At 69.9% G+C, this 54,884-nt stretch carries 56 protein-coding genes and 2 pseudogenes (1 of these 58 running past the window's edge); 25 read left to right on the plus strand and 33 right to left on the minus strand.

Going from position 1 to position 54,884, the window contains the following annotated elements:
• Positions 1-100: 100 nt before the first annotated feature.
• Positions 101-304: a hypothetical protein gene (locus tag I8N67_RS27575; protein WP_200306687.1), complete on the minus strand. Its 204-nt coding sequence runs from the start codon at positions 302-304 to the stop codon at positions 101-103.
• 86 nt (positions 305-390) lie between these two features.
• On the opposite strand from I8N67_RS27575, the gene I8N67_RS27580 reads away from it, so the two are divergent.
• The 3 genes and pseudogenes from I8N67_RS27580 to I8N67_RS27590 all read left to right on the plus strand — a co-directional run bounded on the left by I8N67_RS27580 (position 391) and on the right by I8N67_RS27590 (position 2,919).
• The gene (locus I8N67_RS27580) at positions 391-765 is read left to right on the plus strand and encodes a VOC family protein (RefSeq protein WP_200306689.1); all 375 of its coding nucleotides are present in this window, start codon (positions 391-393) and stop codon (positions 763-765) included.
• Positions 766-949: 184 nt separating this feature from the next.
• A complete protein-coding gene (locus I8N67_RS27585) occupies positions 950-1,552 on the plus strand; it encodes a DinB family protein (protein WP_200306691.1) in 603 nt (200 codons plus the stop codon).
• A 510-nt stretch (positions 1,553-2,062) separates the two neighbouring features.
• Positions 2,063-2,919: pseudogene (locus I8N67_RS27590) on the plus strand (nitroreductase/quinone reductase family protein).
• Positions 2,920-2,987: 68 nt separating this feature from the next.
• Here the strand turns inward: I8N67_RS27590 and I8N67_RS27595 are convergent.
• The 4 genes from I8N67_RS27595 to I8N67_RS27610 all read right to left on the minus strand — a co-directional run bounded on the left by I8N67_RS27595 (position 2,988) and on the right by I8N67_RS27610 (position 9,663).
• Positions 2,988-5,186, minus strand: coding sequence for a HelD family protein (locus I8N67_RS27595; protein WP_200306693.1), 2,199 nt, complete (start codon positions 5,184-5,186; stop codon positions 2,988-2,990).
• A 90-nt stretch (positions 5,187-5,276) separates the two neighbouring features.
• Positions 5,277-5,894 (minus strand): TetR family transcriptional regulator, encoded by a 618-nt coding sequence (locus I8N67_RS27600; RefSeq protein ID WP_200306695.1) that lies wholly within the window; start codon positions 5,892-5,894, stop codon positions 5,277-5,279.
• A gap of 99 nt (positions 5,895-5,993) precedes the next feature.
• Positions 5,994-8,426, minus strand: a complete 2,433-nt coding sequence (locus I8N67_RS27605; protein ID WP_307835391.1) for a phosphotransferase — start codon at positions 8,424-8,426, stop codon at positions 5,994-5,996.
• Positions 8,427-8,553: 127 nt separating this feature from the next.
• Positions 8,554-9,663 (minus strand): phosphotransferase, encoded by a 1,110-nt coding sequence (locus tag I8N67_RS27610; RefSeq protein ID WP_200306697.1) that lies wholly within the window; start codon positions 9,661-9,663, stop codon positions 8,554-8,556.
• Positions 9,664-9,848: 185 nt separating this feature from the next.
• Between I8N67_RS27610 and I8N67_RS27615 the strand changes: the two genes are divergently transcribed.
• The gene (locus I8N67_RS27615; RefSeq protein WP_200306699.1) at positions 9,849-10,604 is read left to right on the plus strand and encodes an HAD family hydrolase; all 756 of its coding nucleotides are present in this window, start codon (positions 9,849-9,851) and stop codon (positions 10,602-10,604) included.
• Here I8N67_RS27615 and I8N67_RS27620 read toward each other — a convergent pair.
• Positions 10,585-11,466, minus strand: coding sequence for a winged helix-turn-helix domain-containing protein (locus I8N67_RS27620; RefSeq protein WP_200306701.1), 882 nt, complete (start codon positions 11,464-11,466; stop codon positions 10,585-10,587). The two genes, I8N67_RS27615 and I8N67_RS27620, sit on opposite strands and share 20 nt — an antisense overlap.
• Positions 11,467-11,635: 169 nt before the next feature.
• Between I8N67_RS27620 and I8N67_RS27625 the strand changes: the two genes are divergently transcribed.
• A complete protein-coding gene (locus tag I8N67_RS27625; RefSeq protein WP_200306703.1) occupies positions 11,636-11,818 on the plus strand; it encodes a hypothetical protein in 183 nt (60 codons plus the stop codon).
• Here the strand turns inward: I8N67_RS27625 and I8N67_RS27630 are convergent.
• Together I8N67_RS27630 and I8N67_RS27635 are read right to left on the minus strand one after the other, a co-directional pair.
• On the minus strand, positions 11,809-12,528 hold the full coding sequence (locus I8N67_RS27630; protein ID WP_200306705.1) for an HAD family hydrolase: 720 nt from the start codon (positions 12,526-12,528) through the stop codon (positions 11,809-11,811). The two genes, I8N67_RS27625 and I8N67_RS27630, sit on opposite strands and share 10 nt — an antisense overlap.
• A 29-nt stretch (positions 12,529-12,557) precedes the next feature.
• Positions 12,558-13,442, minus strand: coding sequence for a GntR family transcriptional regulator (locus I8N67_RS27635; protein ID WP_200306707.1), 885 nt, complete (start codon positions 13,440-13,442; stop codon positions 12,558-12,560).
• A 182-nt stretch (positions 13,443-13,624) separates the two neighbouring features.
• Between I8N67_RS27635 and I8N67_RS27640 the strand changes: the two genes are divergently transcribed.
• On the plus strand, positions 13,625-13,813 hold the full coding sequence (locus I8N67_RS27640) for a hypothetical protein (protein WP_200306709.1): 189 nt from the start codon (positions 13,625-13,627) through the stop codon (positions 13,811-13,813).
• Positions 13,814-13,840: 27 nt separating this feature from the next.
• Here the strand turns inward: I8N67_RS27640 and I8N67_RS27645 are convergent, their stop codons facing one another.
• From I8N67_RS27645 to I8N67_RS27660, 4 genes are all read right to left on the minus strand, one after another.
• The gene (locus tag I8N67_RS27645; RefSeq protein ID WP_200306711.1) at positions 13,841-14,683 is read right to left on the minus strand and encodes a winged helix-turn-helix domain-containing protein; all 843 of its coding nucleotides are present in this window, start codon (positions 14,681-14,683) and stop codon (positions 13,841-13,843) included.
• A 410-nt stretch (positions 14,684-15,093) separates the two neighbouring features.
• Positions 15,094-16,356: a GNAT family N-acetyltransferase gene (locus I8N67_RS27650; RefSeq protein ID WP_200306713.1), complete on the minus strand. Its 1,263-nt coding sequence runs from the start codon at positions 16,354-16,356 to the stop codon at positions 15,094-15,096.
• 261 nt (positions 16,357-16,617) lie between these two features.
• Entirely contained in the window at positions 16,618-17,586 is a 969-nt protein-coding gene (locus I8N67_RS27655; protein ID WP_200306715.1) for an asparaginase, read from the minus strand.
• A gap of 81 nt (positions 17,587-17,667) precedes the next feature.
• Positions 17,668-18,309 carry an RsiG family protein gene (locus I8N67_RS27660; protein WP_200306717.1) on the minus strand — a complete coding sequence of 214 codons (642 nt, stop codon included), beginning with the start codon at positions 18,307-18,309 and terminating at the stop codon, positions 17,668-17,670.
• A 216-nt stretch (positions 18,310-18,525) separates the two neighbouring features.
• Between I8N67_RS27660 and dtd the strand changes: the two genes are divergently transcribed.
• Entirely contained in the window at positions 18,526-18,951 is a 426-nt protein-coding gene (gene dtd, locus I8N67_RS27665; protein ID WP_200306785.1) for a D-aminoacyl-tRNA deacylase, read from the plus strand.
• A 69-nt stretch (positions 18,952-19,020) separates the two neighbouring features.
• Here dtd and ygfZ read toward each other — a convergent pair whose 3' ends face one another.
• The 6 genes from ygfZ to I8N67_RS27695 form a co-directional block, all read right to left on the minus strand.
• On the minus strand, positions 19,021-19,986 hold the full coding sequence (gene ygfZ, locus I8N67_RS27670) for a CAF17-like 4Fe-4S cluster assembly/insertion protein YgfZ (protein WP_200306719.1): 966 nt from the start codon (positions 19,984-19,986) through the stop codon (positions 19,021-19,023).
• A gap of 9 nt (positions 19,987-19,995) precedes the next feature.
• Positions 19,996-20,466: a Fur family transcriptional regulator gene (locus I8N67_RS27675; protein ID WP_200306721.1), complete on the minus strand. Its 471-nt coding sequence runs from the start codon at positions 20,464-20,466 to the stop codon at positions 19,996-19,998.
• 30 nt (positions 20,467-20,496) lie between these two features.
• Entirely contained in the window at positions 20,497-21,153 is a 657-nt protein-coding gene (locus tag I8N67_RS27680) for a restriction endonuclease subunit S (RefSeq protein ID WP_200306723.1), read from the minus strand.
• Positions 21,150-22,787, minus strand: a complete 1,638-nt coding sequence (locus tag I8N67_RS27685) for an N-6 DNA methylase (protein ID WP_200306725.1) — start codon at positions 22,785-22,787, stop codon at positions 21,150-21,152. Before I8N67_RS27685 ends, I8N67_RS27680 begins: the two co-directional genes overlap by 4 nt.
• 13 nt (positions 22,788-22,800) lie before the next feature.
• Entirely contained in the window at positions 22,801-23,460 is a 660-nt protein-coding gene (locus I8N67_RS27690; protein ID WP_200306727.1) for a hypothetical protein, read from the minus strand.
• Between the two features lie 329 nt (positions 23,461-23,789).
• Positions 23,790-24,365: a heme-binding beta-barrel domain-containing protein gene (locus I8N67_RS27695; RefSeq protein WP_200306729.1), complete on the minus strand. Its 576-nt coding sequence runs from the start codon at positions 24,363-24,365 to the stop codon at positions 23,790-23,792.
• A gap of 324 nt (positions 24,366-24,689) precedes the next feature.
• Here I8N67_RS27695 and I8N67_RS27700 point away from each other — a divergent pair, with 324 nt between their 5' ends.
• Positions 24,690-25,052: a DsrE family protein gene (locus tag I8N67_RS27700; protein WP_200306731.1), complete on the plus strand. Its 363-nt coding sequence runs from the start codon at positions 24,690-24,692 to the stop codon at positions 25,050-25,052.
• Here I8N67_RS27700 and I8N67_RS27705 read toward each other — a convergent pair.
• From I8N67_RS27705 to I8N67_RS27740, 8 genes are all read right to left on the minus strand, one after another.
• The gene (locus I8N67_RS27705) at positions 25,046-25,432 is read right to left on the minus strand and encodes a VOC family protein (RefSeq protein WP_200306733.1); all 387 of its coding nucleotides are present in this window, start codon (positions 25,430-25,432) and stop codon (positions 25,046-25,048) included. The two genes, I8N67_RS27700 and I8N67_RS27705, sit on opposite strands and share 7 nt — an antisense overlap.
• Before the next feature lie 10 nt (positions 25,433-25,442).
• Positions 25,443-25,703 carry a DUF3099 domain-containing protein gene (locus I8N67_RS27710; protein ID WP_200306735.1) on the minus strand — a complete coding sequence of 87 codons (261 nt, stop codon included), beginning with the start codon at positions 25,701-25,703 and terminating at the stop codon, positions 25,443-25,445.
• 86 nt (positions 25,704-25,789) lie between these two features.
• Entirely contained in the window at positions 25,790-26,077 is a 288-nt protein-coding gene (locus I8N67_RS27715; RefSeq protein WP_200306737.1) for a DUF1416 domain-containing protein, read from the minus strand.
• Positions 26,078-26,138: 61 nt separating this feature from the next.
• Entirely contained in the window at positions 26,139-26,978 is an 840-nt protein-coding gene (locus tag I8N67_RS27720; protein WP_200306739.1) for a sulfurtransferase, read from the minus strand.
• A 471-nt stretch (positions 26,979-27,449) separates the two neighbouring features.
• A complete protein-coding gene (locus I8N67_RS27725; protein WP_200306741.1) occupies positions 27,450-28,184 on the minus strand; it encodes an LmeA family phospholipid-binding protein in 735 nt (244 codons plus the stop codon).
• Between the two features lie 274 nt (positions 28,185-28,458).
• Positions 28,459-29,628 (minus strand): hypothetical protein, encoded by a 1,170-nt coding sequence (locus I8N67_RS27730; protein ID WP_200306743.1) that lies wholly within the window; start codon positions 29,626-29,628, stop codon positions 28,459-28,461.
• 10 nt (positions 29,629-29,638) lie between these two features.
• Entirely contained in the window at positions 29,639-29,893 is a 255-nt protein-coding gene (locus I8N67_RS27735) for a MoaD/ThiS family protein (protein WP_200306745.1), read from the minus strand.
• 31 nt (positions 29,894-29,924) lie between these two features.
• On the minus strand, positions 29,925-30,884 hold the full coding sequence (locus tag I8N67_RS27740; RefSeq protein WP_200306747.1) for an alpha/beta hydrolase: 960 nt from the start codon (positions 30,882-30,884) through the stop codon (positions 29,925-29,927).
• 204 nt (positions 30,885-31,088) lie between these two features.
• Here I8N67_RS27740 and I8N67_RS27745 point away from each other — a divergent pair, with 204 nt between their 5' ends.
• Positions 31,089-31,868 carry a winged helix-turn-helix transcriptional regulator gene (locus tag I8N67_RS27745; RefSeq protein WP_200306749.1) on the plus strand — a complete coding sequence of 260 codons (780 nt, stop codon included), beginning with the start codon at positions 31,089-31,091 and terminating at the stop codon, positions 31,866-31,868.
• A gap of 106 nt (positions 31,869-31,974) precedes the next feature.
• On the plus strand, positions 31,975-32,997 hold the full coding sequence (locus I8N67_RS27750) for a LacI family DNA-binding transcriptional regulator (RefSeq protein WP_200306751.1): 1,023 nt from the start codon (positions 31,975-31,977) through the stop codon (positions 32,995-32,997).
• 147 nt (positions 32,998-33,144) lie between these two features.
• Here I8N67_RS27750 and I8N67_RS43955 read toward each other — a convergent pair whose 3' ends face one another.
• On the minus strand, positions 33,145-33,267 hold the full coding sequence (locus tag I8N67_RS43955) for a hypothetical protein (RefSeq protein ID WP_267912830.1): 123 nt from the start codon (positions 33,265-33,267) through the stop codon (positions 33,145-33,147).
• A 245-nt stretch (positions 33,268-33,512) separates the two neighbouring features.
• On the opposite strand from I8N67_RS43955, the gene I8N67_RS27760 reads away from it, so the two are divergent.
• The 4 genes from I8N67_RS27760 to I8N67_RS27775 all read left to right on the plus strand — a co-directional run bounded on the left by I8N67_RS27760 (position 33,513) and on the right by I8N67_RS27775 (position 37,276).
• Entirely contained in the window at positions 33,513-34,706 is a 1,194-nt protein-coding gene (locus I8N67_RS27760; RefSeq protein WP_200306753.1) for a S1C family serine protease, read from the plus strand.
• Between the two features lie 64 nt (positions 34,707-34,770).
• Positions 34,771-34,974, plus strand: coding sequence for a hypothetical protein (locus I8N67_RS27765; protein ID WP_200306755.1), 204 nt, complete (start codon positions 34,771-34,773; stop codon positions 34,972-34,974).
• A 122-nt stretch (positions 34,975-35,096) separates the two neighbouring features.
• Positions 35,097-35,831: a response regulator transcription factor gene (locus tag I8N67_RS27770; RefSeq protein WP_200306757.1), complete on the plus strand. Its 735-nt coding sequence runs from the start codon at positions 35,097-35,099 to the stop codon at positions 35,829-35,831.
• Entirely contained in the window at positions 35,828-37,276 is a 1,449-nt protein-coding gene (locus tag I8N67_RS27775) for a HAMP domain-containing sensor histidine kinase (RefSeq protein ID WP_200306759.1), read from the plus strand. Before I8N67_RS27770 ends, I8N67_RS27775 begins: the two co-directional genes overlap by 4 nt.
• On the opposite strand, the gene I8N67_RS27780 is transcribed toward I8N67_RS27775, so the two are convergent.
• From I8N67_RS27780 to I8N67_RS27790, 3 genes are all read right to left on the minus strand, one after another.
• Entirely contained in the window at positions 37,251-37,622 is a 372-nt protein-coding gene (locus tag I8N67_RS27780) for a hypothetical protein (protein WP_200306761.1), read from the minus strand. The two genes, I8N67_RS27775 and I8N67_RS27780, sit on opposite strands and share 26 nt — an antisense overlap.
• The gene (locus tag I8N67_RS27785) at positions 37,619-37,969 is read right to left on the minus strand and encodes a DUF6247 family protein (protein WP_200306763.1); all 351 of its coding nucleotides are present in this window, start codon (positions 37,967-37,969) and stop codon (positions 37,619-37,621) included. The genes I8N67_RS27780 and I8N67_RS27785 overlap by 4 nt, the downstream gene beginning before the upstream one ends.
• A gap of 345 nt (positions 37,970-38,314) precedes the next feature.
• The gene (locus I8N67_RS27790; RefSeq protein ID WP_200306765.1) at positions 38,315-39,460 is read right to left on the minus strand and encodes an erythromycin esterase family protein; all 1,146 of its coding nucleotides are present in this window, start codon (positions 39,458-39,460) and stop codon (positions 38,315-38,317) included.
• A gap of 109 nt (positions 39,461-39,569) precedes the next feature.
• On the opposite strand from I8N67_RS27790, the gene I8N67_RS27795 reads away from it, so the two are divergent.
• The 3 genes and pseudogenes from I8N67_RS27795 to I8N67_RS27805 all read left to right on the plus strand — a co-directional run.
• Positions 39,570-40,373, plus strand: a complete 804-nt coding sequence (locus I8N67_RS27795; protein ID WP_200306767.1) for a TioE family transcriptional regulator — start codon at positions 39,570-39,572, stop codon at positions 40,371-40,373.
• 206 nt (positions 40,374-40,579) lie between these two features.
• On the plus strand, positions 40,580-41,458 hold the full coding sequence (locus tag I8N67_RS27800; RefSeq protein WP_200306769.1) for a hypothetical protein: 879 nt from the start codon (positions 40,580-40,582) through the stop codon (positions 41,456-41,458).
• Positions 41,459-41,536: 78 nt separating this feature from the next.
• Positions 41,537-42,238, plus strand: a pseudogene (locus I8N67_RS27805) (response regulator transcription factor); the annotation flags it as partial.
• 129 nt (positions 42,239-42,367) lie between these two features.
• Here the strand turns inward: I8N67_RS27805 and I8N67_RS27810 are convergent.
• From I8N67_RS27810 to I8N67_RS27815, 3 genes are all read right to left on the minus strand, one after another.
• Positions 42,368-44,125 carry an ABC transporter ATP-binding protein gene (locus I8N67_RS27810; protein WP_200306771.1) on the minus strand — a complete coding sequence of 586 codons (1,758 nt, stop codon included), beginning with the start codon at positions 44,123-44,125 and terminating at the stop codon, positions 42,368-42,370.
• Positions 44,126-44,208: 83 nt separating this feature from the next.
• Positions 44,209-44,331 carry a hypothetical protein gene (locus I8N67_RS43960; protein ID WP_267912831.1) on the minus strand — a complete coding sequence of 41 codons (123 nt, stop codon included), beginning with the start codon at positions 44,329-44,331 and terminating at the stop codon, positions 44,209-44,211.
• Positions 44,332-44,574: 243 nt separating this feature from the next.
• Positions 44,575-46,386 carry a bifunctional metallophosphatase/5'-nucleotidase gene (locus I8N67_RS27815; protein WP_200306773.1) on the minus strand — a complete coding sequence of 604 codons (1,812 nt, stop codon included), beginning with the start codon at positions 46,384-46,386 and terminating at the stop codon, positions 44,575-44,577.
• Between the two features lie 259 nt (positions 46,387-46,645).
• On the opposite strand from I8N67_RS27815, the gene mshD reads away from it, so the two are divergent.
• The 8 genes from mshD to I8N67_RS27855 all read left to right on the plus strand — a co-directional run.
• Positions 46,646-47,572 (plus strand): mycothiol synthase, encoded by a 927-nt coding sequence (gene mshD, locus I8N67_RS27820; RefSeq protein ID WP_200306775.1) that lies wholly within the window; start codon positions 46,646-46,648, stop codon positions 47,570-47,572.
• A 142-nt stretch (positions 47,573-47,714) separates the two neighbouring features.
• Positions 47,715-48,119 carry a GntR family transcriptional regulator gene (locus tag I8N67_RS27825; RefSeq protein ID WP_200306787.1) on the plus strand — a complete coding sequence of 135 codons (405 nt, stop codon included), beginning with the start codon at positions 47,715-47,717 and terminating at the stop codon, positions 48,117-48,119.
• Positions 48,116-49,090: an ABC transporter ATP-binding protein gene (locus tag I8N67_RS27830; RefSeq protein WP_234046391.1), complete on the plus strand. Its 975-nt coding sequence runs from the start codon at positions 48,116-48,118 to the stop codon at positions 49,088-49,090. Before I8N67_RS27825 ends, I8N67_RS27830 begins: the two co-directional genes overlap by 4 nt.
• Positions 49,087-50,076 (plus strand): ABC-2 membrane transporter-related protein, encoded by a 990-nt coding sequence (locus I8N67_RS27835; RefSeq protein WP_234046392.1) that lies wholly within the window; start codon positions 49,087-49,089, stop codon positions 50,074-50,076. The genes I8N67_RS27830 and I8N67_RS27835 overlap by 4 nt, the downstream gene beginning before the upstream one ends.
• The gene (locus I8N67_RS27840; protein WP_234046393.1) at positions 50,073-51,074 is read left to right on the plus strand and encodes an ABC-2 membrane transporter-related protein; all 1,002 of its coding nucleotides are present in this window, start codon (positions 50,073-50,075) and stop codon (positions 51,072-51,074) included. The genes I8N67_RS27835 and I8N67_RS27840 overlap by 4 nt, the downstream gene beginning before the upstream one ends.
• Positions 51,071-51,913: an ABC-2 membrane transporter-related protein gene (locus I8N67_RS27845; protein WP_200306777.1), complete on the plus strand. Its 843-nt coding sequence runs from the start codon at positions 51,071-51,073 to the stop codon at positions 51,911-51,913. Before I8N67_RS27840 ends, I8N67_RS27845 begins: the two co-directional genes overlap by 4 nt.
• A 441-nt stretch (positions 51,914-52,354) precedes the next feature.
• Positions 52,355-54,589 carry an RNA degradosome polyphosphate kinase gene (locus I8N67_RS27850; protein ID WP_200306793.1) on the plus strand — a complete coding sequence of 745 codons (2,235 nt, stop codon included), beginning with the start codon at positions 52,355-52,357 and terminating at the stop codon, positions 54,587-54,589.
• A protein-coding gene (locus I8N67_RS27855) for a CHAD domain-containing protein (protein ID WP_200306779.1) crosses the window boundary here: on the plus strand, positions 54,570-54,884 show its start. The gene runs 774 nt beyond the window's last position; 315 of the gene's 1,089 nt are visible here — the first part of the coding sequence; the start codon lies at positions 54,570-54,572; its stop codon lies beyond the right edge, outside the window. The genes I8N67_RS27850 and I8N67_RS27855 overlap by 20 nt, the downstream gene beginning before the upstream one ends.

A 54,884-nucleotide genomic window follows, 5' to 3' on the forward strand; every position in this document is an offset into this window, starting at 1 on the left:
GGAGGGTCTGGTGGCGACGAGGGAGTCCACTCTCCTGTGGGATGGAGATCCGATACGTACGCAGACGACCGATGCGCACATACACGCGGTTCATGGTCGCCTACGACAGCGGCTGGGTGTTGGCAGCCCTGGCCGGCCTTCTGATGCGTGGCAGGGCAGCAGGGCCGACGGCGGGGTCTGGATCGGCTGCCAGACAGCCGCCCCCGTCGCGTTCGCCGCGCTGCTGGCCGCCGCCACCCCCACGCAGACGGCCTCGGATGCTCGCGCCGAGGACCCGCCCGCCGGCGGCGGGTTCAATCGCCACCGATTCCTCTGAGACTGAGGGACGGGACAGCTCTGGGCCGTTTAACGACTGGCTGCGTGCGGTTGACGCCCCGTAGGGTGCCGGCCATGGCTTGTCGAATCTCCGAACTGATCATCCCTTGCCAGGACCCGCAACAGCTGGCGGCGTTCTGGTGCGAGGTGCTGGGTTTCATCGTGCTCGACCCCGACGACGGCGGCGCGGTGGAGATCGGACCACGGGAAGGGTTCGGCGGGTTGCAGCCGACCCTGGTCTTCGTCCCCGCCACCGAGCCCAAGGCCGGCAAGCTGCGGATGCACTTCGACGTCAACGCCACCGACCGCGATCAGGACGCCGAACTCGAACGCCTCCTGAAGCTCGGGGCGCGCCCGGCCGATATCGGCCAGAGCGGCGAGGAGCAGTGGCACGTCCTTATCGACCCCGAAGGCAACGAATTCTGCCTCCTGCGAGCCCGCCTGAGCTGAGCATCGGCCCGCACCGGCCGCGCCGATCACCCCCGCGGCCCCTGTTCTGCCGTATTCCGGCCGCCTCGCGCCCAAGCCCAACGCATCGTGACCAGTCGCCCCAGGTCAGGCCCTGCCCTGCCTCATCATCAGCGAGACGGGACACAGGGATGGACAGAGATCGCGTGAGCGACAGACTGGCTCCATGACCACCGCATCGGATCCCAAGGCCGACCTCCTCTTCTATCTGCAGTCCGCGCGCGATGCCCTGCTGTGGAAGCTCGAAGGACTCTCGGAGTACGACGTCCGCCGTCCGCTGACGCCGACCGGCACCAACCTGTTGGGGCTGGTGAAGCACGCGGCCGGTGTGGAGCTGGGCTATCTCGGTGACACCTTCGACCGGCCGTCCGGTGAGCCGCTGCCCTGGCTCGACGGCGACTCCGAGCCCATCGCGGACATGTGGGCCACGCCCGAGCAGTCCCGCGCGGACATCGTGGAGCTGTACCGCCGGGCCTGGACGCATGCGGACGCGACCATCGGCGCGCTGGCCCTCGACACGGTCGGCAGGGTGCCGTGGTGGCCGAGCGGGAAGGACGAGGTGACGTTGCATCACGCCGTCGTTCGCGTCATCGCCGATACCCACCGGCACGCCGGGCACGCCGACATCCTCCGCGAACTCATCGACGGTGCGGTCGGGATGAACGAGGGCAACGCCAGCGTCCCGCCAGGCGACGCGGCATGGTGGGAGAACCATCGCGGCCGCCTGGAGCGCGCGGCCGAGGAAGCCGACGCCGGCCGTAGGGCGTGAGGGCGAGGCCGACACCCCGCGTCCCACCCCGCGCCCCACTCCGCGCCCCGGAGACGGAGTCGGCATTGGTAAAAACCCGTCGTCCGAAATTCGGCATTGCCCATACCCGGTCCCACCCATTACCGTTTCCCTCATGACTGCCGGGTCGGCCTTGAGCCGTGAGCGGATTGGTAACCCGGCCTCCGAGTGAGGCCGGGGCGGGCCAGGGGCCCGCCTGCTGAAATTCCGCGCGTCGACTTTTCTCACCGCAACGCGAACCGACGCATTGCGCTGCCCTGAACTGCCGGGCCCTGACTCGCCGCGCCCTGACCAGCACTGCGCTGCACAGCGTCGTGCCGTGCCGTGCCTCGCCGTGCCGTGCCGTGCCGTGCCGTGCCTCGATATGACCTGCCCGCATTTCCTCAACGCGCTGCGGCGATCACCCCTGCCCAAATTCCGCGATACACGCTTGCCGCTACCGCCATGGGTATCGCTATCGCTATCGCTATCGCCAACCCCAGAAAGCAGAGAATGCCCAACCCTTTCAACCAGCAGATCATCGAAGAGTTCCGTGCCAACCACGGAAAGGTCGGCGGATATTTCGAGGGCGCTCGCCTGATCCTCCTGACCACCACCGGCGCCCGTACGGGCAACCGGCACACCACCCCCCTCGGTTACCTCCCCGACGGCGACGGCACGATCCTGGTCATCGCGTCGGCCGGCGGTTCGCCCAGGAACCCCGACTGGTACCGGAACATCGGCGCCGATCCCCGTGTCACCGTGGAGAGCGGAGCGTTCACGTACGAGGCCGACGCCGTCGTACTGGACGGCGAGGAGCGGGACCGGGCGTTCGCGCGGGCGGTGGAGTCCGAGCCGGGGTGGGCCGAGTATCAGGCGAAGACGGACCGTACGATCCCGGTCGTCGCTCTGCGCGAGGTCCCCGTGGCCGGTCCGCCGAACATCAACGCCGGTTCGATGGGCGAGCCATCAAGGTCGTCCATGACGCGTTCCGGCGCGAACTCGCCCTGATCAGGAAGGAGTTGACCATGAGCGACGGCAAGGCCACCCTCGGCGCCCAGCTCCGCGTCAACTGCCTCACCTTCTGCCAGGGCCTCCACAACCACCACACCGGCGAGGACATCGCCCTGTTCCCCTTCCTCGCCGACCGCCACCCCGAGCTGGCCCCGGCCCTCACCCGCCTCCACGAGGAGCACGAAGGGATCGCCGCCCTCGTCGAGGACCTGCGCCGAGTCGTGACGACCGAGAACGCCGACCCCGTCGCCGTACTCCCCGAGGTGGAACGGCTCATCGCCGAGCTCGAAGCGCATCTCGACTACGAGGAGGAGCAGTTGATCCCGGCACTGGATGCCGTGACGACGCCCGCGTGATCAACCGGTGAGCGGCGGACGAGCCTCCGGGAGACGCCCTCTGGGGGATGACTCACGTGCTCCGCCGCTCACCAAGGCAACGCACGCGCATGCACCACGTCCAGCCGCGACACCGCCCGCGTGAGCACGACATACAGCCGATGCAACCCCCGCACGCCCCCCTGATTCCCCTCCCCCTCCTGATCCCCCTCCTGATCCCCCTCCGCCGCCACGATCGCCGCCGGCTCGACGACCACGACATGGTCGTACTCAAGCCCTTTCGCCACCCCGGCCCCCAACACCGCGACACGCGCCCCGAGTTCGTCCGGACCACCCGTCGCGACCCCGGCCTCGCCGAGCGCCTCCCGCAGCCGTACGACCTCCGCGTCGGCCGCGATGACGCCGATGGAGCCCTCCTGAGCGAGCGCGTCGCGCACGGCGGAGACGGTCTCGGCCGCGAGGAAGGCGCCCTCCCCGTCCACCCTCCTGATCCTCAACTCCCCGTCCCTGCGCAGGGATCGCGCGGCGGGCACATCCACCTTCAGCCGCCCCAGCAGCCCGTTTGCCAGGCCTACGACGGCCTGTGGCACCCGGAAGCCGATGGTCAGGGGTACGACGAGGGCGTCCGGCTTGCCCAGGTGTGCGAGGAGTCGGGGCCACTCGCGGGCGGCCCACGGCGTCGTTCCCTGGGCCAGGTCGCCCAGGACGGTCACCGAGCCGAAGGTGGAGCGGCGGCCGATCGCGCGGCACTCCATCGGGGAGAGGTCCTGGGCCTCGTCGACGACCACATGGCCGTAGCCGCCGGGGTGTTCGAGGAGTCCCGCGACCTCGTCGAGGAGGACGAGGTCGGCGGCCGACCAGCGGGCCGACCGCCAGGTGCGCGGCGCCTTCGCCCACAGGACGGCCTTCTGCTCGTCCGCGTCGAGCAGCCCCTCCGCCGCGTCGGCGAGCGCGACCGGGTCCCCGAGCAGCCGCGCCACCACCTCCTCCGGCCGAACGCGCGGCCATACGGCGTCGACGCACGCGCCGACCGGCCGCGACCGCGAGACGCGGTACGCCCACGCGTTCGAAAGCGGCCCGGCCCGCCGCTCCGCCCGCTCCCGCACGAGCCGTACGACCCGCGCCCGGACCCGTTCGCGCCCGATGTCGTACGGCGGTTCCTCCGCCCGTACGCCCGCCACGATCCGCGCGAGCTCGTCACCGGACACCTGCCAGCGGTACGAACCGTCCGGTACGACGAGGGAGTCGACGTGGCCGCTCGCCACGTCGGCGTACAGGGCGCGGCGGAGCACCCGCGCCATCCGGGCGTCGTGCTTGACGACCGCGGCCCGCTCGTCGTCCGCCGCGGTGACCGGGTGCCGGGCGATCTCGTCCGTGATCGTCGACTGCCGTACGCCCGTCTCGCCGAGCGCCGGCAGGACCTCCGCGATGTACGAGAGGAAGGTGCGGTTCGGGCCGAGGATCAGCAGTCCGCTGCGGCGGATGCGCTGGGGGTAGGTGTAGAGGAGGTACGCGGCGCGGTGCAGGCCGACCGCCGTCTTGCCGGTCCCGGGGGCACCCTGCACGCAGACCGAGGTGGTCAGATCCGCGCGCACCAGGTCGTCCTGCTCCGGCTGGATGGTGGCGGCGATGTCCCGCATGGGGCCGAGCCGGGGGCGCTCGATCTCGTCGGCGAGAAAACTGCCCGGGGAGGAGTCCTGGACATCCTCCTGGATGCGGGGGGTGCCGTGACCGAGGCGTTCGTCCTCCAGACCCGTGAGGTCGGCCGAGTCACCGCGGCTGCCCGGCGCCCAGCCGAAACGGCGCCGGACGGCGACACCGCGGGGGTCACGGGGACTCGCCTGGTAGAAGGCCCGCGAGACCGGGGCCCGCCAGTCCACGACGAGGGGCGGCGCGGCCGGATGCTCGCTGATCCGCAGCCGGCCGATGTGATAACTCTGCCCGGCGTGATCACCGAAACCAGCCCCAGCCCCAGCCCCAGCCCCAGCCCCAGCCCCAGCCCCAGCGTCACAACGGCCATCGGCAGCGCCATCGCCATCGGCGAAATCGAGCCGCCCGAAGAACAACGGCCCTTCCGGCAGTTCACGCATCTCCTTGGCGTGGCTGCGGAGCCGGTATCCGAGCACCTCCGCGTCGGCCCCCGACGCGGAGACGTCCTCACCGATGACGACCCGCTCCCCCGCCCCTTCGACCATGGCGGCGAGGGCGGTGCGGCAGGTGTCGTGGTACGTGCGTTCGTGGGCGAGGGCGGAGTGGAGGAGGGCAGGGGCGTGTTCGGGAGACGTCATTCCGCCGAGCGTACCGAAATAACGTAACCGAGTTAAGTTTTTTACCGAGCCTCAGGAATGGGGCCGGGTGAGGTGCGGGAGCGTGCCTCCTCAGGCCACCCCCACCGGAAGCGCCCCCTCAAGTCGCCCGAACACCCGCTCAGCGGCGACAACGGCGTCCCCCTCGACCTCCTCCACCCGCTCCCCCCGCTCCATCCGCCGCCAGTTCTCCTCCGCCAGCACCCGCCGTACGGCCACGATCTGACCGGCGGCGACCCGCGCGTCGAGCCCGCCGCCCAGCACCTCGGCGAGCGCGGCCTCGGCCCGCTCCAGATGGCCGTACAACCGCGCGACCAGCGACGGCGTGCCGTACAGCAGCCGATAGAACGCGAGCACGTTCGGATTGTCGTTCAGCCCGGTCACCGGATCCCGCCGGGCCAGCCCGTCCAGAAAGCGCGCCCGCACCGCCCCCACCACCGACTCCCCCTCGGCCCGCCCCGCGACCACCCGCGCCGTCTCGTCCTCGTGATCGGCGATCCGGTGCAGCACGAGGTCCTCCTTCGCCGGGAAGTACCGAAAGAGCGTCGGCTTCGAGATCTCGGCGGCCGCGGCCACCTCGGCGACCGACACCGCGTCGAAGCCCTTCTCCAGGAACAACCGGATCGCGACCTCCGACACCGTCTCGTACATCCGCCGCTTCTTCCGCTCCCGCAGGCCGATCTCACTCATACCGGCGAGCCTAGACACCATCGGGGACCCTTGTTCGCCTTCGGCGGCCGGGGCCAGGCAGGGTCGGTCCGCGTCGAAGGCGATCCGTCGTCCGGAACGTCAGGACAGGGGTGTCCGGCTCGAATCAACGGCCCCACCGGTCACAGTCGTCGAACCGCACAGGCCGGCGGGCAGCGTGCGTCTCTTGGAGAGCGGTCTCTCGGCACCGATTCCCCGAAGCGCGGCCCGCAGCGTCTCGCGCGGCCACTGCCAGGCCGCTTCCATGGACTGCTGGACGACCTGCCACATCATCGCCTCGACCGATGGCCCGGCACGCTCGACGTACGGAAGTGCCTTCAGCAGAAGGGACTGGGTTCCGCCTCCCCAGCGCCGAGCCCGCAGACCGAGCTCGTCCTTCGCGCGCTCCAGCGTCGCGGCGTACGAGTCCACCGCTCGGCTCACATTGGGCGCGTCGAGGTTGGATCGGGTGACCAGGCGGTTGAGGTCCACATAAGCGGACCTCGCTCTCTCCAGTCTTCGGTAGACGCGCTCGTCGGACTGCCAGCGCCGGGTGTACTCCTCGTCCAGCCGGTCCTGCCACCGGCCGAACATCTGCTTGCGTGTCTTCCGCGGGGTCGGCGTGAGGTGCATGTGCCGTACCAGGTCGTACAAGGGATCTCCCACCATGGCGGCTTCCCAGTCGATCATCGCCAGGGGAAGTCCGTCACCTTGGCAGCGGACGAGATTCCACGGATTCAGGTCGCCGTGCAGCAGCGCCGGACGCCTGGGGGTCACCTGGTGCGAGCGCAGGATCTCCCGTAATTGCTCCTCGTCCGGCAGGCCGAGTTCCCGGGCCAGCCGCCGTGACGGGGCGGGCAGCGCCGCCACCTGTTCCACCAGCTGATCGCTGAGCCAGCCATAGAAATCGGGGACATCCGTCCGCGCCTCGGAAGAGCCCAGCAGATCGCTGTCGACCTTGGTCAGCTCACAGAGCTGGTCCACGAGGGCGTCCGCCTCGTCCGGCTGCAATCCGTTCACCGGATGGTCCAGTTGGTCGACATCGGCGGACGTGCCGACATACGAGTGCAGGGCGAAGAAAACGCCCCCCTCGGTCATCCCCAGCCCGAGCGCCCTCGGTGCCCGCACAGCGACACCCGACTGTTCGATGGCCTCCAGTACGGCGTGCTCGCTGAGAAAACTCCGTCGGTTTCTGTGGGAGCCCTTCATCCTCCGCCGTACGACGACCGGGGGCTTCGTGGCGTCCACCCGCACGACCGTGTTGCGGTGAGCGGTTCCCGTGAGCACCTGCCCCGCGGGCGCACGTCTCTCCGCGGCCAGCACCTGGCCGAGTGCGACGTCGCAGCGGTCGCCCGGCCGTTGGGGGGTCTGCGGGACTCGGCTCCAGTCGATCGCGAACAAGGGGCGCAGCTTCGCATGGCTGCCGCCTCTCTGCTCCTGCCATGCGACGAGCGCGCCCTCGATCTCGGACGGGGCCGGGACGTCGGCGAGCGCCAGCGGGCGTTCGGCGGCCTCCAGGGCCTGGCGAATCGATTCAGTGGCCCGGTCCAGGTCATGTTGCTCGAAGGAACCGTCCAGGGACTGTGCCGCACGCATGACGTCGGGATAGACGGACTGCGCCCTCTCGAACGCGATGTAGTGATCGAGATCCTCGTGCAGGCCCTTGGCTCCGGCGGGGGTGACGTCCTGGAACGCCTTCTCCCAGGCCCTGACCACCTCGTCCCACTGAGAGATCGGATACCGCATCCTGACGAGGTGGACGGCCAGGTCGTGCAACGGGTCACCATAGGTGGCCAGCTCCCAGTCGACACAGATCAGCGGTGGGTCACCCGAGTACGTCAGGATGACATTGTCCCGGTGGAGATCCGCATGGAGCAGGCTGTACGGGCGGGGGGTCAGCTCCGGTACGCGCTCGGCGTACCGTTCCATGGCGTCCTCGGGGATGCCGAGCGCCATGAAAAGACCGCCGAACACAGGCCGGTTGGGCACGCACACGTCATGGTGCACCAGTTTCGCCAGTGTGTAGAGGAACCCCTGGCTGTCCTGGTCGCACGGCCAGTAGTCGGGCAACGGCGGCAGCGACTCCTCGCGCACCTGCGACATCTCGGCAAGCAGCTCGGTCAGCTTCTCGACGAGGGCCTTGTCCATGGATCGGCCGTCCGGGCACACCCTGGACAGCGGGACACCCTCCACATAGCTGTGAACGGCCGCCCCCCAGGTCTCGGCGAGGCACTTCGGCACATGCGGCAGCACGCTGCCCACGGCATCCAGGACCCAGGCTTCGTCGAGCCAGGTACGGACCACCACCGGCAGCGCCTCGTCCACCGGCTTCCTGACCCGCACCGTCACAGGAGTGTCCGGTTCACCTCCCACCTCCCGCGCCATGTCCTGATCCAGACGCAGGAGGAAGTTCCGATTGTGGTGCCCGCTGCTCATCACCCCGTCGCGGATGGCCCGCTCCACGAACTCCTCGCAGACAGCCCCGGGCGCCCGGCCACCCCACTCGGCTCGGCGAGGTACGGAGACTGCACGCACTGAAACGCTCCTGGACGGACAACGCGGGTAGCGGAGAGTGCCCCGGGAAGACATTCGGCCAGTCGGCCGATCCACCGTGGGGGACCCACGGACACTCGAACGCGCGCTTACGATCCCACACGTCCCACTACCTCGAACGCGTGTCACCGCCATGATTGCGGAGCCACCGCGCGAGCGCGGCTTCGACCGCCGGCGCATTCGGCACCGTCTCGACTCCCAAAGGGCGAGCGCCCCTGCTCAGTACCTCCCAGACCGTCCAGCTCGCGCTGCGGAGCAGGCTCCGGTCCGCCTTCGCCTCCAGACACAGGGACTGCGACGTGCGGATCACGTCGGTGAACACCGACTGCGCCTTCTTGTAGTCCAGGAGCTTCGGCAGGTCTTCCCGCCAGCCGCTCGAACTCCCCGGTCGGATGCCCTCGACGAGCGTGCACCACCGCTCCGTCATCCGCCGTTCCTGCTCCGACGGATAGCGCATCAGGTACAGATGGGTGGCCAGGTCGTAGAGCGGATCGCCGAGCATCGCTAGTTCCCAGTCGATGGCCCACAGCCGACGCTCATGGTCGACGATGAGGTTCTCCCGGTGAAGATCGGCGTGGAGCAGGCAGAAAGGGCGCTCCCGCAAGCCGGACACATGCTTCCTGAGCTGTTTGAAGGAGTCGGGGTCCAGCTTCAGGTCCGCGAACAGCTGCCCGTACTCCCGCAGGTTGTCCCCGTACACCCGCTCCTCGGTGAAGTTGATCAATCCGTCGATGAATCCGGCGCTGTCGCCCTCCGACGCACGGTCCCGCAGCTCACATCTCCGCTTCACCAGCAGGGTTTCAGGGGTGACGGCTACCAGTTGCCGGAACAGGGCGAGGATCTGCTCGAACTCCTCCTCGGGAACCGCCGTGCCGGACGCGTGGAGCGTGCCGAGTGTCTCTCCCTCGATGAACCGTTGGAGGACGGTGCCCCCGGCCTCGATGAGGTCGGGAATGTTGTCGATGCGTCCCTGGAGCTCGGTGAGCAGGCGTTCCTCCGAAACGAAGCACCGCCGGTCGAACCACAGCAGGCTCTCCCGCGGTTCACGGCACTTCCACCGTCCGTCGCCACCTCCACCGCCACCGGCCCCGGCCTCCGGCGGCAGCGGGAAGACATACGTCTCATGGTGGTAGCCACGGAGCGGCCCTTCCACCATGCCCGGGTCGGCGCTCATCTCACCAGCGCGGCAACGGCCCGTGGAATCCGATTCAGCTGGCATTGCCCGTTCTCTCGCCGTGGTCAGACCAGTGGTGAAATCAAGGAAGTGGAGGCACGTTACTCCTCCGTGGTGGTGCATCGTGCCAGAGGACGGCGATACGACGTCACGATTCGTCTGACTTCCCGAAGTCATCGGCGACCGCTTCGCCTCTCGGATCCCGCGGCCGACTGGGCCACACTGACCCCATGACGAGACTCCCGGCCGACGCCACCGCGCGCTTACGGACGCTCCTCGGCGAGACACGAGCGGTTCTCTTCGACTTCGACGGCCCGATCTGTGATCTGTTCGGCGGCCGGTCGACGGCGCCGATCGCCCAGGAGATCAAGGCCATGGCCCGGCGGGAGTGGAGCGTGCTCGACCACGTGGTCGAAGCATGTGAGGACTCGCACGGCCTCCTTCGGATCCTCAGCGAGATGCTGGACCGAAGGGGGGATTCCTCCCTCGACCCCACCGCGCTGAGCACGGCGAACGACATTGTCATGCGGTACGAGTACGACGCGGTGGACTCGGCCGTGCCGGCCCCGGGGATACACACCCTGCTCGACACCCTGCTCGGTCTCGGCAAGCGACTGGTGATCGTGACCAACAACGCCGAGGGCCCCGTGCTGAGGTTCCTCGAACTTCATGGCATGTCCGGCAAGTTCGAGGTGGTCTGCGGTCGTGATCCGCATGAGCCACGCCATATGAAGCCCGACCCGCATCTGCTGCACCGGGCCCTGTGGAGTCTGGGCCGGATGAGCCCGCGCGACGCCGTCATGGTCGGCGATCAGCTCACCGATCTCCAGGCGGCCAGGTCCGCGGGAGTGGGTTTCCTCGGCTACTCCACCGACGACGAGCAGAGTGGGAACCTGAGCCGGGAAGGCGCGCACTGCGTGGTCCACTCGCACACCCAGCTCGTCGCGGCCTGTGCCCTTCCACCGGTCAGTTGTCCTCACCCGTGAGCCGGTCCCAGACCGAGTCGAACCAGGCCTGCGCGGCATCCACGAAGACGGTCCCCTGGGACGATACGTCGGTGTCCTTGACGTGGTGGGTCAGCGTGGCTCCCAGCCCGAGTACATCGCTGACCACGACCTCTTCGTCCTCGCCCACCTCGATCGTGCGCTCGACCACCTCGTAGAAGCCGTGCAGCGCCTCGGTGCGGTTGAGCAGATAGACCTTGAAGGCCGGTGCCATGGGAATGCGTCGGAACTCGATGTCGACGTGCGGCACGAACCCTTCTCGCTTCAGGTCCTCCAGCGCCCTCTTCAGCAGCGACCCGTGCATCCGTGTTATCTCACGAAGGCGCTCCTGCGGCCGCGTGTCCTCGGGCCTGCCTTTGACCTTCGGATACGGCAGTGGCACCGACTCACACGGCAGCAGCATGCGCAGCACTATGCGTTCGGGCGCGATCTCCCCCTCACGAACCCTCTCCGCCTGCAATCGGATGTGAGTGCTCAAGGACTCCGACGTCAGCGTGGAAATGTCCAGGGCGACTTCGCTGCGCTCAAAGGCGTAGTCGAAGAACGACCGCAGCGTCACCCCACGGCTGCCCCACACAGCGGCCGTCCCTGACGACTGCACCCGTTGAGCGCCCAACACCCGGGTCCCGCTCCCCTGCCGCGACTCGATCCAGCCCTCATCGCCCAACCTGGCCAGGGCTCGCTGAACGGTGTCGCGCGAGACGCCGAGCTCCTCGACCAACGCCCGCTGCGGGGGCAGAGCCCCTCCCACCGGATAGGTGCCGTCCGCTATGCGAGCCCGCAGCGTCTCCAGGACGCGCTCGAACTTGCTGCCGCCACCCTCTCCGCCTCGTGCATCACCCATCCCTCGACCGTACCGCTTCCGGCCGCTGAACAAACCAGTTCCAGTCAGCCAAACAGGCCAACTGGACAGGCAGTTAAGGGATCAGGCCAGCAGGGCATACAGCACTCAAGTCAACTACCAGGCCAATTGGACTGGTTAGTGGAATGACAGATGGAACGGGGTGGGAAGCATGGTTCTCTGGGAGCTGATACGGGCAGCAGTCCAATTCACCGCAGGTCACCTGGTGGGGCGGGCACTGGGCCCGCTGGGACTGGCCCTTCTGGTCACGGTTCTGGTGGCTGTGCGGGTGCGCCATGTGCACCCGGCGTGGTGGGCGGTGCTCCTCTTCGTCCTGCTGATGGTTCAGGCCTGATCCTGGAACCGCCCTCGCAGGGCGTCCAGTACGGGCTTCAGCGAGTCCACGGTGCGGGGAAAGGGGACGCCCGCCGCCAAGAGCGCTTTGAGTTTGTACTCGTTACGCGCGTAGCCCAGGAAGGGAACGCCCGCTTCCCTGGCCGCCTCGAAGTCCGTCGGGGCGTCGCCGAGCATCAGGGAGCGGGAGGGGTCGGCGCCCATCGCGTTGAGGGCCTGGCGCAGGATGTGCGGGTGCGGCTTCATCAGGTCGAGGTCGCGCGTGCGGCCGTATATGTAGGGGAAGCAGTCGGTCAGGCCCCGCGTCTCGATGTAACGGGCCGCCGCGAGCGCCGAGTTGTTGGTCGTTATGGCGAACTTGGCCTGTCCGGACCAGGTCCGGATGAGCGGATCGGCGTACATGGTGGGGTACGCCTTCGGGGCGGCGGTCAGCTCCTGCTGGGTGAGCCACTTCTCCAGGTCGATGATCAGGTCGCTGCTCGGGTGGCGCCGGCTCAGGCCCAGCAGTACGACCTGGGGGTCCGCCGTACTCCGTTCCCGCTCCGTCAGCAGGCCGCCCAGCCCGCGTTTGTCGATCAACTTGACGAGATCTCGGGCCACTTGGTGCGCGGGATGGCCGGAGAACAGCCGGCAGATCGGCCCGTCCAGGTCCCAGAGCACGAAGCGGACGGGAGCGATCAGTTCACGCAGGGACGCTGTCTCTACTGTCACCGGTTCAGTCTGCGCCGTATCAGGAGTCACTAGGAGAGTGTCAGGTCCGTCGTGATGGTTTCCCAGAGGGCGTCGAACCACTGCTGCGACTGCTCCACGAAGGCGGCGTCGCGGGGGCCGGTGTTCCTCTCGAAGGAGAAGAGGAGGGACTGGGTGCCGAAGGCGTCGTACATCTCCAGGGTGCCGCCCTCCATCTCCTCCTCGCGCCTCATGAGCATGTAGTAGGCGATCAGGGCTTCCGTGCCGTTGAGGAGGTAGAGCTTGACGGGCGGGGTGAAGGGCAGGGCGCGGAAGGTCACGCGGACGTCTAGTTGGTGGGAGGTGCGCAGCGCCAGGAGGTTGTGGCGCAGGACGCGGATCTGGGCGTTGCGCTGGTCGAGCCAGCGCTTGTGGACGGGGTCCTCCTCGTCGCCGCGGGCCTCCACCGGGACCGGGAAGGCCAGGTTGATCTTCCGGGAGGGGAGGAGTATGCGGACGTCGATGGACTCGGGGCGGATCGTTCCCTCGTGGATGAGGCGGACCGGTTCGCCAAGGGCCATCATCAGGGTCTCGGCGGTGAGGCAGGCCGCGTCGACGCGTACGTGCGGGGCGGAGAATGCCTCGGCGAGGCGTGGGGCGAGGCCCACCATCGTCGGCTGCGGCTCGTCCCGGGTGGGGTGGGTGGCCTCGGCGACCCTGGGCGGGCTCCCCTTGCTCACATTGCTGAGCAGCCCGTCGTCCTGGAGTGCGCGCAGGGCCTGACGGACCGTGCCGCGCTCCACGCCGAACTCCTCCGCCAGCTCGGCCTGGGTGGGCAGGCGCGCGCCCGGCCTGAGGTCGCCGCTGCGGATGCGGTCCCGCAGGGTGTCGGCGATCTCCTGGGACGAGAGCTTTCTGCTGCCGTTCACTGCAACGTTCTCCTGGGTCACGACCAAACGCTACAACTCTCGTCCATCTTTGGGGAGTTCTCGGGAAGGTGGTTACGAACATCGACCAAGTGGGAACCATCTGGGAAGAGTTGGTTGCCAACTTAGTCGAGTTGGCGGATATTTTGCCTCCGATCGAAGCCCGGCCCTCGCTCCACCTTGCCGCACCTCTCCCCGAAGGAGGTACCACCATGCCCACCATCGCCCTCATCTCCGCCATCGCCGTCGTCGCTTTCCAGAAGACGGTCGAGTGGCGCTACGGCACGATGGGAGTCGTCGGCCTGCTGTTCCTCACGGTCGGGCTGAAGGCGAAGAACCACACCTGCAGCTCCATAGGCGCGGTGATCCTCACGCTGATGTTCGCCGGCCCCGCGCTGTGACGGTCGCCGGCGTGCCGCGGGAGACCATCAGCTCGTGAGCAGCAGGTCCGAGCTGATGGTCTCCCACAGCGCGTTGAACCACAGGTGGGACTGTTCGACGAACGTGGTGTCCCGCGGGGCCGCCGTCGCGCCCTGCTGGAAGGCGAAGAGCGTGGACTGGGTGCCCTCGGCGTCGTACATCTCAAGCTGTTCGCTGTCCACTTCGGCCTCCTTCCGCTGGACGGTGTAGTACGCGAAGAGCGCTTCCTGGCCGTTGAGGAGGTACAACTTCACGGGTGGGGTGAAGGGCAGGGCACGGAAGGAGACGTGTACGTCGATGCCGTGCGTGGACCGTAACGCCAGCAGGTTGTGCTTCAGGACCTGGCCCTGCGCGTTGCGCTGGGCGAGCCAGCGGCGCTGGAGCCGGCCGTCGACCGAGGCGTCGACCGGGGCCGGGAAGGCGAGCGGGATGTCGCGGCTGGGCAGCATCACCCGGACGTCGACCCTGGCCGGATTTATACGCCCCGCGTGAATCTCGCGCAACGGCTCACCCACGGCGAGCGTGAGGGACACGGACGTCAGGCAGAGCGCGTCGATCTCCACGTGCGGGGCCGCGAAGGCGGTGGATATGCGAGAGGCAAGCTCCACCATCGTGGGCCGCGGCGCCGCTCCCGGCCCGCCGATCACGGCCGCACCCAGGCGTGGGGCGACAGTCGCCGGGCTTCCCTTGGAAACGTTGGTGAGCAGGCGCTCCGACTGCAGGATGCGCAGTGCCTGCCGTACGGCGCCGCGCTCCACGCCGAACTCGTCGGCCAGCTTCGCCTGGGTGGGCATGCGCTGCCCCGGTCGCAGCTCGCCGGACCTGATCCGGCCGCGCAACACGTCGGCCACCTCGCGATGTGACCGCTGGGGCCCCTGTGACGACTTCCGTCCATCGACGGCCGTGCGTTCCCGCTCCACGAACAAAACAGTACAACTTCGCGCCATCTTTGGGCAGTTCAGGAGAAGGTGGTTATGAGACGACTCCAAGCGGAGATAAGTACGTAAGAGTTGGTCGCCAACTTTCGCAACCTGGTCAAATTTTCCAGTGGTTGGTGACGCTGGCAACTGCCACACAGATCGACCGATCGACCTCCCCTCCGGAGGGGAGCCGGGAGTTCGACCGGTCCGCACAGCCACAACTGAATGGTTCAGCCACAACTGAATGCGCAGCCACAACCACAACCGCATAGCTACGGATATCCGCACACTCCATGGAAAGGTCCACGTCACAGAGAGCTCTGAAGAGTTCTGAGCACTTCTCAGAAGATGTCCGGGCACCACGGGCGCCTGGACGTCCGCAGCAGGGCGTCGGCCACGGAGGCGGCGCCCTTCCGCTGTTCCCGGACCCGGCCGAGCGCGGCGAGCCGTACGGCTGACTCGTCTCCCAGCCACAGCGTCGCCAGATCCGCGGCCTCCAGGACGAGTTCGGCGTCCTCGCTCGTCGGCACGCAACTCGCCCCGTCCGGACCGGCGTCGAGCCGGTAGCGGCCGGCCGCGAAACCGTCCCTGTCGACGACCTCAAGCACCAGCGTCCCGGTCCCCGCGTACGTACGGGCCTCCAGCGCCCGTACGACGTCCAGGACGCGCACCCACAGCCAGTCCGCCTGGGCGGTGATCCTGGCGGCGCGCGGGTCGGGGAAGAAGTGCGGGAGGAGATCGTCGGGGGCCCGCCAGCCCGACTTGACCTTGGTGATCCAGTCGATCGAGCAGAGGTACTGCCACAGGGCGCGTTCGGCGGCCGGGGTCGTCGCGATCAGCCAGTTGACGTCGGCGGTGTCGTGCGGCTGCTTCTCGTGCCAGTTGTCGTCCGCCTCGTAAGAGACGAGGCCCTGGACCTCACCGGCCGCCGAGCGGTACACAGCGTAGAACGGCTCGGTCCAGTCGGGGTGGATCCGCAGGTCACCGGTGTTGACCCGCCACCAGCGCTCGTCGCGGCTCACCGCGCCGGGCTGCGCGCGGCGCAGCCGTTCGTGGAGGGCGGGCCCGAGGGCGCGTACGTCCGCGCCGTCGACGAGGTCGATACGGCCGCCGTCCGCCGGGCGCGACCAGCGGGGGTCGAGGCCGGTGCGGGGGACGTCGATCGTCCACTGAGCGGTGCAGGTGGCGGGGCCGAAGCCGTAGCGGCCGTAGATCGGGTACTCGGCGGCGATCAGGGTGGCGACCACGTCGCCCCTGTCCTTCGCGGCGGTGAGGTCCTGCGTCATCATCCGGGTGAGGATGCCTCGGCGGCGGTGCGTGGAGGTGACGGTGACGTTCGAGATGGCGTCGGCGGGGACGGGGGTGCCGCCGACCGCGGTCAGTTCCTGGGGGAACGAGCGGAAGGTGGCTACGCAGCGGTTGTCGGCGAGGGCGTCGAAGGCGGCGAGGGTGCGGGATGGGTCGATGTGGGCGGAGCGGTCCTTGAGCTGTTGGTCGGAGAGGGCTTCCGGGGAGCGCAGGAAGCCGGTGTCGAGGGCGTGGAGCCAGGCCGGGATCTCGGGTTCGGTGATCGGGCGGACGGTGATTTCCTGGGAGCGGCTCATGGGATCACGCTAGGGGTGGCGTCCGCCTGGTGTCGTGGGGATTTCGCCCCCACGGTGGGCTGCGCGGTCGAGCTCGGGGGCTCGGTGCGGGTGCGGGTGCGGGTGCGGGTGCGGGTGCGGGTGCGGGTGCGTCGTGGTTGCTCGCGCGGTTCCCCGCGCCCCTGAAAGGCAGAGGCTGCGCCCCGTGGCTTTCGCCTTTGGGTGCGCGGGGAACCGCGCGACAAGCCCCCACCGGGCCCGCAGCCGACATCGCACCGGCCCTCAGAACACCGCCCGAATCTCCCCCACCACCCTCCCCCCGCCCAGCAGCGGGGCCCGGCCGATGGTATTCGTCACCTCTTCCTCCACGCCCAGCAGGGCCAACGCGCGGCCGAGGACTGGGCCCAGGGCCCGGGGCGCCCCGTCGTCGATCTTGAGGGCCAGGGCGCGGCCGTCCGGGAGGGCTACCGCCTGGACGGATTCGGCGCCCATTTTGGAGAGGGCGCCGGGGACGTCGCGCATGAGCGAGGTGTCGTGGCGGCGGGTGCCCGCCACGTACTCGGGGTGGGCGCGCATCGCGTCGGCGACGCGGCGTTCGGCGGTGCCGGGCGGGGCCAGGACGAAGGAGCGGAAGGCGCGGGCCAGGCCGGTGAGGCTGATCGCCATCAGCGGGGCCCCGCAGCCGTCGACCCCCACCGCCGCCACCGGCTCGCCCGCCGCCTCCTCGACCACCGTGTGGATCAGTCGCTGGAGGGGATGGTCCGGGTCCAGGTACGACTCGGTGGGCCACCCCCGCAGGGCCGCCGCCGCCAGCATCGCCGTGTGCTTGCCGGAGCAGTCCATGGCCACCCGGTCGCGTACACCGCCGGCGGCCAGATACGTCTCCGCCTCCTCCCGGTCCAGCGGCAGGTCCGGCGGGCACCGCAACTGCGCCTCGCCGAGCCCGTGTTCGGCCAGCATCCGCCGTACGAGCTCCCGGTGGAACGCCTCCCCCGAATGGCTCGCGGCGGCCAACGCCAGCCGCTCTCCCGTCAGTTCGAGCCCGGCCCGCAGCACGCCCGCCGCCTGCATCGGTTTGTTGGCCGACCGGGGGAAGACCGGCGCCGAGACGTCCCCCAGCGCCAGCTCCACCGCCCCGTCGGCCCCCAGCAGCACCAGACTGCCCCGATGCCGCCCCTCCACGAACCCGGAACGCACGACCTCGGCGAGCACGGGAGGGGCAGATACCTCAGCAGCGCGGCGTTCGGGCATCGGCGGTCGCCTTCCGGTTCCGGTTTCCGTTGGTCGCTCGGTCACCCGGTCGCCCGCTCCCCCGGTCGGCGCTCCGACGCGTCAGGCGAGCAGGTCGTCCACTTGGGCTTCGCCCTCACGGTACCTGCGGGCGATCTCGGCGCTGCAGTCGTCGGCGGTGCGCTGGAGGCCCTGACGGCGGCCGGAGATCTGTTGCTCGTATCCGACGAGATGGGCGAGCCCAGCGGCGAGTTCGTCGTCGGTGCGGGCTTCGAGGTCGGAGAGTTCGACCTCGGCGAGCATCTCGGCGGCCAGCCTGCGGTACTCCTCGCCGTGCGGCGTACCCACCGTGACATGGCGGGCCGACGAACGGTGCCGGGCCGGGGCGTCCGTCAGGATCTCCGAGAGCCGGTCGACGAGCGCCGGAGGCTCCCCCCTGGCCGACGGGTCCGCCGCGCGGCCCCGGCGGGCGAGTTCGGCCCGCAGGATGTCGATACGGCCCTGGAGCAGCCGCCGCAGATAGCTGAGGTCGGTCTCGTCCCGCTGGGCGTCCCGGCGCAGTGTGCGCAGTTCGGGCAGCCGCAGCCGGGACAGGTCCCGCTCGGCCGGGTCCGGCGGCAGCAGCGGACCGCTGTCCGTGCGCTGGACCGGTGGCCGACGGACGCCGGACCCGGGTCCGGGACCCGGGGTCGTACGGGTGAACGTGGCAGTCCCCGGAGGTTGCTCGGTACTCGATGTGCTCATGCGCCTCAACCGTCCCCTCGACCGGTGTGTGTGAGCATGGTGCCACTCCGAGTGGCCGCTATGTGACCGAGTCCCCGCGATCCGCCCCAGATGGGCGGTAATGGATCAATGAGAAAGACCGGGCAAAGCGCTCTTCAAACCCTCGTGATCACAAACCCCCCGTAAGGAGGACCCCCTCGGGAACGGCGGATGGACGGCGGCGGCATGATGGTCGGCATGCGTGCGGTGGTGCAGAGAGTCGACGGCGCGAGCGTCGTCGTGGACGGTGAGACGGTCGGGGCGATCGAGGGCGAGGGACTGTGCGTCCTCGTCGGCGTGACGCACGACGACACCAAGGAGAAGGCGGCGCGACTGGCCCGCAAACTGTGGTCCGTGCGGATGCTGCACGACGAGAAGTCGTGCAGCGACATCGACGCACCTCTGCTGGTCATCAGCCAGTTCACGCTGTACGGGGACGCGCGGAAGGGGCGTCGGCCGACCTGGAACGCGGCCGCCCCCGGCGAGGTCGCCGAGCCGCTCGTCGAGGAGGTCGTCGCGCAGTTGCGGTCCCTGGGCGCGACCGTGGCCACCGGCCGGTTCGGCGCGCCGATGCGGGTGTCGCTGACGAACGACGGCCCGTTCACGGTCCTGCTGGAGATGTAGGCCGAGGGGGCGCACCCCGGCGCGTACGACGCACCACCGCCACCGGGACGACCACCGGAACCGCTGTGGCTACGGCTCGACCACGACCTCCTGCGCCGCAGCCGTCGTGTCCGCCATCAGCCGCGCGTCCACCGCGATGTTGCGCTTGACGAGGGCCAGGGCGACGGGGCCCAGCTCGTGGTGGCGTACGGAGGTGGTGACGAAGCCGATCTTGCGGCCGTCGGGGCCGTCGTCGGCGAGCCGGATCTCGGCGCCGCGCGGCGGCAGGTGCACCTCGCTGCCGTCGAGGTGGAGGAAGACGAGGCGGCGCGGGGGCTTGCCGAGGTTCTGAACGCGGGCGACGGTCTCCTGGCCCCGGTAGCAGCCCTTCTGCAGATGCACCGCCGAACCGATCCAGCCCAGCTCGTGCGGGATGGTGCGGTGGTCGGTCTCGAAGCCGAGGCGGGGAAGGTGGTGCTCGACGCGCAGCGCCTCGTAGGCGAGGAGTCCGGCCGCGGGGCCCGCCTTCTCGGCGTACGCCTCCAGGTCCGTGCGCGGGAGGAACAGATCACGGCCGTACGGCGTCTCGCGGACGACCACGCCCTCCGGCGCCTCGGCGATGGAACCGGCCGGGAGGTGGACGACGGCGAAGTCGGCCGTCCGGTCGGCCACTTCGACCCGGTAGAAGAACTTCATCGACTCCAGGTACGCGAGCAGCGCCTCCTGGGTGCCGGGCTCGATGTGGGCCCAGACCGTCGTGCCGTCGTCGACCAGGTACAGCGCGTGCTCGATGTGGCCGTTGGCGGAGAGGATCAGCGCTTCGGTGGCCCGGCCGGCGGGCAGTTCGCTGACGTGCTGGGTGAGCAGCAGATGCAGCCAGCTGAGCCGGTCCTCACCGGAGACGGCGATGACACCCCGGTGCGAGAGGTCGACGAAACCGGTGCCGCCTGCGAGGGCGCGCTGTTCGCGGAACAGGTCGCCGTAGTGGGCGGCGACAGGTTCGTCCACACCCTCGGCGGGGACGGCGCCGGGCAGGGACAGCAGAGGGCTCTTCATACGCTTAGCCTACGACTCGGTAGTTGAAGTCTTCAGATCGCCGGTCGAGGTCTTCGGATCGTCCTTCGCGGAGCAGTCCGCGCAGCGGCCGAAGATCGCGAAGTGCTTCATGTCCGTCTCGAAGCCGAAGGTGTCGCGCAGCTTCGCCGTGAACTCGGCGGCCACCGAGACATCCGCCTCGATCACGTTCGTGCAGTCCCGGCAGACGAGGTGGATGTGATGGTGCCGGTCGGCGAGGTGGTACGTCGGCGCCCCGTGGCCCAGATGGGCATGGCTGACCAGCCCCAGCTCCTCCAGGAGCTCCAGGGTCCGGTAGACCGTCGAGATGTTGACCCCCGACGCCGTCTTCCTCACTTCCACGAGGATGTCGTCGGGGGACGCGTGCTCAAGGGTGTCCACGGCTTCGAGCACGAGTTGCCGCTGCGGCGTCAGCCGGTAGCCGCGCTGCCTGAGGTCACTCTTCCAGTCGGTGCTCACCACACTGCCCAGTCTAGGGCGGGCGGGGCGGAGTCATCGCTCAGCCGACAGAACACCGTTCATCAGGGCGTCGGCGAGTACGCCGCGGTAGGCACGGGTTGCGCGAACCATCTCGGCATACGCCTGGATCTTGCCGTCAAGGGCGGCGAGCGTGGCACCGATCGCCGCCTGCTCGGCGACCGGCGGCACGACGACGGGCAACTGGCCCAGGGTGCGGATGCTCAGTGACGGAATGACCCCCCCGGCCGTCCGCGACCTGATCCAGTCCTGGGCCGTGGTCGCGCTCAGACAGGCCGTGAGATACGCGGCTCCGACATCTCCCGCGCCGGGCAGTCTGAGCCGTACCAGGTTGGGGTGAAACAGCCAGCCCTCGTGTTCACCGGTGACCAGTGCGCAACGGCCCACGGTGCCGGTGCGGGTGATGAGGATGTCGCCCTCGGCCAGTTCATACTTCGACAGAGTCCGGGCCCGGTCCCACGGAATCGCGGGTACGGTCCAGGCCTCCTCGGTGCCGATGCGCCGACCACTCAGGTCACGCGGACGGACGACGGCGACACCGCCGTCCGCCTGCGTGTGGCCCCTGTCCTCGGCGCGGGTCGCCGGTCCGGCCTGGATGGAGTCACACAGATCCCGCAACGGGACGCACGGCCAGCCCGGCGGCAGGAGTTCACCGATGTCATCGCTCGTCACAGTCCGTACCTCCTGAGCCACCGGACCGCTTCGGCATCGCTTGCCTCAGCCCGCGCGTGCAGGATCTCGATCTCCTCGCTCAACCGGGCCAGCCGGTCCCGGGTCTCGGCGGCGTCGGCCGGGACCCTGCCGAACGACCGGACATACCGTCTGGGATCCAGGCTGTACCCGTACTCCACAATGTCCTTTACCGGTACGGCCCGGCTCAGGCCGGGGGTACCGGTGAAGGAGCGCCCGCCCTCCGGGGCCGGGCTCCAGGACACGTACTCCCCGACCAGCCGTCCGATGTCGTCATCGGACAGGGCCCGCTGGGTCCGGCTGACCTGGTGTCCAAAGTGCTCACCGGCCACGAACAGCACCTCGGGATCCGGGTGACCGCCGGATCCCGGGGCGCGCAGGAACCAGATGTGCGTGCTGATGGCCGTGAGCGTGAAGAGTCCGGCAGGCAGCGCGATAACGCACTCCACTGCCCCGACCTCGACCAGTCCCCTCCGCACCGTCTCTGCGGCCCCGGTGTTGAAGGCGGCCCCGGCCGGCATCAGCACGGCGGCCCGGCCGTCAGCGGCGAGCCGCGAGACGGCGTACTGGAGCCAGTCGAACTCGGTTCGGCGAGCGGTGCCGTACGTCCAGTACGGAGGTGGGGCCACGTCCTCCAGGAAGCGCCCGAAGGGGGGGTTGGTGAGGAGCACGTCGAAGGTCTCGGGAAAGTCTGCAAGACCACCGGGATCGAGCGCCGGGGTGACGGGTCCTTCGACGAGCAGTGCCCCGCGCCCGTGGTGCACCCGCAGGTTGCAGCTCGCTGCCAGTAGTTCCTGGACCCGGGGTGCTCGGCCGCCAATCAGACGCCGTTCGCCACCGCCGTGTGCCGCGATCGCGTCCAGGTAGGCGACAAGCAGTTCCCCGACACGGACGTAAGGATCGTGCACGTGCACGGCGCCGGGCCGTACAGCGGCCAGAGCCCCCGCCATGACCCGGCTCACGGACGGCGGGGTAAGGAACGCGCCGCCCTCGCGTGCGTGTTCCGCGCGCCAGCGCACCAGGACGTGGTCGAAAGCCGTTCGAGCTTCCTGCTCGGAGCCCACAGGAGTGCGCCCCAGCGTCTCGAAGAGTTCGGTCAGCGCGCCAGGCGGAAACTCCTTCTTCGCGACGTCGTGGTCAGACCCCAGCACGGCGTATTGCCTCAGCTGCTCGGCCATCCCCCCGGCGGGGTCCTTGATGTGCTCGTCGACGAAGAACAGCAGCCAGAAGAGGTAGTCGTCCAGCGACATGCCCCCCCGCAGCCGGTCCGCCTCCGGCCCCGCGAGCCGCTCGACCGCCCGGAGCAGCCCGCCAGCCGTCCCGCCGGGCAGGCCCGCGCGGAACCGGTCACCGTAGGTCGTGCCCACCGGTTCACCGGAAAGCAGGGCGTTCGCGGGGATGGTCCGGGTGGACAGCCAGGCCAGCACCTCGTCGGCGCGGAACAGTTCGGGGTCCCCACCGACAGGAGCGGGATACTCCGGATAGCGCCGCTCCCAGTTGGTCACGGCGGGGCGCTTCACCCCCGCGAGGCGCGCGATCTCGGGCCGGGAGACGAGCGTGCCGGCGAGGGCCGGGTCACCATTCGTGGCGGGCGCTGACGCCCCGGAGCCGGTCATGGCCCTCCCTCCATCAGAACCGAGGCGGTCTGGCGCCGCCGACCACGTCCGCCCGGTCGGCGAGCACTGCCGGGAAACGGTCCATGGCCTGCGCCTCCTTGGCCAGCTCGGGGCTGAGGTAGCCCAGCACGCGGTAGATGCTGTCATGGTCGGCCGCGAGGTGCCGGTGATGAACCGGCTCGTGGTGCATGACGCGGTTGCGCAACAGGGCCAGCGAGGTCAGGTCTCGGTACAGGCGCCCACGAGGTCCGCGGTAGTGCGGGAACGCGGAGTTCAACACGGGCACCCAGAAGTGCCGGTCGTAGCCGGAGCTGAGCAAGGAGACCCAGAAGCCCAGGGTGAGTTCGGCCACCACGTCGTCCGGCGTCGTACGCCGCAGGCGGCGCTCACAGGAGCGGCGTGCGCCGTCCACAAGCCCGCGGCCACGCTCGTTCAAGGGCGCGGCCTCCCACCAGTCCGGTCTGCCGTGATGTCGTACGAGTGCGTTGTGCAGGGCGTTGCGCAGTGCCAGCTCCAGGCAATGCAGGGGGCCGACCAGCGTTGCCGACACCTCGATGTTCCACCAGTACAGCCGCTCGGCCACCCGCGCGTCGCCGTGCGCGGCACGGATGTAACGCCGCAGTCGTGGCAGGGACAGGTCCCGGGCCATCCATTCAGGCAGACGATTGTTCATGATTCCCCCGCCCCGACGCGTCCATGGATGCGTCGCGCTACTTCGTGGTAGCGTGGTCGACGAATGTTCTGGGCTCGCCTCTGCACCGCAAGCCACCCAGGGCACAGCCTCCGAAACCCTGGTCGCAGCCACATTGCGATCGGGGTTTCGCGCGTTCACCGGACCCGCGAGACCTCCGCCACTGCAGTGTTCAGACACCCCACCCGCAAGTGCATTGCCATACCGTCGATTCCGTTAACCCCTTTGAGGGTTAACGCCTCGCATGCAACGACGCCCCCGCCACTGAGGCACGGGGGCGTGCGAAACCTCGGCCGAAAGTCGGGAACGGCCTACTTGAAGAAGGCGATGCCGTCGTCCGGCATGTCGTCCGGGAGGGCCTTGGCCCAGCGCTCGACGTCCTCGGGGGTGACGACCTTCTTCAGGTGCGCGGACATGTAGGGGCGCAGCTCGACCTCGGGGGTCGCCTTCTCGCCGACCCACATCAGGTCGCTGTTCACATAGCCATACAGCCGCTTTCCGCCGCTGTAGGGGCCCGCGGCGGCCGTACGCGCGACCGCGTCCGTGACCAGGTCGATCTGCGGCTTCTGCTTGACCAGCTCGCCGTACCAGATCTCGACGACGCCGTTGTCGCGGGTCATGACGATCTCGACCTTGCGGTCGGCGTCGACACGCCAGAAGCCGGACTCGGTCTCCAGCGGGCGGACCTTGTTGCCGTCGTTGTCCAGCACCCAGGTGTGGGAGCGGTACTCCAGGAAGTCCCGGCCGTCGTGGGCGAAGGTGACCTCCTGGCCGAAGTTGCACTTCTCGGCGCCGGGGAAGTCATGGACACCCGCGCCGGCCCAGCTGCCGAGCAGGAAGGCGAGCGGGACGAGGTCCTTGTGCAGGTCGGACGGGATCTCGATCATCGGTTCTTCCTAGACGGGGGTCAGCGCTGGCCCTGGTACAGCTTCTTCACGGCCAGACCGGTGAAGGCGAGAACACCGACACAGACCAGGACCAACAGTGCTTCGAAGAAGATCTCCACGGGGTGCTCCTCGGATGAGCGGAGTTCGGTACTACACAGGGCCGGACCCCAGCTTACGCGGCCGGGGCCCGGGGCCGTTCGTCAGGTTCCGCGTTCCGTTCAGTCGAGCAGTTGACTCTGCGGGACCACCGCCCGCGAGGTACGTCTGGCGGACGCCGCATTGGGTTGCGCCGGGATAGATCACGATTCGGACTACCATTCGGGCATGGCGAAGAAGCTCGTGATCAAGGTGACGGCGGGGGTCGACGCCCCCGAACGCTGCTCCCAGGCGTTCACGGTGGCCGCGGTGGCGGTGGCCAGCGGAGTCGAGGTCTCGCTCTGGCTGACCGGCGAGTCCGCCTGGTTCGCGCTCCCGGGCCGGGCCTCCGAGTTCGAGCTGCCGCATGCCGCCCCGCTCCCCGACCTGCTCGACTCGATCCTGGCCGGCGGCCGCCTCACGCTCTGCACCCAGTGCGCCGCACGACGGGACATCTCGGAGAAGGACGTCATCGAGGGCGTACGGATCGCGGGGGCGCAGGTGTTCGTGCAGGAGGCGCTGGGCGACGAGACGCAGGCGCTCGTCTACTGAGACGGCTCGACCCACAGGCAGAAGGGGTGTCCTGAGGGGTCGAACAGCACCCGTACGTCGTCCTGCGGCTGGTGGTCGGCGAGCCGTGCCCCTGCCGCGACGGCCCGCGCGGTCTCGGCCGCCAGGTCGTCGACCTCGATGTCGAGGTGGAGCATCATCTGCTGGTCGCCGGGTTCGCGGCCCGGCCAGACGGGCGGGACGTACGCGGGCTCGGTCTCGAAGGCCAGGGACGTGCCGCCGGTGCCGGGCGGGGGACCGAGGAGCACCCAGTGCGGCTTCTCGGCGCGCACCACGTACCCGAGCAGGCGCTGGTAGAAGCCGGCGAGTTCATGCGCGTCGTACGCGTCGAGCACCACGCTGGAAAGCTTCGTAGGCGACATGTACGCCTTCCTACTGCGGCCGCCTCTTCCCGTCCAGCTCGTCCCACCACTCGTCGGACTTGGGGTCGCCGGACGGGTCGTCCCACCAGCGGTCGTCGGGGCCGCGCCGGTTGGCGACCATCGCGGCGAGGGGCGGGATGACCATGGCGACCACGCACATCCCGACGGCCACCGGAACCGACCAGAGGCGTACGACTCCCCAGGCCAGGACGAAGAGCGCGATGCAGGTCCCCATCATGGCGAAGTACACGTGACGCCGCCGTGCGTACATGGGTCCAGGGTAGGCCCGTACATGCCGAAGGGCCGCACCCCGGGCGGACGACCTGTGGGGTGCGGCCCTTGGCCGGATCACATCGCTCAGACGGCGATCGCGACCTCCGAGAGGCCGCCCTTCTGGGCGACGACGGTGCGGTCGGCGGTGCCGCCGGGGACGAGCGCTCGGACGGTCCAGGTGCCCTCGGCCGCGTAGAAGCGGAACTGGCCCGTCGCGGAGGTGGGGACCTCCGCCGTGAACTCGCCGGTCGAGTCCAGCAGACGGACGTAGCCCGTCACCGGCTCGCCGTCGCGGGTCACCTGACCCTGGATCGTGGTCTCACCGGGCTTGATCGTCGAGGCGTCCGGGCCGCCGGCCTTCGCTCCACACATGTCTTTTCTCCATCAGAGGTCTGACCGGAAGGAAGGCCGGTCGGGATGAACGGGTGTTCGCTTACTTGTTGGCGCCGAGCTCGATCGGAACGCCGACCAGGGAGCCGTACTCGGTCCAGGAGCCGTCGTAGTTCTTGACGTTCTCCACACCGAGCAGCTCGTGCAGGACGAACCAGGTCAGCGCGGAGCGCTCACCGATGCGGCAGTAGGCGATGGTGTCCTTCGCCAGGTCGACCTGCTCGTCGGCGTAGAGCTCCTTGAGCGCGTCGTCCGACTTGAAGGTGCCGTCGTCGTTGGCGTTCTTCGACCACGGGATGTTGCGGGCGGACGGGACGTGGCCCGGACGCTGCGACTGCTCCTGCGGCAGGTGCGCGGGGGCGAGCAGCTTGCCGGAGAACTCGTCGGGCGAGCGCACGTCGACGAGGTTCTGCGAGCCGATCGCGGCGACGACGTCGTCACGGAAGGCGCGGATCGCGGTGTTCTGCGGCTTGGCCTTGTACTCGGTCGCGGGGCGCGCGGGAACCTCGTCGACCAGCTCGCGGGCGTCCAGCTCCCACTTCTTGCGGCCGCCGTCGAGAAGCTTCACGTTCTCGTGGCCGTAGAGCTTGAAGTACCAGTAGGCGTACGACGCGAACCAGTTGTTGTTGCCGCCGTAGAGGACGACGAGGGTGTCGTTGCCGATGCCCTTCTCCGACAGGAGCTTCTCGAAGCCCTCCTGGTCGACGAAGTCGCGGCGTACCGGGTCCTGGAGGTCCTTCGTCCAGTCGATCCGGATGGCGTTCTTGATGTGGTTCTTCTCGTACGCGGTCGTGTCCTCGTCGACCTCGACGATGGCGACGTTCGCGTCGTCGAGGTTGGCCTCGACCCAGTCAGCGTCTACCAGGACGTCGCTGCGGCTCATGCTCTTTACTCCTCCGGGGCAGTTTGCGGCGGGGCGTGCGGGGCGCCTGACGGCGGTCGGGCCGGGCGCGCACGGGTGTGCCCTGGCTGGGCAGGGCGACGGGAAACGCGGCAGTCGGGGCTACCGCTCAGAAGGGGCGACAGAGCATGGCGGCGACGCGGCACAGGTCTACTGCCCGCCGCTTCGTGAGGACCGCCTGTCCCCGCGGCCGGAGGACGCTTGAATGGCTCTGCATGGTTGTCGATCGTAGGGACGGACAGGCAGGCGTGTCACCGGCATGTCGCATTCTGAGACGCGATCGTCCGCGATGTGGGATGAGGGGGCGGTCGGGGGCATGGGTACGGGGCCGTGGGCCCCGTGCGGCCGTCATCACATCTACGGTACGGACAACCACGTCTCGCCTGTCGGACGGCGCGCGGCGCCACCCGGTCCGACCGGCTCCGGCACTCCTTCGCCACGCCGGTCCTCGTCCTACCCGGCCAGCTCGACGTTCGAACCCTTGACGGTGATCTCCACGCCGTCCGGCGCGGCCTCGACCTTGTCGAGCTTGATGCCGCCGGGGAGGTTGTCGATGGCCTGCTGGAAGTCGGTGATCGAACGGACGACGTTCTCGGCGACGTCGGCGCCGCCCAGGGAGGGCAGGGAGTCCGCTTGCACCTCGACCGTGTCGCCCTTCACGCTGACCGTGCTCAGGACGGAGACGGTCTGCGGTTCGAGGGCCGGCGGGTCGATCTCCACCGCGACCTTGATCTTGCCCTTGCCGCCGTCGGAGAGGCCGACGACTCGGGCGGTGAAGCCGAGGCCCACGTCGGTGGGCTCGGACTTGGCGGCCGTGAGGAGTTCGTCGTACGCGATGGTCGCGGTGCCGGTGGCGCTGGCGGCCGTGGCGGAGCTGTAGTCGCTGGAGAAGGCGACGCCGCGCATGTTCGCCTTGAGGTCGTCGATGCGGATGCTTTCGTCGGCGTTGCCGGTGCCGGCCTCGAAGTCCTTGATGCCGACCTCGACGTCGTCCAGTTCGCCGGTCGCGACCTGGGTGAGGAACGGGAAGCCGTTGATGGACACCTCGGGGGTGGTGGTGAGGCCCTCGCTGGTCTTCAGCTGGTCGGCGACCTCGTCCTCGGCGAAGCCGACGGCGACGCGGTCCGCGACGACGCTGAGGGCGCCCAGGATCACGGCGACGATGACGAGTATTCGCAGTGCGCGCATGTTCTTGGTGTTCCCCACGTAGTTCGCTCGGCGGTCGGTCCGTCCCTCGTGAGGGTAATCGTGGGGGTGGGGTGGGTGGGGTGGGTTCCGACGGCTTGTTGATCAGCTGTGACAGGGCGCCGGAACGGGTCTCCTGGCTTTTCCTCGCCCCCGCCGCCCCTACCCGTCCCATCCCCAGGGGCGCTGCCCCTTCCACCCCGGTTCTTTGGCCGCGGGCTCGGTGGGGGCTTGTCGCGCAGTTCCCCGCGCCCCTGCGGGGCGCGGGAAAGCCCGGTCAGCCGAGCGCTCGGCCCAGCAGGTACACCGCCGGGGCCGCTGCGGCGAGAGGCAGGGCGACCCCTGCGGTGAAGTGGACGAAACGGGAGGGGTAGTCGTACGCGGCGACCCGGTGGCCGATGAGCGCGCACAGCGCCGCGCCGGCCCCGAGCAGCGCCCCCGACGTACCCAGCTCGGTCGCCCCGCCCATGGCGATCCCCGCCCCGGTCGCGGCCAGCAGAGACACCACCACCGAAACCATCGTCGGCAGCGGCAGCGCCCGCGCCAGCACCGCCACGGCCACCGCGAACCCACCGACGGTCACCGCGTCCGCCACCGCCGCCAGATACCCGGCCGCGATGATCGCCAGCGCCGACGAGGCCACCGTCGCCATCAGCCCGTACATCCGCTCGTCCGGATCCGCGTGGCTGCGCAGCCCGAGCACGATCCCGAGGAGCACCCACACACCGAGCGTGCCGAGGATCGCGGCGGGCGCGTGCTCCCGGCCGGCCGCGAAGAGGGCCACGTCCGCCACGAGCCCGCCCGCGAAGGCCAGCACGATGCCCTGCCGGGCCGGCCACATGCCGTTCAGCCGGAACCAGCCCGCCGCGGTCACGCCCTGAAGGATCACCAGCGGTACGGCGAGGGCGTACTCCCCGACGACGGCGGTCCCGGCCAGCAGCAGACCCAGTACGGCCGTGATCAGCGCCGGCTGCATCCCGGGCTCGATGATCGGCGAACGCCCCTCGGCCCGCGCCCGCTGGGCGTCGGTCACCCGAGTGTTGCCGGTGACGGTCGGCGGGCCGTAGCCGGGCGCGGGTCCGGATTCCGGCGCGGACGCCGGGGCCGACGCGGGCTGCGCGACAGGACCGGGCTGCGGCTGGGCCGCGTACTGCCCGTTCGGCCGGCCGTTCGGCGGCCCGTACTGCCCGTCCGTCTGCGGAGGCAGATACGCCGTCTCCGTCAGGTTGGCCGCCACCGGCGCCTGCGGCTGGACCTGGGTCTCCCAGGTCTGGCCCTCCCACTGCTGCGTGTACTCGTCGTAGCCCCGCCAGTGCGGCTGCGGCTGTGGCTGTGGCTGTGGCTGTGGCTGCGGCTGCTGATAGGGGTCGTAACCCTGGTGCTCCGGGTGCTCCGGGTGCTCCGGGTGCTCCGGGTGGCCCTCGTACCCGTACGGCTGGTTGCTCATGATGTGGGGGTCACCCTCCTGCGAACGGCGGGAGCACCTCGACCGTGCCGCCCTCGGCCAGACGTACCGTCTCATGCTCGCGGGTGCCCACCGGGTCACCGTCGATGAGGAACGAGCATCGCAGCAGTACGCGGACGAGTTCGCCGGGGTGTCGCTCCCGTGCCTCGGTCAGCGCGTCGGCGAGGGTGGCCGCGTCGTAGGGCTCCTCGGCGACGCCGGCCGCGGCCTTGGCGGCGGCCCAGTAGCGGACGGTGCCCTTTGCCATCTGTGGTCCTCTGTATGAGTGGTGACGTGCCTCAGGCTACGGGTGAGTCCGCGCTGTGGGGTAACGCCGGGTTCGCTGTGACCCGCTTCGCCAGCCACTCCCCGATCCGGTCCAGCAGTTCCTCGCTCGCCGCGTTCTCCGCGTGGCCCATTCCCCGCTCCAGCCACAGCTCTCCCTGGTCACCGGCGGCCGCCGCCAGCATCTGCGGATGGTCGAGCGGGAAGTAGCCGTCGCTGTCGCCGTGGACGATCAGCAGGGGTGTCGGCGCGATGAGGGGCACGGACTCCACCGGGGACAGGGGGACCGGGTTCCAGTCGCGGTGGTGGATGCGGGTGCGGAAGCCGTAGCGGCCGACGAGGCGGCCCGCGGGGCGGGTGACGAGCCAGTGGACGCGGCGCATGGGCGCGGTGCCGCGGTAGTACCAGCGGGCGGGGGCGCTGACCGAGACGACGGCGTCGACCCGCGCGCCTCCGGCGTCCGGGCCCGCGTCTGCGCTCGCGCTCGCGCTCACGCCCCGCTGTGCCGCGTGCCGCAGGACGACCGAGCCGCCCATCGAGAAGCCGACCGTGGCCACCTGCCGGTGGCCGAGTTCGCGGGCCCAGCGGACCGCCGCGGCGACGTCGAGCACCTCGCGGTCGCCGACCGTCGAGTGGCCGCCGGATCTTCCGTGGCCGCGGAAGGAGAAGGTCACGACAGCCCCGTACCGGCCGAGCGCCGCCGCCACCCGTCGAACATGTGGGCGGTCGGCGTCGCCCGTGAAGCCGTGGGCCACGACGACGGCGAGGTGGCCGGAAGGTGGAGTTCCGGTGCCGTCGGAGGTGTTGTATACAACGGGTCCCGGTTCGTATACGGCCTCGATATTCACCCCGTCGTCAGTGCTCAGAAACCTGCGCAAAGGGGTTCCGGAAGGCCGGGAAGGGGTTCGACCGGCCGTCTCAGAGTTCGGAATGTCGAAAGATCGCGTCACATCACCTGCCGGACCAGCGCTCATGTGGGCTATTCTGCTGGACAGAGGACTCGGGCAACGTAGCCCCCGAGTCCTTTTGTGCTTTCGGAAGTGTTGTATACGAGCGGGAAACACCAGGTGACCGCAGGTGTACGGGCCCGGGATCGCAGAGCAAGAACAAAGAAGTGCCGCAGTACGCAGTACCGCAGTGCCAAACGTCCTCGCAGGGACCGAGGAGGAACCAGACGTATGAGTTCTCTGCTGCTCCTGACCAATGCCCTCCAGCCTTCGACGGAGGTGCTCCCCGCCCTCGGCCTGCTCCTGCACAACGTGCGGGTGGCGCCGGCGGAAGGCCCCGCGCTCGTCGACACCCCCGGTGCGGACGTCATCCTGATCGACGGACGCCGTGATCTCCCACAGGTCCGCAGCCTGTGCCAGCTGCTCCGCTCCACCGGACCCGGTTGTCCGCTCATCCTCGTCGTGACCGAGGGCGGCCTCGCCGCCGTCACCGCCGACTGGGGCATCGACGACGTGCTCCTCGACACGGCCGGTCCGGCCGAGGTCGAGGCGCGGCTGCGGCTGGCCATGGGCCGCCAGCAGATCGTCAACGACGACTCCCCGATGGAGATCCGCAACGGCGATCTCTCCGTCGACGAGGCGACCTACAGCGCCAAGCTCAAGGGGCGCGTCCTCGACCTCACCTTCAAGGAGTTCGAGCTCCTCAAGTACCTCGCCCAGCACCCGGGCCGCGTCTTCACCCGCGCCCAGCTGCTCCAGGAGGTCTGGGGGTACGACTACTTCGGCGGTACACGGACGGTCGACGTCCACGTACGGCGGCTGCGCGCCAAGCTCGGCCCCGAGCACGAGTCACTGATCGGGACGGTCCGCAACGTCGGTTATCGATTCGTTACGCCGGAGAAGGCGGAGCGGGCGAGCGACGACGCGAAGGCCAAGGCGACCCCGCCAAAGGCGGAGGATGCGGACGAGACGGCGCCCCTGGAGACCGCCGAGATCACGGCCGAGGCCTAGTGACCCACCCCCTGGGGCCCGCGCCGGGCGGCGTACGTACAGCTTCCGCACAGGGAAGCGGTCGTACGCCCTGCCCAGGGGTGGTCCATCCGCGTAGACTCCGCGCGTGGCCAAGGTGACTCGGGATGACGTGGCAAGACTGGCGGGTACGTCGACCGCCGTCGTCAGCTACGTCATCAACAACGGACCCCGGCCGGTTGCCCCGGCCACGCGCGAGCGTGTCCTCGCCGCGATCAAGGAACTGGGGTACCGGCCGGACCGGGTGGCCCAGGCGATGGCCTCGCGGAAGACCGAGCTCATAGGCCTGATCGTCCCGGACGCGCGCCAGCCGTTCTTCGGCGAGATGGCGCACGCGGTCGAACAGGCGGCCGCCGAGCGCGGCAAGATGGTCCTCGTAGGCAATTCGGACTACATCGCCGAGCGCGAGGTCCACTATCTGCGGGCGTTCCTCGGGATGCGGGTCTCCGGACTGATCCTCGTCAGCCACGCCCTCAACGACAACGCCGCCGCCGAGATAGAGGCGTGGGACGCGCGGGTCGTGCTGCTGCACGAGCGGCCCGAGGCGATCGACGACGTGGCCGTGGTGACCGACGACCTCGGCGGCGCCCAGCTCGCCGTCGAACATCTCCTCTCGCACGGCTACCCGTACGTCGCCTGTATGGGCGGCATCGCCGAGACCCCGCTCGTCGGCGACCCCGTCTCCGACCACGTCGGCGGCTGGCGGCGCGCGATGGACGCGGCCGGCATCCCCACCGAGGGGCGGCTCTTCCAGGCCCCCTACAACCGGTACGACGCGTACAACGTCGCCCTCGAACTGCTGGCGCGGCCGGACCGGCCGCCGGCCATCTTCTGCTCCACCGACGACCAGGCCATCGGCGTCCTGCGCGCCGCGCGCGAGCTGCGCATCGAGGTGCCGAGCGAGCTGGCGGTGGCCGGGTTCGACGACGTCAAGGAAGCGGCGCTCACGGATCCGCCGCTGACGACGATCGCGACGGACCGTACGGCGATGGCTCGCGCGGCGGTCGACCTGGTGCTCGACGACGGACTTCGGGTGGCGGGATCCCGGGGTGAGCGGGTGAAGCTGTTCCCGTCGAAGCTGGTCGCTCGGCGGTCTTGCGGTTGCGAGTGACTCCGTAGGCTGAGCGGCGGCTTGGGGGCAGCTCGGAGGCGTTTTCTGCTGCGCGTGCGTCGTGGCCTGTCCCGCGGTTTCCCGCGCCCCTTGAAGGCGAAGAGCCGGGGCGTGGGGCCTTGCTGCGACAAGTGCTCTCAGTGGTCTTTAGAACAGGGCGTTGTACTGGTTGCAGCCCATGCCCAGTTTGATTCGGGTGGCGAAGAGGGACGTCGAGGCCTTGTTGGTGCCGGGGTAGAGCCAGAGGGTGCCGGCGGAGTCGCGGGCCATGACGTCGGCGATGGCGTCGCCTGTGACGTCGCCGTTGGTGACGTAGGCGGTGAACTTCCAGCCGGGTGCGGGCCTGGATGCGGGACAAGTGTTCGGACACCGCGTTCTGTGAGGTCATCGCACGGCAACCCTTTGTTTCCCATGCGGGCCGGGCCCCGCGCCTTTACATCGGGCATACGAGGTTCTGGCGGGCTTCTCAGGGAGCACTCAGGAACGTCTCATGGTCGGGCGGCAGGCTCTGACTCATGACCGAGAGCTTCCGCCGCAGCGGCGAGTACGAGAACCCGTTCCAGGGTGAACAGCAGCAGCACTCCGGGTACGCCGAGGGCGAGACCCAGCAGCAGCCCGCGTACCGACAGCAGCAGCACGCTTCCGCCCCGGTGAACCCGGAGTGGCCTCCTCCGCCGGCGTACGGCCCGGCCATGGCCACGCCCCCGGCGGGCCCCGCCGCCGACCACGCCACGTACGAGCAGCCCGCCGCGGCGGCTTCGGCGGGCTCGGCCCCCACCGCCCTCCTCACCGAGCCGGTGTCCTCCGCCCCCGCCGCCCCCGCTCGGAAGAAGCGCGCCAGAGGGCCGATCGCGCTGCTGGCGGCCGTGGCGTTCGTCGCGGCGGCGATCGGTGGCGGTACGGCGTACGGCATCCAGGAGCTGACCGGCACGGACACCGTGGCCTCCAGCGCCGCCAGCACGAGTGTGGTGCCGACCAGCCAGAAGGGCACGGTGGCCGGGGTCGCCACGGCGGTCAGCCCGAGCATCGTGGAGATCAGCGCCAGCTCGAACGCGGGTGAGTCCACCGGTTCCGGTGTGATCATCACCAGCGACGGCGAGATCATCACCAACAACCACGTGATCTCCGGCGCCAACCAGATCAAGGTGACGACGAGCGACGGCAAGTCCTACACCGCCGAGGTCGTCGGCACCGACAGCAAGAAGGACCTCGCCCTCATCAAGCTGCAGGACGCCTCCGGTCTGAAGGCGGCCACCCTCGGCGACTCCGCCGGCGTCAAGGTCGGCGACGAGGTCGTGGCGATCGGCTCCCCCGAGGGCCTGACCGGCACGGTCACCAGCGGCATCGTCTCCGCGCTCGACCGTGACGTGACCGTCTCGACCGAGGAGAGCCAGGGCCAGGAGCAGCAACAGCAGGGCGGCGGCAGCGGCCAGTGGCCGTTCGAGTTCGGCGGCCAGGAGTTCAACGGCGACACCGGCTCCTCCACGACCACGTACAAGGCCCTCCAGACCGACGCCTCCCTCAACCCCGGCAACTCCGGCGGCGCCCTCATCGACATGAACGGCAACATCATCGGCATCAACTCGGCGATGTACTCGGCCGCGGACGCCACCTCGTCGAGCGCCGGCAGCGTCGGCCTCGGCTTCGCCATCCCGGTCAACACCGTCAAGGCCGACCTGAGCACGCTGCGGGCCGGCGGCTCGGACTGAGGTCCGCCGCTCCTCGCTTCCCTTTTGATCCCTCTTCAGTCCCGCTGAGTCCAAGGAGTCCGACATGATCAAGCAGATCGCCCAGATCCAGCAGATTTCGCACGACGTCGAGACCGCCGGCGACCCGGCCGGGCTGGGCCTCGCCCTCGCGGTGGCCGCCGCGCTGCACACGCCGGTGACGCGGGCCCCCGAGGTGGCCCCCGCCGCCCGCACCGCGGCTCGCCGGAACACCGCGGCCCGCCTGCACCGGCGTACGGTCCGCGCCTGATCTTTACGTCTACTGCGCAGCTCCGGAACGTGCGAGGCTGAGGGCCTGAAGGCCTGCCCGGGCCTGCGAGCCCCAGGCCGACCGGCCGACCACGTCACATCCCACCCGAGGACACCACCACCATGAGCCCCGCCGAAGGCGACCGTGAACCCCAGCGCATCCTCATCGTCGACGACGAGCCGGCGGTGCGCGACGCCCTCAAGCGCAGCCTCGCCTTCGAGGGCTACGGCACCGAGGTCGCCGTCGACGGTGCGGACGCTCTGGAGAAGGCGACCGCGTACCAGCCGGACCTGGTGATCCTCGACATCCAGATGCCGCGCATGGACGGGCTGACCGCCGCCCGCCGGATCCGCGGCGCGGGCGACACGACCCCCATCCTGATGCTCACGGCCCGCGACACGGTCGGCGACCGCGTCACCGGCCTCGACGCCGGCGCGGACGACTACCTGGTCAAGCCCTTCGAGCTGGACGAACTCTTCGCCCGCGTCCGTGCGTTGCTGCGCCGCAGCACGTACGCGGCGGCCGTGTCCGACACGGCCCCCGAGGACGACGCGCTCACCTTCGGCGACCTGCGGATGAACCTCGCGACCCGCGAGGTCACCCGCGCCGACCGGCCCGTCGAACTGACCCGCACGGAGTTCACGCTCCTGGAGATGTTCATGGCCCACCCGCGCCAGGTCCTCACCCGCGAACAGATCCTCAAGGCCGTCTGGGGCTTCGACTTCGAGCCGTCCTCCAACTCCCTGGACGTCTACGTCATGTACCTGCGCCGCAAGACCGAGGCGGGCGGCGAGCCGCGGCTCGTGCACACCGTCCGGGGCGTCGGTTACGTACTGCGGCAAGGCGGCGCGGAGTGAACAAGCTCCTGCGCCGGTACCGGACCCTGCCCATCCGGAGCCGGCTGTCGCTGCTGGTGGCGGCGGCGGTGGCGTTCGCGGTGGCGGCAGTGTCGGTGACGTGCTGGTTCCTTGTGCAGGGGAAGCTGTACGACCAGCTGAAGGACGAACTCGACAAGTCGATGGGCATGCCGGGGCTCCGGCAGCAGGCCGAGGCCGCCATCACGAACTGCTCGCAGACCCCGTGGGAGGCCGACGGTTTCGGCCGGACCACCTATTTCCAGGTGATCCTGGAAGACGGCACGCCCTGTGTCATGGGCTTCTCCGTCGGCGGGGTCAAGGTCACCCAGACCGACAAGGACGTCGTCAGCGCCACGGAGCGCACCGAGGCCGTCTACTACAACAGCACCGCCTCGGACGGCACCGACGTACGTGTCAAGGTCTCGCCCGCGTCCTACCGCCAGGCCACGGGCGAACAGGCCAACATCGCGCTCGTCGTGGCCCTTCCCCTCAACGGCACCCAGTCCACCCTCAACGACCTCGCCCTGATCCTCCTCCTGGTCTCCGGTATCGGAGTCGTCGGCGCCGGAGCGGCCGGTCTGGCCGTGGCCCGGGCGGGACTGCGGCCGGTCGACAAGCTCACCGAGGCGGTCGAGCATGTGGCGCGCACGGAGGACCTGAGCATCCGGATCCCGGTGGAGGACGAGAGCGAGGACGAGGTGGCCCGGCTGTCCCGCTCCTTCAACTCGATGACGAGTGCGCTGGCCAACTCCCGTGAGTTGCAACAGCAGTTGATCGCGGACGCGGGCCACGAACTCCGCACCCCGCTCACTTCGTTGCGGACGAACATCGAACTCCTCACCCGGAGCGAGGAGACGGGCCGCCCGATCCCGGCGGACGACCGCAAGGCCCTGCTCGCCTCGGTGAAGGCCCAGATGACCGAACTGGCGTCCCTGATCGGCGACTTGCAGGAGCTGTCCCGCTCGGAAGCGGGTCAGCAGGGCGGTCGCCACCTCCAGGTGGTGGACTTCCAGGAGACGGTGGAGGCGGCCCTGCGCCGCGCCCGGCTGCGCGGCCCCGAGCTGACGATCACGGCGGACCTCCAGCCCTGGTACGTACGGTCCGAGCCGTCCGCCCTGGAGCGGGCCATCGTCAACATCCTCGACAACGCGGTGAAGTTCAGCCCCGAGAGCGGCACGATCGAGGTGGCGTTGGACGCCGGTGTCCTGACCGTCCGCGACCACGGCCCCGGCATCCCCGCCGACGAACTCCCCCACGTCTTCGACCGCTTCTGGCGCTCCCCCAGCGCGCGGGCCCTGCCGGGCTCGGGGCTGGGCCTGTCGATCGTCGCGCGTACGGTCGAGCAGGCGGGCGGCGAGGTGTCCCTGTCCCGCGCGGACGGCGGCGGCACCCTGGCGACGGTACGACTACCGGGGGCGGTCACGGCTCCGCCGGAGGTTCCGTAGGAGGTTCCGTAGGAGTTTCCCCTTCCTGCCAGAAGATCTCTTCCACCACGATCTGGGGGTCGTCGATTCGGCGGGCGAAGGTGTACTTCAGCCAGCCGTTTCCGTCGTCGAAGAAGCAGATGTGGCGGCCCTTCGGAGCGGTGGACCGGCCCGGCACGACGCTTATGCCCTCGGGAAGCCCGGCATCGGCATCGATGCCTCGAAAAAGCGGGTCTTTCGCCGCGACCAGTTCTGCGCGCGCGGCAAGGGCGAACTCGCGAACATGGTCGGGCAGTGCCTCGAAGGTGGCAAGAGCGTCGATCCGCCAGTCCATCTGCCAGGGCGGCCCCATGAACCCATCGGTCACTCGCCGGGCTCCAGTGCTCGGACCCGGTAGTGGATCTTCGATGCCTCCTCAAGGAGGGCCTTGGCTTCGTTGATGTCGGTGCACTCGTACGCGGCTCGGTGTTCGAGATCGTGAACGTACGCGTCCAGCTCGGGGTCGCGGGCAAGGGCGTACTCACCCCACCAGCGGGCGATGAACGCCGGCACCGGACCGAGGTTGTAGGCGTCGGCGATCGCCCACTTCCAGTGCGCGTCGAAGTCCGGGAGAAGGTCGGGAGTGTGCTCGGCGATGGCCTCGCGCAACGCCTTGGGCGTCCGCTCAGGCATGGGAGGGACAGCCGACTCGGGTTCCGCAGCGTGAACAGCCATGACCGATGTCCTCCTTCGACGCACCGTGTCTACGACCATAGCCGCGCTCACCGTCCCCGCGCGGATCGTCCGCGCACCGGCTCGGCCCACACATCCGGCTCTCGATCGAACTCTTCGTCGATCATCGTGATCTCTTCCATGACGCCACGGTGACCGTCCGGCACCCCTGCGTGTCCTGGTTTCCTGCCTGCTTCACCCGAAGGTGTCCACAACTCCTCGTCCTCCGGGAACGCGCACCGGGACACGACCCTGTGGGGACCGTGGGATCGCGCTCTTGTACCTCCGAAGTCGAATCCGACCGTCGCGTCCGACTCCAGTGCCTCCACTTGGCGATCGATGAGCGGTCTAGTCGCCCGTGTTGATGTGGAGGAGCGCGTCGGTCGCGTCCAGGGTTGCCTGGTCGAGGGGGAAGTAGCCCTGGCGGGGGGTGGTGTCGGTGCGGGTGCGGGCCGGGGGGAGTTCGGCGGCCGGGGTCAGGGCCCAGGTGCTGATGCGGCGTTGCAGGATGCCCTCGTACGTGTCCGGGGCCGGGTCCTGGAGGTCGATCGCCTTGCTGCGGCCCAGGCTGCCGGCCACGAAGAAGTAGCGGTCGCCCACCAGGGAAGACAGGATCTCGCCGGCGCCGTACCAGGTGAGGTCCATGTCGGCCAGCCGCATGTGGCTGATGTTCCGCTGGAGGTGGCGGTTGTGGGCGGAGACCAGGGTCGGGCCGCGTCGGGATTCGGCGCCTCGGATGTCGAGGAGGTTCTGGGCCATGAGGGAGTCCCGGGTGGCGAGCAGGCGGGTGATGCGGACGTCCCCCTCGACCGGCTGTGCGCACTGCTTGTGGTAGCGGAGCAGGCCGAGCGCCGCGGTGAGGTGCATCCTGGTCCTCGACCACTCGGCGCGTGAGGTCGCCGCGATCAGTTCCGGTGCGCGGGCGTAGAGCTCGGTGAGCATGTCGTCCGCGAGCACGCGCAGTTTCTCGGCCTCCGGCGTGGCGCCGGGCGACATGGCCGCGTCCAGGACCGCCTCCGTACGGCTCCATCGTTCGTCGTCACCGACGAGGGCCGCGAGATCGAGGCCCGAGTCCAGGGCCGGGTCCAGGTAGTCGCGGGCGTGTTCGACGTAGGGGCGTGGGCTGGGGGCGCTCATCGTCTCCGTCGGGGCGTCGAAGCCGTGGAAGGTCAGGCGGTCCTGCGGGGGACGGTGCTCGTTGTAGGCGCGCATCCAGGTGACCAGTCGCCGGTTGCCTTCCAGGTCTCCGAAGCCGTGCGAGAAGCCCGCGCTCATCGCCTCGTCGAGGCTGCCCGTTCCCTTCTCCACGAAGTCGTTCACGGTCAGTGCGGCCACGCGATCCGTTTCGAGGGCGATCGAACGGAAGCCGTGGTCGACGAGTTGGGCGAACAGGTCGTTGCGGAGCCGTGCGAAGGCCGGTTCCAGGTGGGTGGGTTCACCGAGGGCCAGCAGGTCGCACGACGGGGTCACGAAGTCTCGAATGTCCTGACTCATGAGCCTCAATCGTATCCTTGATAGTTCGGTTGAGGGTTGTGGAGCCTTAGCTGGGCCTGTTGCCGCGATGCATGGCGCGGAGTCTCAAACCAGTGATAACCATGCGACCATGCGACCCTCCGACCTCGCCCGCGAGCACGGCATCTCGACCCAGGCGGTCCGTAACTACGAGCGGGACGGGTTCGTCCCGGCCGCCGAGCGGACGCGCAGCGGCTACCGGATCTACACCGAGGTGCACGCGGCGGCCCTCCGTGCCTATCTCGCCCTCGTCCCGGCGTACGGTCATGCGGCTGCCGGGCGGATCATGCGCGCCCTCCACGACGGGGCGCTCGACGACGCCCTGACGGTCGTCGATCGTGGGCACGGCCTGTTGCTCCGCGACCGGGAGACCCTCGACTCGGTGCGGAGCGCGGTGGATCACCTGATGGCGCAGGCCGAGACCGAGACCGAGGCCGAGACCACATCAGGATCAAGCCCCGAGCGGTCGGCCGGGCCCCGCACCCGGACCATCGGCGAACTCGCCCACCAGCTCCAGGTCACCCCCGCGACCCTGCGCAACTGGGAGGACGCCGGCGTCCTCACCCCCGCCCGGGACCCGCTCACCGGATACCGCCTCTTCCGCGCGAGCGACGTCCGCGACGCCGAACTCGCCCACCTCCTCCGGCGCGGGGGCTACCCGCTGAACCACATCTTCACCGTGGTCCGGCAGATCAGAACGGCGGGTGGCGCGGACTCGCTGTCCCACGCCCTCGACGACTGGCGCCGGAGGCTGACCGCACGGGGCCTCGCCATGCTCGACGCCGCCGCCCACCTCGGCCACTATCTCGGCCATCACCTGGGCCACCGCCCGGGCCACCGCCCGGGCCACCACCTGGGCCACCACCTGGGCCACCACCTGGGAGGGAACGGCTGATACGCACCGGTGACGCAAGCCTTGTTGATCTTGTGTGATGGATTCGTGACGCGTTTCTGAGAGGGGCCTGAGAAACCTCTGAGGCGCCTGTGATGCGGGTCGTGTTCTCTGCTGGGGAGTTCTTCGAGTTCTCCGTTTCCCCAGACGACAGAACCGGTGGCCGCCGGCGTCGGCGTACAGCAGTAGGGAGCGCACACATGCGAACCATGCGAGCAGCACGAACCACAGGCACCTCACGCACCGCACTCAAGGCATCTCTGAAGAAGGGCGCCCTCGTCACGGCGTCCACCGTCCTCGCCCTGGCCGGCGTCGTGGCCGGTACCGGCGCCGCGCAGGCGGCCACCGGGCCGGGCGGGGCGACCAACATCCGGGGCGTGGACCCCGGCAACACCGACTCGATGATCGAGCGGCTGTGCGGCCAGAAGGGGAGCCTGACCGGCGTGTACGGCGCCCTGAACGTCCGGACCGGCGCATTCAAGACCAAGGCCGAGTACCACCGGGACGTTTTCGGGCTGTGGAAGCCGCTTGGGGACTGGGAACTCTTCCGCGGCTACTGCGGCAACGCGCAGGCGTCGACCTGGTCCACGAAGGGCGCCTCCATCCGCACCTCCCCCTGGATCGGCAACCGGGGGTCGAAGGACGACAAGGAGACCTTCGTCAGCAGCTACAGCACCAAGACGTTCGCCAAGAAGAGCGTCGGGGCCCAGCTCAGCTTCTCCGCCGCCAAGAGCATCTTCTCCGGCAGCGCGGGCGGCAGCTTCACCTACGAGTGGGGCTGGGAGAAGACGTCGAGCTTCGAACGCCGTAGCGAGAAGACGATCCCGCCGTGCACCCAGATCGCCGTGACGTGGACGCCGTACCAGCGCGTGGTGCGTGTGAACCCGATCTTCTACGTCCTGGACTACTCCTGGAACAAGGGCAACGGCGACAAGACCGTCCACACCTGGCGCAACCGCTCCTACCGCACGATCTACTCGCACGGCTACTACATCGACGGCACCTCCGACAAGCTCCTCCCCAACGGCCAGCCCGACGGCCGCGAGGACAAGTGGGAGCAGAAGCTGGACCCGAAGACCTGCGCCTAGTAAGGCACCGCCGCCTCGCCCAGCCCGCCCACACCCCTCTCCAAGACCAGCCACAGTGCCCGCCTCCACATTGTGGGGATGGCGCGGAAGATTCTGCTGGTCGATGACGACGAGGCCGTACGTGAGGGGCTGGGACGGCTGCTGAGATCCGAGGGCTACGAGACCTTGCTCGCCGAGGACGGTCTCGTGGCCCTCGATCTCGTGGGGGCGCCGGGCAGTGGGCCCGATCTCGTGCTCATGGACGTCACCATGCCGGGACTCGACGGGCTCGCCGCGACCCGGCGGATCCGGGCCTCCGGTTCCACCGTGCCGATCATGATGATCACCGGCCGGGACGCGGTCGGCGACCGTATCGTCTCCCTCGACAACGGCGCCGACGACTACCTCGCCAAGCCCTTCGCCCCCGAGGAACTCCTCGCGCGCGTACGGGCGTTGCTGCGCCGCGGCCAGTGCGTCCCGCTGCACGAGGTCGTCCCGCGCGCGCCCATGGACCGGCTCTCCTACGCCGACGTCGTCATGGACCTCGGCACCCGCGCCGTCTCCCGCGCCGAACGCTCCCTCACCCTGACCCGCACCGAGTACGCCCTCCTCGAGTACCTCCTCCGCCACCCGGTCAAGGTCCACAGCCGCGCCCGCATCTTCCGCGAGGTCTGGGGCTTCGACTTCGAGCCGACCTCCAACACCCTCGACGTGTACGTCATGTACCTGCGCCGCAAACTGGAGGGCCGGGGCGAGCCCCGCATCATCCACACGGTGCGGGGGACGGGGTACGCGCTGCGCGGGGTCTGGCGCACCTGTGCGGACCAGGCGGACGGTCCCTTCCTCCAGGGGCTGCCGCCCCTTCGACTCGACCCCGCCCACGTGCACCGGCGCCCTCACGGGGCTCCGCCCCGGACCCCACCAGGGGTGCTACGCCCCCCCGACCCCCACCAGATCTCTGAATCCCGGCCCCGCCAAGCCCGCGTACACCCCGCCCCTCGCCATCAGCTCCTCATGCGTGCCCGTCTCGACCAGTCGGCCGGCGTCGATGACGAGGATGCGGTCGGCGTCGGGGGCGAGGGTGAGGTCGTGGGTGATCACCAGGGTGGTGCGGCCGGACATGAGGCGGCGCAGGGGGGCGATGACGCGGCGGGCGGAGAGGGCGTCGAGGCCGGCTGTGGGTTCGTCGAGGACGAGGACCGGGGCGGAGCGGAGCATGGCGCGGGCGATGGCGACGCGTTGGAGCTGGCCGCCGGAGAGGGTGGCGGTGCCGGGGGCGATGACGGTGTCGTAGCCGTCGGGGAGGGCGGTGACGAAGTCGTGGGCGGCGGCGGCGCGGGCGGCTCGGACGATCTCGTGGTCCGGGGCGTCAGGGCGGCCGCAGGCGATGTTCTCGCGGATCGTGCCGTGCACGACGAGGGTCTCCTGGGGCAGGAGGGTCACGTGGTCGCGGAGGAAGCGGAGGGGGACGTCGGGGAGGGGCACTCCGTCGAGGGAGACGACGCCGGCCGTGGGGTCGTAGAAGCGGGTCAGGAGTTTGGCGAGGGTGGACTTGCCGGCGCCGCTCGGGCCGGTGATCAGGACGAGTTCGCCCGGGGAGGCCATGAACGTGAGGTTCGTGAGGGAGCTTCCCCGCTCCCCGGGGTAGCCGAAGTGGACTCCGTGGACGCCGACCCAGCCGCGTACGGGCCAGGCGGGGACCGGGGTCGGCGGGTCGGTGACGACGGGGGCGGTGTCGAGGATCTCCTGGATGCGTTCGGCGCCGGCCGTGGCGGCGGTGAGCGTCAGGCCCAGCTGTCCGAGGCTGCGGATCGGTGGGTAGAGGTAGCCGAGGAACGCGGCGAACGCGAGCAACTGGCCCAGTGTCATGCGGCCTTGGGAGATCTCCCAGACGCCGAGTCCGATCACGGCCAGCACGCAGACCGTCTCGACGACCTCCACCAGCTGCTCGTACAGCTCGCTCGCCCGGCCCCCGCGGACGGACGCCCGCATCCAGGCGCGCGCCTCGCGGTCGAGCCGCCGCTCCTCGTCCCCCTGCCGGTTGTACGCCTGGGTCAGGACGATATTGCCCAGTGACTCCTCGACCACCGAGGTGATCGCCCCGTCGGCGGCCCGTTCGTCCCGGCTCGCCCGCTGGATACGGCCGGCGAAGCGGCGGGCGGCGAGGAGGAAGAGCGGGGCCAGGGCGAAGGTCACCAGGGCCAGGTCCCAGCGCAGCCAGAGGGCGGCGGCGGCGTAGAAGACGGCCGAGAAGGCGGCGGACACGGTGCCGACGACGCCCGACACGACCATCTGTTCGATGGCCTCGACGTCCCCGGTCAGCCGCTCGACCAGGTCGCCCCGCCGGTGCCGGCGGAAGAAGTCGGGAGGCAGATCCTGGACGTGCCGGAAGACGTTGGCGCGCAGGCGCAGGACGAATCTCTCGGCGGTCCACACGGCCAGCGAGTTGCCCAGATAGCCCACGACGGCGCCGACGACCGCGACCGCCAGCCACGCCCCGGCCGGCCCCCAGAAAGCGGCCAGGCTGCCCGCCTGCAGCGCGTTGTCGGTCAGCTCCGCGAAGAGCAGGATCGACGCCGTCTCGGCGAGTGCGGCCACAATCACACAACCGACTATCGCCGCCAGCCATTTGCGGTCCCCGCCCGTCAGCGGCCAGAACCGCCCGAATGCGGCGCGAATTCCGGGCATCCTCGACTCCCTCCTTTCTTCTTTCCCGACATGCCCGAGGCGGGGCCCCGGGCGTTTCCGGAGACCCCGCCTCGCAGCCGTGTTCAGCAGCCCTTGTTGCCCACCGGACGCTTCTTCGGCGCGCCATGCTTCTTCGCGGGTGCGGCCTTCTCCGGGGCGAGGGGCTTGTGGTTCTTCTTCACCGGGGCAATCTTGTGGAAGCTCATGGTTTTCTCCTTGGTGTTTGTAAGCGCTGTTCGCTTTCGACATGGAAAACACTACGGGACGCCGGATACAGAAATCACCAATTCCGCTTAGACCTCGATGAATAACACCTGAGATGAATTTTCAGAGCCCTCCGGGAACCAACCACCCATTCACACAGGATTTATTACGGGCATTTCCACAAAAAAGCGGTTCCCCGCACCCCCGGAAGGGGTGCGGGGAACCGCTCGATCAGCCGCGAACGGCTAGCCGACGATCGTGATCCGGTTCGCCGCCGGCGGCGCGATCGGGGTCGCCGCGGAGGAGTTGGCCAGCAGGTACTGCTCAAGGGCGGCCAGGTCGTCCTCGCCGACCAGGTCGTTCGTGCCCTGGCCCAGCGTGGTGAAGCCGTCGCCGCCGCCCGCGAGGAAGCTGTTCGTCGCGACGCGGTACGTGGCGGCCGGGTCGATGGCGGCACCGTTGAGCTTGACGGAGTCGACGACGACGCGGTCCGCGCCGGACTTCGTCAGGTCGAGCGTGTACGTGAGACCCGAGGACGGCAGCAGCACCTTCGGGGTCGCCGCGTTCACGCCGGTGACCTGCTCCTTGAGGATCGAGACGAGCTGAGCGCCCGTGAAGTCCTGCAGATTGACCGTGTTGGAGAACGGCTGGACGGTGAAGCCCTCGGCGTAGGTGACCACGCCGTCGCCCTCGGCGCCCTTGGCCGCGTAGGTCAGGGGCGCGCGGACGCCACCGGGGTTCATCAGCGCGAGGTCGACCTCGGGGTCCAGCGCCTTGCCGTACCAGTACTGCGCGTCGGCGATGAGGTCACCCATCGGCGACTCGGTGCCGGTGCTCGGGACGTCGGCCGATATGTAGCCGATGGCGCGGTTGCCGACGGGCGCGGCCAGGGTGTTCCACTTGCTGATGAGGGCCGTCATGTCGGCGGCCTTCGTCACGTCACGGGTGACGACGTGGTTGGCGGACTTCACGGCCGTACGGGCGATGTCGCCGGTCAGACGGTCGTAGGTCAGCGTCGTGTCGGTGTACAGCCGGCCGAAGGACGCGGCCGAGGTCACCATGCGCGGCTTGCCCGCCGGGTCGTTGATCGTGCAGGCGTACGCGGCGTGCGTGTGGCCCGTGACGACGGCGTCGACCTTCGAGGTGATGTTCTTGGCGATGTCGACGATCGGACCGGAGATGCCGTCACCGGCGCCGGGCGAGTCGCAGTCGTAGTTGTACGACGTGGAGGCCGGCGCACCGCCCTCGTGGATCAGCGCGACGACGGACTTGACGCCCTGGCGCTCCAGCTCCTTGGCGTACTTGTTGATCGTCTCGACCTCGTCCTTGAAGGTGAGGCCCTTGACGCCCTCGGCGGAGACGACGCCCGGGGTGTCCTCCAGGGTCACACCGATGAAGCCGACCTTGACGCCGTTCTTCTTCCACACCCAGTAGGGCTTCAGGAGCGGCTTCTTGGTCTTGTTCTCGATGACGTTCGCGGCGAGGTACGGGAAGTTCGCGCCCTCGAACGTCTCACCGTCGACGTAGCAGCCGGCGGTGGGGTGGCAGCCGCCCTTCTGCAGGCGGGACAGTTCCTTCGCGCCCTCGTCGAACTCGTGGTTGCCGACGCTCGTCACATCGAGGTCGAGCCCGTTGAGCGCCTCGATGGTGGGCTCGTCGTGGAAGAGACCCGAGATCAGCGGCGAGGCGCCGACCATGTCACCGGCGGCCGCCGTGATCGAGTACTTGTTGTCCTGGCGGGCGTCGCGCAGATGCGTGGCCAGGTACTCGACACCACCGGCGTCGATGGTCTCGGTGGTGCCGTCCTCGTGCAGCTCGGTGACCCGGCCCGAGGAACCGGCCGGCGGCTCCAGGTTGCCGTGCAGGTCGTTGAACGACAGCAGCTGTACGTCCTGGTACCGGCTCGGCTTGTGCTTGCCGGGCTTGTACGAGTTGGCCTCACCGGCGCTGGCCGGAAGCGCCGCGGTCAGCGCGCCGACGGTCGCGAGGCCCGCCGCGACGGCGAGGATCCGGTTGCGGCGGCTGCTGCGGCGTTGCGCATGGGGTGTGGCTGACATGTGCCCCCCTGGATTCGTGAGAAGTAAGAGAAACGTGAGAACAGGCCCCGTCCGGCCGAAGCGTAGGGTCAACGCGCGTAGCGCGGGAGGGGGTTCATGGTTACGACCTGATTGCCGTTAGGGAGAACCAGTGGCAAAGGGGGACAACACCAGGGGCGCGGGGACCTGCGCGACCAGCCGAATCCAGCCCGCACCCGCCCACCCGCAGCCGGCCTTGAGCTCATAGGCGCCCCAGCACAGCGGAGCTAACCTCGTACCCATGACCAGCGACGACACGGCCACCCCCGGCGGAGCCCGCCGCATCGAAACCCGCCTGGAACTCACCCCCGGCCAGAAGGCAGCCGTCCTCACCCTCCTCGAAGAGTCCGCCGAGGTCGACGGCCAACAGGCCGTGTCCGAGCAAGGCCGCCTCCAGCTCCGCGGCGGCCCCCGCGAGGGCGTACGGCATCTCCTCCTCGGCGTCGACGACGAGCTGATCGGCTACGCGCAGCTGGAGGACACCGACCCGGTGGAGGCCCCGGCCGCCGAGCTGGTCGTCCACCCCTCCCACCGCGGCCGGGGCCACGGCCGCGCCCTCGGCTCCGCGCTGCTCGCCGAGTCGGGCAAGCGCCTGCGCGTCTGGGCGCACGGCGGCCACTCCGCCGCCCGCCATCTCGCCCAGGTCCTCGGCCTGACCCTGTTCCGCGAACTGCGCCAGATGCGCCGCTCCCTGGCCGATTTCGATCCACCGGAGCCGGTCCTCCCCGAGGGCGTCAGCGTCCGCGCCTTCGTCCCCGGCGAGGACGACACGGCCTGGCTCGCCGCCAACGCGGACGCGTTCGCCCACCACCCCGAACAGGGCGCCCTCACCCAGCGCGACCTCGACGACCGCGAGGCCGAGCCCTGGTTCGACCCGGCCGGTTTCTTCCTGGCCTTCCGGGGCGACGAACTCGTCGGCTTCCACTGGACGAAGGTCCACGCGGCCGAGCGGATCGGCGAGGTGTACGTCGTCGGCGTCCGCGCCGGCGCCCAGGGCGGCGGCCTCGGCAAGGCCCTCACCACGATCGGCCTCCGCCACCTGGCCGCCCAGAGCCTGCCCACCGCGATGCTCTACGTCGACGCGGACAACAAGGCGGCGGTGACCGTGTACGAACGGCTGGGATTCGTGACGTACGAGACGGATCTGATGTATCGCAGCGAGACCTGACGAACCGTAGCGGGAGCCGATGAACCGTAGCGGGAGCTGACGTAACGGAAGTTGTCCACAGGCTGGGGGCGGTGTTGTTGACACCGCCCCCTCTCTTGCGCCACCCTTTCACTACTCAATTAGTGAAAGGGTGGTTGTCCGAGTGGTCGAGTACCGCATCGACCGGCGCAGCGGTGTCGCCACCTACGTGCAGATCGTGCAGCAGACCAAACAGGCCCTGCGGCTCGGCCTGCTGGAGCCCGGCGACAAGCTCCCCACGGCCCGCGAGGTCGTGGAAGCCACCGCGATCAACCCGAACACGGTGCTGAAGGCCTACCGCGAGCTGGAGCGCGAGGGCCTGGTCGAGGCCCGCCGCGGCCTCGGCACGTTCGTACGGAAGTCACTGGTCATCACCCCGGTCGACTCCCCGCTGCGGGCCGAGCTGGACGCCTGGGCCGTACGGGCCCGGGAGACCGGCCTCGAACGGGACGACGTGGCGGCGCTCTTCACATCCGTACTGGACGAACACTTCACGGCAGCTCAGGCAGATCAGGGGGACGACGCATGACCGGGACCGCGATGGAGGCGGCCGCGCTCGGCAAGAAGTTCGGGTGGCGGCAAAGGGGCTGGGCACTGCGCGAGTGCACACTGCGGCTTCCGATGGGGCGCGTCTGCGCGGTCGTCGGACCGAACGGCGCGGGCAAGTCGACACTGCTGGCCCACGCGGCCGGCCTGCTCGCCCCCACCGAGGGCGGCATCACCGTACTGGGCACGACACCGGCGGCGGCCCGCGAGCGCATCGCGTACGTCGCCCAGGACAAGCCGCTGTACCCGCAGCTGACCATCGCCGAGACCCTGCGCCTGGGCCGGGAGCTCAACCCCCGGCGCTGGGACGCGGCCGTCGCCGAGCGGGTGGTGGACGAGGGCGGACTCGACCGGGACGCCAAGATCCGCTCCCTCTCCGGCGGCCAGCGCACCCGGGTCGCGCTCGCCCTCGCCCTCGGCAAGCGGCCCGAACTGCTGCTCCTGGACGAGCCGATGGCCGACCTCGACCCGCTCGCCCGGCACCAGCTGATGGGCACCCTGCTCGCGGACTCCGTCGAGCACGGCACCACGGTTGTCATGTCCTCGCACGTGGTCGCCGAACTGGAGGGCTCCTGCGACCACTTGTTCCTGCTGGGCGCCGGCCGCGTCCGCCTCGCGGGCCCGCTGGACGACATCCTCGCCGCGCACACCCTGGTCACCGGCCCGGTCGGCGATCTCGCCCCGCACACCGTCGTCGAGTCCCGTACGACGGGGCGTCAGCTCACCGCGCTCATCCGCCCGCAGGGACCGGTCGGCGCGGGCTGGCAGACCGCCGAGCCGAGCCTGGAGGAGCTGGTCCTCGCCCACCTCCGCGCCCCCGAGGCCCCGACACTCACCCTCCCGAACGACGGCGACGACGACGGCTCCGGCTCCGGCTCCGGCTCCGGCTCCGGCTCCGGCTCCGGCTCCGGCGAGACCAACGGATCGGCCTCGGCGCGGGAGGCCGCCGTATGAGCGCCGCCGTGACCGTCACCGCCGCGAAGGCCCCGGTCTCCCGGCCCGTGAGCCCGACCCGGAGCCTGGCCCGGGCGATGCTCCGCCTGCACCAGTCGGCGTGGTGGTTCTGGGGCCTGTTGGTGGCCCTGACCGGCGGCGGGCTGCTGTGGGCCGCCGGGCCCGGCGTGGACGCGGCCTGGACCGAGTACCTGGCCGCCGGGTGCCCGAAGGCCGACTACTGCGGGACGGGCCCCGCGTACAACCGGTACGAGCTCGCGGTCACCCTCGGCACCTTCGTCCTCCTCATCGCCCCGGTCCTGATCGGCGCCTGGGCGGGCGGCGCCCTGATCGCCCGCGAGTTCGAGAGCGGCACCGCCCGGCTGGCCTGGACCCAGTCCGTCACCCCGGCCCGCTGGCTGGCCGCCAAGCTCGCCGTCCCGGCCGCCGTGATCGTCTCGGGCACGGTCCTGCTGACCCTGCTGAACCGCCTGGCGTGGTGGTCGGAAGCCGACCTGCGGCACGCGCTCGGCACACGGGACTGGTTCAACCCCATCACCTTCATGGCCAACGGCCCCGCCGCCACCGCCTACGCCCTGCTCGCCCTGGCCGTCGGCGTCCTCGCCGGCCTGCTGATCCGCCGCTCGCTGCCCGCGCTCGCCGTCGGTCTCCTGGGCGTGGCCGCCGCCATGAGCACGCTCCAGTCGTACCGTCATCGGCTGTGGCCGGTCGAGACCGCCGTCTCCAAGTCCCCGGCCCCGGACTGGACGGGCGAGCTCGTCGACCAAGGCCTCATCACCACCTCGGGCCGACGCGTCTCGTCCGTGGGCTGCGCGGACGTCGCCTGCGACCGGACCGACGTCGCCCAGTACTACACCGACTTCCACCCCTCCTCCCACTTCTGGCCCCTCCAGCTCGTCCAGACCGGCATCGCCCTCACCGTCACCGCCCTGCTGGTCCTGGCCACGTTCCGCCTGCTGCGCCGCCTCCCGGGAGGGGCCGTATGACCGCCTCCATGGCCGCGACCATCACCGGCCCGCGCACGAGGCGGGGTCCCCGCGGCCTGACCTGGGCGATGCTCCGCCTGCACTTCTGGGCGGCGGTGTGCTGGGCGCTGCTGGTCCTCGTGGCCGCCGGGGCGCTGCTGTGGGCGTACGGACCGGGCGGGGACGCCGCCTCGGCCGAGTACTACGCGAACGCGTGCCGCGACGGCGTGGCGAACCCGGGCTGCGACGACACGGCTCCCGCGATGGGCCGGTACGACACGGCCATCACCGTCGGCTCCCGGCTGATCACGTTCGCGCCCCTGCTCGTCGCCGTCTGGGCGGGAGCCGCGCTGATCGGCCGCGAACTGGAGAACGGCACGGACCGGCTGGCCTGGACCCAGTCCGTCACCCCGGCCCGCTGGCTGGCCGCCAAGCTGGCCGTGCCCGCCGCCCTGCTCACCTCCGGCACCCTCCTGCTCGTCCTCCTGCACCGCCTGATGTGGTCCTCGCACACCGGGCTGTGGACGTCAGCGGGCATCTGGGAATGGCACGAGAGCCCGATCTTCGTGTCCAACGGGCCGGTCGCCGTCGCCCAGGTCCTGCTCGGCCTCGCGGTCGGCGTCCTGGCCGGCCTGCTCACCCGCCGCTCCCTGCCCGCGCTCGGCTACGGCTTCGTCGTCATGACGGCCCTGCTCCAGGCACTCGAAACGCTGCGCCCGTACCTGTGGCCGGCGAAGACCGCGACGGCGCCGGTGACCGAGGACTCTCCCGACTACCTCGGCATGACCGTCGCCGAGGGCGGCCTCACCCCCACCGGCGCCCGCGTCCCGAACCCCTGCCTGACGGACGAGGGCTGCGTCCTCGGCCGCGACGTCGTCAGCCACTACCGCGACTTCCACCCCTCCTCCCACTTCTGGCCCCTCCAGCTCATCGAGACCGGCATCGCCCTCGCCGTCACCGCCCTGCTGGTCCTGGCCGCCTTCCACCTTCTCCGCCGGCGTACGGGAGGCACCCCATGACCGCCGCGACCACGCCCGGTACCCCCGCCACCCGCCGCGGCCCTCACCTCCGCTTCCGTCCCCGCCTCCGTGGCGCGGCCTGGGCCGCGGGGCGGCTGCACCGCTCGGCGCTGCTGGTGTGGGGCGCGTATGTGCTGGCGATGGCCGGCTGGCTGCTCTGGCTGCGGTTCGTCACGATGCACGAGATCCGTCAGGAGGGTGCCGACTGCGCGGGCAGGTGCGTCGACCTCGAGACGGCGATGTCGTACAGCACGAACCTGAGCATGATCGGCACCCTCGTCTCCTACCTCTGCTACGGCGTGGCCGCCTGGGCCGGTGCCGCCCTGACCGGCCGCGACCTGGAGACCGGCACGGCCCAGCTGGCCTGGACCCAGTCGATCACCCCGGCCCGCTGGCTGACCGCCAAGCTGGCCGTGCCCGCCGTCGCACTCGTCCTCGGCACCACCGTCCTGGTGCTGCTCTACCGCTGGGTCTGGGCAGCGGACCGGGCCGCGACGGGCGACGAGTGGTACTACCCCGACCCGATGGTGAACCGAGGCCCCCTGCTCGTGGCGTACGCCCTGTGCGCGCTGGCCGTCGGTGCCCTGGCGGGCCTCGCCCTGAGACGCGCACTGCCCGCCCTGTCCGTGGCCGCCGGCTTAATGACCTGGTTCCACGTCTACCTCGACCGGCACACCGACGAGCTGTGGCCCACGGATGCGTACACCGGTACGTACGTCGAAGGCCGCCCGGCCTCGCACTTCTGGCCCTTGCACCTCATGGCCACCGGCACAGTCCTCGCCGTCACCGCCCTCGCCACCGCCGCCGCCTTCTGGCTGCTGCGCCGCCGCACCCGCTGACGCCGCCCGGCATCCGAGGCCGGCCCCCACCGACCGGCACGCCCTTCCTACGGGGGGAGGGGCGTGCCCGCGGCACACCGACAAACCGCCCAAAATGTCCCACTCCGGGCGCTCCGACCCGCCCCCGCGGAACCGGCGGTCCTCCCTGCGCTATCCCGCACGTAAGGTCGCCGTAACCGGTGATTCAGACGGCCTTGCGACGCTTCCGCAATGAACCCCGTCGTGCCCGAGCCCTCGCCGCCCCCACGCAACGGCCCAAGCAACGGGAAGAGCGCGGGGAGCGGCCACTCCACGAACGCCGATGTCACGGCGGACGTCGTCGCGCGCATCGACGCTGACATCGCCGAGAACACCGCCGCCAACGCCCCCTCGCACATCGACGCGCTCCCACCGGCTCTCTCCGACGCGCCGGTCATGCTCGCGGCGCGGAAGAATGGTGTCATGAGCCAGTCCAACGCCCAGGCAGCCCAGGTCCAGCACGCGCAGCCGTCCGTCGGCTCCCTAGCGGCGCACCGCCCCCACACGGTGGCCGCCGCGGTCTCCGACCTCGAACCCGACATCGACGCCGACCTCGACGACTACGAGGACGGTGAGTTCGACGGCGACCGGCTGCCGCAGGGCCGTTTCCTGGACCGTGAGCGCAGCTGGCTCGCGTTCAACGAGCGCGTCCTGGAACTCGCCGAGGACCCGGACACCCCGCTCCTCGAACGGGCCAAGTTCCTGGCGATCTTCGCCAGCAACCTGGACGAGTTCTTCATGGTCCGGGTGGCCGGCCTGAAGCGCCGGATCGCCACCGGCGTCGCCACCAAGTCCGCCTCCGGCCTCCAGCCCCGCGAGGTGCTGGAGATGATCTGGGCCCGCTCACGCGAGCTGATGGCCCGGCACGCCGCCTGCTTCCACGAGGACGTCGCCCCCGCGCTGGCCGAGGAAGGCGTCCATCTGGTCCGCTGGAGCGAGCTGACGGAGAAGGAACAGGCCCGCCTGTTCACCCTCTTCCGCCACCAGATCTTCCCGGTCCTGACCCCGCTGGCCGTCGACCCCGCGCACCCCTTCCCGTACATCTCGGGTCTCTCGCTCAACCTCGCGGTCGTCGTGCGCAACCCGGTCTCCGGCCACCGGCACTTCGCCCGGGTGAAGGTCCCGCCGCTGCTCTCCCGCTTCCTGGAGGCCTCCCCGAACCGGTACGTGCCCATCGAGGACGTGATCGCGGCACACCTGGAGGAGCTGTTCCCGGGCATGGAGGTGCTGCAGCACCACACCTTCCGCCTCACCCGCAACGAGGACCTGGAGGTCGAGGAGGACGACGCCGAGAACCTCCTCCAGGCCCTGGAGAAGGAACTCATGCGGCGCCGCTTCGGGCCGCCGGTGCGCCTGGAGGTCGAGGAGTCCATCGACCGGTACGTCCTCGACCTGCTGGTACGGGAGCTGAAGATCAAGGAGGCCGAGGTGTACCCGCTGCCGGGCCCCCTCGACCTCACCGGTCTCTTCGGCATCGGCGCCCTGGACCGGCCCGAGCTGAAGTTCCAGAAATTCATCGCGGGCACCCACCGCGATCTGGCCGAGGTCGAGTCGGCGTCGCCGCCCGACATATTCGCCGCCCTGCGCGAGCGGGACGTCCTGCTGCACCACCCCTACGACTCCTTCTCCACCTCCGTACAGGCGTTCCTGGAGCAGGCGGCCGGCGACCCGGACGTCCTCGCCATCAAGCAGACCCTGTACCGCACCTCGGGCGACTCCCCGATCGTCGACGCGCTCATCGACGCCGCCGAGTCCGGCAAGCAGGTCCTCGTCCTCGTCGAGATCAAGGCCCGCTTCGATGAGCAGGCCAACATCAAGTGGGCCCGCAAGCTGGAGGAGTCCGGCTGCCATGTCGTCTACGGCCTGGTCGGTCTGAAGACCCACTGCAAGCTCTCCCTGGTGGTCCGCCAGGAGGGCGAGACGCTCCGCCGCTACTCGCACGTGGGTACGGGCAACTACCACCCGAAGACGGCCCGCCTCTACGAGGACCTGGGCCTGCTGACGGCGGACCCGCAGGTCGGCGCCGACCTCTCCGACCTCTTCAACCGTCTCTCCGGCTACTCGCGCCGGGAGACCTACCGCCGTCTTCTCGTCGCCCCCAAGTCCCTGCGCGACGGCCTGATCGCCCGGATCGACAAGGAGGCCCAGCACCACCGCGCCGGGCGCCCCGCGCACGTCCGCATCAAGGTCAACTCGATGGTGGACGAGGCCCTGATCGACGCCTGCTACCGGGCCTCGCAGGCCGGTGTGCCGGTCGACATCTGGGTACGCGGCATCTGCGCCGTACGGCCGGGCGTCCCCGGCCTGTCGGAGAACATCCGGGTCCGCTCCATCCTCGGCCGCTTCCTGGAGCACTCCAGGGTCTTCGGCTTCGGCAACGGCGGCGAGCCCGAGGTGTGGTTCGGCAGCGCCGACATGATGCACCGCAACCTCGACCGCCGGATCGAGGCTCTGGTACGGGTCACCGACCCGGCGCACCGGGCGGCCCTCAACCGCCTGCTGGAGACCGGCATGTCCGACACGACCTCCTCCTGGCACCTCGGTCCCGACGGCGAGTGGACCCGGCACGCGACCGACGCGGACGGCCAGCCCCTCCGCAACGTCCAGGAGATGCTCATTGACGCCCGGAGGCGCCGGCGTGGCACAGCGACACCTTGACCCCATGAACCCCGAGGCCGCCCCCGGGGAGGCGCCGGCCGAGGCCCTCGCCGGCTATCTGCGGGCCCAGGCCACGGGGTTCCTCCGCGCGCTGCGCACCCACCGCGAGACCGGTGGGGGTGCGGCCGCGGGAGCCGGGGAGTCCTCCGAAGCGGCCCTCGCGCTGCGCCGCTCGGCCCGCCGCATCAGCGGCACACTGCACACCTTCCGCCCCCTGCTGGACGCGGACTGGTCGGAGTCCCTCCGCCCCGAACTGGCCTGGCTGTCCGGCACGTTGGGACGGGAACACGCGTAC

It is taken from the genome of Streptomyces adelaidensis, from assembly GCF_016598475.1.
Lineage (GTDB): Bacteria > Actinomycetota > Actinomycetes > Streptomycetales > Streptomycetaceae > Streptomyces > Streptomyces adelaidensis.

Bases quoted from the DNA above. Each gene is read 5' to 3' on its own strand.
- I8N67_RS27580 (WP_200306689.1), top strand. From the start codon at position 391: ATGGCTTGTCGAATCTCCGAACTGATCATCCCTTGCCAGGACCCGCAA.
- I8N67_RS27585 (WP_200306691.1), top strand. From the start codon at position 950: ATGACCACCGCATCGGATCCCAAGGCCGACCTCCTCTTCTATCTGCAG.
- I8N67_RS27595 (WP_200306693.1), bottom strand. From the start codon at position 5,186: ATGACGTCTCCCGAACACGCCCCTGCCCTCCTCCACTCCGCCCTCGCC.
- I8N67_RS27600 (WP_200306695.1), bottom strand. From the start codon at position 5,894: ATGAGTGAGATCGGCCTGCGGGAGCGGAAGAAGCGGCGGATGTACGAG.
- I8N67_RS27610 (WP_200306697.1), bottom strand. From the start codon at position 9,663: ATGCCAGCTGAATCGGATTCCACGGGCCGTTGCCGCGCTGGTGAGATG.
- I8N67_RS27615 (WP_200306699.1), top strand. From the start codon at position 9,849: ATGACGAGACTCCCGGCCGACGCCACCGCGCGCTTACGGACGCTCCTC.
- I8N67_RS27620 (WP_200306701.1), bottom strand. From the start codon at position 11,466: ATGGGTGATGCACGAGGCGGAGAGGGTGGCGGCAGCAAGTTCGAGCGC.
- I8N67_RS27625 (WP_200306703.1), top strand. From the start codon at position 11,636: ATGGTTCTCTGGGAGCTGATACGGGCAGCAGTCCAATTCACCGCAGGT.
- I8N67_RS27640 (WP_200306709.1), top strand. From the start codon at position 13,625: ATGCCCACCATCGCCCTCATCTCCGCCATCGCCGTCGTCGCTTTCCAG.
- I8N67_RS27650 (WP_200306713.1), bottom strand. From the start codon at position 16,356: ATGAGCCGCTCCCAGGAAATCACCGTCCGCCCGATCACCGAACCCGAG.
- I8N67_RS27655 (WP_200306715.1), bottom strand. From the start codon at position 17,586: ATGCCCGAACGCCGCGCTGCTGAGGTATCTGCCCCTCCCGTGCTCGCC.
- I8N67_RS27660 (WP_200306717.1), bottom strand. From the start codon at position 18,309: ATGAGCACATCGAGTACCGAGCAACCTCCGGGGACTGCCACGTTCACC.
- dtd (WP_200306785.1), top strand. From the start codon at position 18,526: ATGCGTGCGGTGGTGCAGAGAGTCGACGGCGCGAGCGTCGTCGTGGAC.
- ygfZ (WP_200306719.1), bottom strand. From the start codon at position 19,986: ATGAAGAGCCCTCTGCTGTCCCTGCCCGGCGCCGTCCCCGCCGAGGGT.
- I8N67_RS27685 (WP_200306725.1), bottom strand. From the start codon at position 22,787: ATGACCGGCTCCGGGGCGTCAGCGCCCGCCACGAATGGTGACCCGGCC.
- I8N67_RS27690 (WP_200306727.1), bottom strand. From the start codon at position 23,460: ATGAACAATCGTCTGCCTGAATGGATGGCCCGGGACCTGTCCCTGCCA.
- I8N67_RS27695 (WP_200306729.1), bottom strand. From the start codon at position 24,365: ATGATCGAGATCCCGTCCGACCTGCACAAGGACCTCGTCCCGCTCGCC.
- I8N67_RS27700 (WP_200306731.1), top strand. From the start codon at position 24,690: ATGGCGAAGAAGCTCGTGATCAAGGTGACGGCGGGGGTCGACGCCCCC.
- I8N67_RS27705 (WP_200306733.1), bottom strand. From the start codon at position 25,432: ATGTCGCCTACGAAGCTTTCCAGCGTGGTGCTCGACGCGTACGACGCG.
- I8N67_RS27710 (WP_200306735.1), bottom strand. From the start codon at position 25,703: ATGTACGCACGGCGGCGTCACGTGTACTTCGCCATGATGGGGACCTGC.
- I8N67_RS27715 (WP_200306737.1), bottom strand. From the start codon at position 26,077: ATGTGTGGAGCGAAGGCCGGCGGCCCGGACGCCTCGACGATCAAGCCC.
- I8N67_RS27720 (WP_200306739.1), bottom strand. From the start codon at position 26,978: ATGAGCCGCAGCGACGTCCTGGTAGACGCTGACTGGGTCGAGGCCAAC.
- I8N67_RS27725 (WP_200306741.1), bottom strand. From the start codon at position 28,184: ATGCGCGCACTGCGAATACTCGTCATCGTCGCCGTGATCCTGGGCGCC.
- I8N67_RS27730 (WP_200306743.1), bottom strand. From the start codon at position 29,628: ATGAGCAACCAGCCGTACGGGTACGAGGGCCACCCGGAGCACCCGGAG.
- I8N67_RS27735 (WP_200306745.1), bottom strand. From the start codon at position 29,893: ATGGCAAAGGGCACCGTCCGCTACTGGGCCGCCGCCAAGGCCGCGGCC.
- I8N67_RS27740 (WP_200306747.1), bottom strand. From the start codon at position 30,884: ATGAGCGCTGGTCCGGCAGGTGATGTGACGCGATCTTTCGACATTCCG.
- I8N67_RS27745 (WP_200306749.1), top strand. From the start codon at position 31,089: ATGAGTTCTCTGCTGCTCCTGACCAATGCCCTCCAGCCTTCGACGGAG.
- I8N67_RS43955 (WP_267912830.1), bottom strand. From the start codon at position 33,267: ATGGCCCGCGACTCCGCCGGCACCCTCTGGCTCTACCCCGGCACCAAC.
- I8N67_RS27760 (WP_200306753.1), top strand. From the start codon at position 33,513: ATGACCGAGAGCTTCCGCCGCAGCGGCGAGTACGAGAACCCGTTCCAG.
- I8N67_RS27765 (WP_200306755.1), top strand. From the start codon at position 34,771: ATGATCAAGCAGATCGCCCAGATCCAGCAGATTTCGCACGACGTCGAG.
- I8N67_RS27770 (WP_200306757.1), top strand. From the start codon at position 35,097: ATGAGCCCCGCCGAAGGCGACCGTGAACCCCAGCGCATCCTCATCGTC.
- I8N67_RS27785 (WP_200306763.1), bottom strand. From the start codon at position 37,969: ATGGCTGTTCACGCTGCGGAACCCGAGTCGGCTGTCCCTCCCATGCCT.
- I8N67_RS27790 (WP_200306765.1), bottom strand. From the start codon at position 39,460: ATGAGTCAGGACATTCGAGACTTCGTGACCCCGTCGTGCGACCTGCTG.
- I8N67_RS27795 (WP_200306767.1), top strand. From the start codon at position 39,570: ATGCGACCCTCCGACCTCGCCCGCGAGCACGGCATCTCGACCCAGGCG.
- I8N67_RS27800 (WP_200306769.1), top strand. From the start codon at position 40,580: ATGCGAGCAGCACGAACCACAGGCACCTCACGCACCGCACTCAAGGCA.
- I8N67_RS27810 (WP_200306771.1), bottom strand. From the start codon at position 44,125: ATGCCCGGAATTCGCGCCGCATTCGGGCGGTTCTGGCCGCTGACGGGC.
- I8N67_RS43960 (WP_267912831.1), bottom strand. From the start codon at position 44,331: ATGAGCTTCCACAAGATTGCCCCGGTGAAGAAGAACCACAAGCCCCTC.
- I8N67_RS27815 (WP_200306773.1), bottom strand. From the start codon at position 46,386: ATGTCAGCCACACCCCATGCGCAACGCCGCAGCAGCCGCCGCAACCGG.
- mshD (WP_200306775.1), top strand. From the start codon at position 46,646: ATGACCAGCGACGACACGGCCACCCCCGGCGGAGCCCGCCGCATCGAA.
- I8N67_RS27830 (WP_234046391.1), top strand. From the start codon at position 48,116: ATGACCGGGACCGCGATGGAGGCGGCCGCGCTCGGCAAGAAGTTCGGG.
- I8N67_RS27835 (WP_234046392.1), top strand. From the start codon at position 49,087: ATGAGCGCCGCCGTGACCGTCACCGCCGCGAAGGCCCCGGTCTCCCGG.
- I8N67_RS27840 (WP_234046393.1), top strand. From the start codon at position 50,073: ATGACCGCCTCCATGGCCGCGACCATCACCGGCCCGCGCACGAGGCGG.
- I8N67_RS27845 (WP_200306777.1), top strand. From the start codon at position 51,071: ATGACCGCCGCGACCACGCCCGGTACCCCCGCCACCCGCCGCGGCCCT.
- I8N67_RS27850 (WP_200306793.1), top strand. From the start codon at position 52,355: ATGAGCCAGTCCAACGCCCAGGCAGCCCAGGTCCAGCACGCGCAGCCG.